This window comes from Pseudoduganella sp. OTU4001 (assembly GCF_038440195.1).
In the GTDB taxonomy this organism is placed as follows: domain Bacteria; phylum Pseudomonadota; class Gammaproteobacteria; order Burkholderiales; family Burkholderiaceae_D; genus Rugamonas.
Genome location: NZ_JASATG010000028.1, coordinates 1 through 54,938, shown reverse-complemented (window position 1 = coordinate 54,938; position 54,938 = coordinate 1). Strand labels below are relative to the sequence as shown.

Genomic DNA, 54,938 nt, shown 5'->3' with positions numbered 1-54,938 from the left:
GCGCCGTGGCGGTTGGGCGCCTTCAGCCGCGCCGGGAAGATGCCGTGCGCCGCCATCGACGCCGTCACTTCGCCCGCCAGCATGGTCCAGCCGTTCAGCGCCCCCAGGCCGCTGAAGATCACGGCCAGCGCCAGCCAGTGGCCGCTGCCGGCATCCCAATAGCGCCGGAACAGGTCCACGAAGGGCGCGTTCGACGCCGCCAGCTCGGCTTGCGGCAACAGCAGCAGCGGGATCGCGCACACCGACACGTACACCGCCGCCGCGATCAGGGTGCCGGCAATGGTGGCGCGCGGGATGGTGCGCTCCGGCTGCTGCACCTTGGTGGCCGGCAGCGCCGCGCACTCCACGCCCAGCATGGCAAACAGCGCGATGGTGCCCGCCGCCGCCGTGCCGTCCAGCGTGAAGGGCGCGTCCGGCAGGTGGGCGCTGTAGGCCGCGCTGTCGGCGCCGAACACCCATAGCCCCAGCAGCACGATGGCGCCCATCGGCAGCAGCTTGAGCGCCGCCGACACCAGCTGCACGCGGCCCGAAGCCAGCGCCCCGCGCAGGCTGACCAGCACGAAGAACCAGATGATCGCGATGCCCGCCAGCGGCGGCAGGGCCGGGTGGCTGCCCAGCACCGGCAGCAAGGTGGTCAGGTAGCCGACGATGCCGATCGCCAGCGCCGCATTGGTGACCCATACCGAGACCCAGTAGCACCACATGGTGAAGAAGGCCACGCCGTTGCCGAAGGCGCGCCGGCAGTAGCCGTATGGCCCGTCCTGCTCCGGCATGGCGCGCGCCAGGCGGGCGAAGACGTGGGCGATGAACAGGCAGCCGACCACCGTCACCGCCCATCCCGCAAAGGCGTTGCGCCCGAACGGCGCCAGCGCGGCCGGCAGCATGAAGATGCCCATGCCGATCATATTCCCCACGATCAGGGAGGTGCACATCCAGAAGCCGAGCGGCTTATCCATGGCGTGCATAGGCCGCGCGCAGCAGGTTCTGGAAGTGCCATACGCCGCTCTCGCGCTTCGGGTTCAGCCGCCCGGCGCTGTACGAGCCGGACGCCAGCCCTTGCTGCACATGCTCGCAGATGCTGATGTCCTCGGCCTGGATCTCGTCGCTGAAGGCCTGCTCGGCCTGCACCCGCGCCTGCACCTCGGGATCGTCGGTGTAGTAATAGTCGAACTCCACGATGCAGTGGCCGTGGCCGGCCGGCAGGATGCGGTTGGTCTGCAGCCGCCCCGGCGTGATGTTCAGCATGATGTTGGGGTAGATGAAGTAGTACCAGGCATTGCCGTCGCCGTAGATGCCGTCGTTGTTGCGCAGCGGCGAATGCTGCAGCGAATGCCACTGCGCGAGTTCGGTATCGTAGACGCGGTAGTCGAGCACCTTCGACAGCCCCGGGTGCACGAAGGGCAGGTGGTAGCCCTCCAGGAAGTTATCGATGTACACCTTCCAGTTGCATTCGAGCTTGTAGGTGTCGCGCTTGGCAAAGCGCATCTGCGACAGCTCGGTCGGCGCGATGCGCCCGGCGATGCCGGCAAACACCTGCTCGAACGGCGGCGCCGAGGCGTCCAGCGCCACGAACACCAGGCCCTGCCACTCGCGCACGCGGATGCCTTGCAGGCGGACGGCGGATTTGTCGAAATCGCGCGCATCCTGCATTTCCGTGGCGGCGCGCAGCGCGCCGTCCAGCTCATAAGTCCAGCCGTGGTATTTGCAGTGCAGCGCCCGCGCACCCTTGCCGTTGCAGGTCGCCAGCGGCCCGGCGCGGTGCCGGCACACGTTGAAGAAAGCCTGCAGGCTGCCGTCCGCCTGGCGCACGATGATGATCGGCTTGCCCGCGATATCGCCCACCACATGGTCGCCCGCCGCCTGCAGCTCGCCGCTGTGCGCCGCCAGCTGCCAGGTGCCGCCGAAGACGGCGCGCTGTTCGAATTCCAGCCAGTGCGGCTCGGTGTAGAAGCTGGCGTGCAGCGCGTGGGCCTGGTCCAGCGGCTCGATGCGGCAATGCTCCTGCAGGGTCATTACTGGGCTCCTTGGCGGGAAAAACCCAATGTCTCACAATTTCAGCGCCGCGTGAAGCTGTACCTAGGCCGGATGTATCGGCGCATCGGCCAGCGCGCCAGCCACCGTCATCCAAGGGCGGATGCGCCAGTTCACCACCAGGCCATTTTTCACGTACGGATCGTTGGCGACGAAATCCTCCACCACGGCCGGCGCATCGGCCTTGAACCACAGCAGGGCGCTGTCGACCGGATCGGCCAGCACGCCGCCCAGCTGGAATTCGCCGCGGCCGTGGGACTCCCACGCCAGCTTCAGGTGCGCATCGCGGAACTCGGCGCGCCGCTCCAGGTAGTCGGGCGCATAATCGTAAATCAGGACGTAGTGCATGCAGGCCTCGCAAAGGGATGGGGAGGCCAAGTATAGGCGAAACAAAAAAGCCCCGTCCGAAGACGAGGCTTTTCTGCTGATACTGGTAGGCCGTGCGGGGCTCGAACCTGCGACCAACGGATTAAAAGTCCGCTGCTCTACCAACTGAGCTAACGACCCGAAGGGCACGAATTATATCGACCTGAAACACATTTCGCAAGAGTCCGGGCATAATGCTGCCCTTGCAAATGGAGCGATAGCATGACCTACGAAGAATACCTCGACGAAGTGACCACCCTGATCTTCGAAAAATACAACCTGAAGGAAGCCGCCGCCATCAAGCTGGTGGTGGACGCGCAGGACGCCGAATTCTTCGTGCGCCACGACGACGACAAGAAGCTGCGCACCGTCGACCAGGCCCACAAGGACGCCAAGACGCTGTACCAAGCCTCGCTCGCCAAGAAGAAGTGAATTAATAAAAAAGCATGGCAATAGTGTAAGATTGCGCTCCCCGATTCCCTTGGAGAGCCAGCAAAAATGCACGTTGAATTGCCTAAGAAAGGCGCGCTCGCTTCGGCGAAGGCGTTCGCCGGTGAGTACGCGATGATTGTGGTCAGTATCCTGACCGCGCTGGCGCTGGAACATGCGGCGCAAAGCTGGCACCACCGGCACCGTGCGCACGAGGCGCAGGCGAATATCGAGACTGAAATCCGTGCCAACCTCGCCGAGCTGCGCTCGGTCATGCAAAAGAACCAGCAGGAGATCGACAAATTGGGCGCCGTCCGCGCCGCTCTGCGCGAAGATATCAGCAACAACGTCGACGACCAGCAGTTGTTGAACCACGTGCGCGAATCGAGCAACGGCAAGTTCGGCATGAACCAATATACGCCAACGCTGCGCCGCGAGGCGTGGGAAGTGGCGGTGGCCAGCCAGGCCGCCAGCTGGATCGATCCTGTGCTGCTGCAACGCTATGCTGGCGTGTACGCGCTGCAGCGCGATATCGGCCAGAGTAGCTACAGCTCCGGGCGCCAGATGCTCGATGCGCCGGCCTTCGTCAACCGCATGGCCGATGTCGAATTCGTCAAAGTCGACAGGACTGGCCTGTACTACGCGGTGGTGCAGATGCAGGGCGCCTTGAGCAGCACCCAGGGAAATTACGCCGAACTTGAACGCGAGCTGGTGCGCGTGCTGCCGAAGTCCTGACGCAGCGTCATGGAGTTGTCACTTTAGCCACCTAGAATCCGCCTCGTTCTTAACTTTCGACGAGGCGGCAATGAACAAGACGGTATCGGTAGTAATGGCAGCGGCAGCGCTGTCGGCCTGTGGCGGCACGGACGTGGCGCCGCTGCCAACCCTGGATGGCAAGCCGGCCATGGTGGTGGCCCACCGCGGCGCCAGCGGCTACATCCCGGAAGAGACGGTGGAAGCCTACGCGCGCGCGATCGAGCTGGGCGCCGATGCGATCGAGCCGGACGTGATCTCCACCAAGGACGGCGTGCTGATTGCCCGCCACGATCCCAACCTGGCCTATAGCACCGACGTGGCCCAGCACCCCGAGTTCGCGGCCCGCAAGCGCACCCTGAGCGTGGACGGCGAAGTGCAGGAGGGCTGGTTCGCCAGCGACTTCACGCTGGCGGAAATCAAGACCCTGGGCGGCATCTCGACCGATGCCGAGCGCCCGCAGCAATTCAACGGCAAGTACAAGATCGCGACGATCCAGGAAATCGTCGACATGATCAAGAAGAGCGGCCGCAGCATCACCATCTACCCGGAAACCAAGAACCCGACCTTCCACCGCCAGCAAGGCGTGCCGCTGGAAGACAAGCTGCTGGCATTGCTGTCCAGCGCCGGCTGGAGCGACGCCAGCGCGCCGGTGTTCATCCAGTCCTTCGAGCCGGGCAGCCTGAAATACATGCGCGGCAAGGGCTCCAGACTGAAGATGGTGCAGCTGATCGATGCCGACGACGTCGACCTGAAGACCGGCGCGCTGACCTATGCCGCGCCATACGATAAACCGTACGACTGGGCCCAGGCTGGCGACAAGCGCAAGTTCAGCGATATGGTGACGGCGGCCGGACTGGCCGAGATCAAGACCTACGCCGACGGCATCGGCCCATGGAAGCGCTACATCGTCAGCGTCAAGGGCGAGCTGGATGCCAGCGGCAAGGTGAAGGACGTGAACGGCGACGGCAAGGTCAACGAAGCCGACACCACCACGATGGCGCCGACCACGCTGGTGGCCGACGCCCACAAGGCGGGCTTGTTCGTGCATCCCTACACCTTCCGCAACGAAAAGCGCCGCCTGGCGGGCAACTACAAGGGTGATCCGGTGCAGGAGTACAAGCAGTTCTTTGCCATTGGCATTGACGGCCTGTTCTCCGATTTCGCCGATACCGCACTGGCGGCGCGCACCGAATACCTGAAGGAAGCGGGACGCTAACCCTTAGAACTTGTAGTTGTACTCGGCCGAGAAGCGCACCTGGCGTTCCGGTGCGCGCCCCAGCACCTGGCCGTAGTACGCGCTGACCTTGTTCTTGCCGGCGTTGTACACCGGATCGGTGGCCATCGTGGTCTGGCGGTTGAACAGGTTGAACACGTCGGCTTTCAGCGCCAGGCCTTTCACGAGCTGCGGCATGTAGGTCGCATTCAGCGCCACGCGGAAGTCGGTCGGCATGCGGCCGAAAGAGCCGCGTTGCGCCGGCTTCTCGTCGCAGTAGTAGGTGGCCGAGCCGTACCAGCCGCCAGGGTTGTTGTTGACGTTGAGCGCCTTCGGCAGGTTGCCGATGCAGGACTTCGGACCGCCGCTGACGATGTTGATGTTGGCGCCGAGGTTCCATTCCGGGGTCAGCTGGTAGTAGCCAAACGCTTTCACAACGTGCGTGTGGTTGTTGGCCAGCAGGCCTTCGGCGTTGGCCATCAGCTCGGGGAAGTCGTAGGCGGTGGTGGCGGCGATGTCGGTCTGGCCGATATCGGAGTGCACCTGGCCTTCGAAGTTGCCCTTCAGGCGCGACAGCGTGTAGTTCACCTTGCCGTACCAGCCGTTACGCAGCGGATGCTCCAGGAAGAAGTCCAGCGCCGTGTACTCGCGCTTGACTTTCGGCAGGCCGATTTCCTCCGCCGTCAGCGGGATCGTCACCAGCTTGCCGTCGCCGCGCAGGTCCAGGGTCAGGGTGTTGTCGCGGCCCGGGTTGACCAGCAGGCACGGCATGCCGTAGTTGCTGGTGTCGATGTTGTTGCGCTTGGCCCAGGCATCGACCGGACGCTGGTCGCACCAGTCTTCGATGGTGTTGCGCAGCGTGCGGTAGGTCAGCTTGCTGCCGGCGTTGTAGGCAGGCGTCAGCGCCATTTCAAAGCCCAGCGCCAGTTCGTCCTGGTAGTTGGCGCCCAGGTTGGCCGATGCCACCTGGCGCGGATCCTTCGCCTTGCCGTATTCGTTACCGGCCGAGAATGGCGGGCTGATTTCGGTCAGGCCGGTCGGCGCGCCGGTCTTCGGATCGACACCGGTGTAGGTGTAGTAGTGGTCGATGTGGACCGGGTTGCCGGCCAGGCGCAGCGCCACGCTGGTCGGGATCTGCAGGTGGTAGCGGCCGGCGTTGGCGAAGGCTTTCAGGGTGCCGTCGCCGCGCACGTCCCACGACGCGCCCACGCGCGGCGCCAGCATGTGGCGCTGGGCGGCGTAGGATTCGCCGAAGCTGTTCTTGTTGGTGAACTGTTCGTTGCGCAGGCCCAGGTCCAGCAGCAGGTTGTCGGTGACCTGCCAGCGGTCCTGGATGTATTGCGCGGCCTGGTCGGTCTTCGGCGAGGCCGAATCGCTCTGGTGGTAGATGTTGACGTAGTAGCCCTGCAGGCCGTAGCCGCCGCCCGATGCCGGCGAACGGCCGCCGGTCACCGGCTCGTTCGGGTCGGCTTTCAGGTAGTAGTAGGTGCCGCCGCCGGCCAGTTCCGAGCCGTTGATGGAGGACACGTTGTTGCGGTCGATACCGACGCGCAGCGCGTGGTTGCCCAGCTTGTACTCGACGTCCAGGCGCAGGGTCGATTGCTTGTCTTCCGCGTTATCGACCTGGATGGTGCCGCCGATGGTTTGCGGGTTGACATAGACCAGCCCCGGCACCTGGTTGCCGACCGGTGCGCTGACCTGGTAGAGGCCCGGCACATAGCCTTCGCGGCTTTGCGGATAGGTCGACTTGAAGCGGCCGGCCAGTGCGGTCACGGTCAGGTTGTCGGTCAGGAAGCCGGTGTACTTGAGGATCGAGTCGTCGGTCTTGGCGGCATCGCCGGTGGTGCCGCCCGCGCGCACATTGTTGCGGTTCAGGGTGGCGTAGTCGAAGCCGTAGTTCTGCTGCTTGCGCTGGTACTCGTCGTGGATCTGGGTGAACTCCAGGCGGTGCTCGTCGGTGATGTTGTAATCGAGCTTGGCCATGTAGCGCGGGGTATTGGTGGCGCGCTCGGTCCAGCCGTTGGTCTTGTTGACCGAATCGGAGTTCTTGCTGATGTAGTCGGTGGTGAAGCGGTCCATCTCCACGTTGGCGAACATGAACAGCTTGTCCTTGATCAGCGGGCCGCCGACGTAGGCGCTGCCGAAGACGTCGTTGGCGGTGTTGCTGCCACGGTAGGTCAGCAGCTTGCCGTCGGTGCTCGGGTTGGCGCCGGTCTGCGGGTAGTAGGTGTTCTCAGGCTTGGCGCGCAGCGCGTTCGGCGTGTACTGCAGGACCGCGCCGGCTTCCCAGCGGTTGGTGCCGCTCTTGGTGGTGATGTTCACCACGCCGCCGGTGGAGCGGCCGAATTCGGCGCTGTAGCCGCCTTGCAGGATCTGCGCCTGGGCGATGGCGAAGAACGGCAGGGTGGTGGAGCCGATCTGGCGGTACACATTGGTGACCGGGAAACCGTTGATGTAGTAGGCGTTCTCGGTCACGCCGGAGCCGCCGAAGCTGTCGCCGCCGACGCGCGGGTTGCCGCGCGTGGTGCCCGGCGCCAGCTGGATGATGCCGGAGATGCTTTGCGCGATCGGCAGCGCGGCCAGCTGGCGCGCGGTGAACACGGCGCCGTTGTTGGTGTTGCTGACGTCAATCGTCGGACGGCGGCTGGTCACCATCACGGCCTGGACGGTTTCGAACGAAGCCTCCACACCCTGGCCGATCAGCGCTTCCACTTCCAGCGTGCGCTCGACATTGCCGCCGCGGACCAGGCTTACCTTGTACGCGCCCGGCTGCATGGAGCTGGCGTTATAGCGGCCGCTGGCGTCCACCGCGACGGTACGGCGTGCGCCGGTCGCCGTGTTCTCCAGCACCACGCTGGCGCCGTTGCCGTTGGCAACCTGGCCGAAGATGGTGCCGGTGGCGTTGGATTGGGCGAAGGCTGGCGCTGCGAAAGCCATCGCGAGGGCGTGTGCAATGAGCGTCATCCGCACACGTTGGGAAGGGTTCTTCATTTCGTCTCCTGAGGTGGTAAGTAATCGGCCGCACAACGGCGGCCGATGGAGACATGCTAGGGAAGAAGTTGATAGCGATCTAATGAATCTTTGGATGCGACCAATACCGAAAACGGTATAACGGTATAAATCAATCCGGCAGCGTGACCAGCAAGGGCGCTTTGCCGTCCCACAGCTGGTTCAGCAAAGTCTTGCCGTCCAGGCTGACGTGCACGCGCTGGCCGCCCTTGCTGCGCGTGGTGACGATGTCGATGCCGCTGCCTTGCCCGCCCGCGCCGAACGCGCGCATATGGCGCAGCGCCATGCCGGGCCAGCCCTTCGGCAGGCGCGGCGCGATGGTGAAGCTGCGCAGGCTGGTTGCTTCAATGCCGAACAGGCCTTCCGTCACCACGCGCGCATACAGGCCGCTTTCGGCGGACAGGTGGCGTTGCTGGCCTTCCGGCCAGGCTTCCACCGCATATGGCACGTGCTCGCCCAGCAGGCGGCGGCTGGAGTAGTAGCGCAGGTAGGGCATGGTGCGTTCCAGTTCGCCGGCTTTGAGCAAGCCGCGCAGTGCGTACAGGGTGGCGCGGTCCCAGAAGGTCTTGTCGCCGGCTTCGGTCAGCACGCCGTTTTCGGTCCACAGCAGCGGCGACAGCAGGGCGTCGACCGTGCCGCGCTGGCGTTCGTTGATGCCGAGCGCCAGCGGCAGGGCAATCCAGGCGCGCAATTTTTCATTGCCGTCGTAGTAGCGGTAGGTGTCGTAGCCGGCCATGCGGGCGCCGAAGTGCCGCTCGATGGCGCCGCGCTGCTGTTGCGCTTCCTGTTGCAGTTCGCTGGCGCGCTTGCTGTCGCCCAGCGATGCCACCAGCCGTGCGGCGCCTTCCAGGCCGCCGTAGGCCAGCACATTGGTCGACAGGTTGGCTTTACCGGCCGGGAAGCGGCCCTCCAGTTCGTCGCTGTCGGAATGGATGATGCCTTGCGCGTCGCGCTTGCGGCGTGTGAATTCCAGGCACCAGTCGATCAGGGGCAGCAGCTGGCGCGCGGTGCCGCTGTCGCCTTGCGCCAGGGCGAACTGGCTGGCGCCGTAGGAGATCATGGCGCAGTCGCCGCGGTCGCCGGCGCCGTTCCAGTAGCCGCGTCCTTCGGCGATGATGGAGGACGGGATCGGCTTGAAGTCGGTGTTCATATACCGCGCGAACAGGCCGAAGCTGGTCATGGCGCTTTGCACGGCGGCGCGGTCGCCCAGGTAGGGGAAGAAGGGGTTGACGTATTCGGCCTGGTCGTTGGCCCAGACTGCGGCGTAGTAGCGGGTGCCGCCGGGGCCGTGCAGCAGGCCGCCGCGCGTGGCGAACACGCTTTCGGCGGCGCGCACCTTGGAGAAGGCGAACATGGCGTCCAGTACCGGGTCGGGGGTTTCCAGTACCAGGTTGCCGCGCCACTGCGCTACTTTGCGGGCGCGCGCCTGCAGCGCTTCTTCGCCGTCCAAGTACACCATTTCATGCTGCAGGCGGCCGGTGGTGATCACGTCCACATGCATGCGCGCGCCGGGCGCCAGCGTGCCTTCGCGCGCCGGGGAGCGCACTTCGACCACGTAGGCGCCGTGGGTGCCGCGTTCGGCGGGCGTGGTTTCGCTGTGCGCCAGTGCGGCGATGCGGTAGCGGCGGGCGGCCTTGCCGGTGTTGGCCAGCTCCAGGCGTTCCACCAGGGCCGGCTCGTCGGGCGAGGGCGTCAGGGTGCGTGTCAGCAGCAGGCCCGGCTCTTGCCCCAGCTGCGATTGCAGTGCCAGGCGCCCGTCAAAGCGCACTTGCTGCAGGCGCTCGGCGGCGGCGGGCTGGCCGTCGATCTCGATGGCGGGTGTGGCTTCGCTGCCGAATTTGCGGATCAGGCTGGCGTGGGTGTCGTCAGGGATGGTGCGCAGCATCGGCCATACCACGGTGCGCGACAGCAGCAGCGAACCGTCGGCCTGGCTGCCGTAGTCGATCACGGCCGACACCTGGCGTCCGCTCATTTCGAGCTGGTCGCGGTGCACGTCCTTCACTTGCCAGCGGATGGAATTGCCTTCGAGCTGCCAGCGCGGCGTGAACGCCAGCGAGGCGCCGGCGGCCGTGGCGCAGGCGGCGAGGGTCGCGGCCAGCGTGGCCGCGCGGCTGAGGAATTTGCCTTGCATTCTGTTCTCCTTACTTCTTCTTACGGATAATCGCGGCCCAGCCGCCGCCTGGCGCCAGCTGCATGGTCAGGCGGCTATTGCGCGTCACGCTGGTGACGGCCTTCTGCACATCAATCGCAAACACCGCCGCATTCGGCCCATCCTCCATGCTGTCGGCCTGGTACTCGCCCTCGCCCAGGAAGGACAGGTCCAGCTCCAGGTCGCGCCCATCGGCCCCGGTCATCGCCCCCACGTACCAGGCATCGCCCCGGCGGCGCGCCATCGCGACATAGCGTCCTACCTGCGCGTGCAGCACCCGGCTCTCATCCCATTCAACAGGAATCTGGCGGATGAACTCCAGCGAGGACTGGTTGGCGCGGTATTGGGAAGGGCTGTCGGCCAGCATCTGCAGCGGGCTCTCGTAGAGCACATACATGGCCAGCTGGTGCGCCCGCGTGCCCTGGCTCATGGGGCGGTCGAAGCTGGCCACAAAATCCTTGCGGTGCGCATTGCTCATGGCGCCCGGCGTGTAGTCCAGCGGCCCCGCGAACATGCGGATGAAGGGCAGGGTGACGTCGTGCTCCGGCGTCTGCTTGTCACTCCACTTATTGTTCTCCAGCCCTTTCACGCCCTCGAAGGTCAGCACATTTGGCCAGGTTCGGTTCAAGCCGCTCGGCTTGAAATTGCCGTGGAAGTCCACCAGCAGCTTGCGCGACGCCGCCTCCTTCGCCACGCGCTCGTAATAGTTCACCATCCACTGGTCCGAACGCTGCATGAAGTCGACCTTGATGCCGGCCGCGCCCCAGCGCGCGAACTGGTCCAGCGCCGCCGTCATCTGCGAATCCAGCGTCTTCCACGACACCCACAGGATGATGCCGACGCCGCGCTGGCGGCCATAATCCATCAGCTGCTGCATATCGATTTCCGGCTTCACGGCCAGCAGGTCGCCCAGCTTGTACCAGCCTTCATCCATGATGATGTATTCGAGCCCGTTCTCCGCCGCGAAGTCGATGTAGTGGCGGTAGGTGCGCGTATCCAGGCCGGCCTTGAACGGCACGCCATACAGCTTGTTGCCGTTGTACCAGTCCCACGCTACCTTGCCCGGCCTGATCCAGCCGGTTTCCTTCAGCTCCTGCGGGTCGGCCAGCAGGTAGGGCATCTGGTTCAGCAGCAGGCCGCCGGCGTCGGCGGCAATGCCCAGGATGCGCCAGGGGAAGGCGCGCTTGCCTGCGGTGCGCGCGATGTACGGCGCCTCCTGCGTCACAGGGACATTGCGGTCGTCGCGCGCCATGTCGGCCAGCGCCACTTTCGGGAAGGTGGCGCGCAGGCCGGCCGCTTCGCCGCGCAGGTACAGGCCGGGGTAATCGCGCAGCGCCGATTCGGTGTACACCAGGTGCACGCCGCCACCCTGCACCAGGGCCGGCACGCCAACCAGCTTGCCCGCCGCATCGGCCACCGGCATTGGCTGGTAATAGTGCTCGTTATGCGACTGCATCGACTTTTCCTGCGGCCAGTACAGCGTGTCCTGCCCGCGCACATTGACGCCGGCCTGCTCGTCCTCCACCGTGACCTGGCCGGGCAGGGAGGTGCGGAAGCGGTAAGCCACGCCTTCATCGTAGGCACGCACCTCCAGCGCATAGCCGCCGGCAAAGTCCAGCTGCAAGGCGTTGTAATGGTCGCGCACCTGGCGCGATTTCTGCGCCACCACGGGCAGTACCGTGGCGTCGACGCTGTGGCGCTTCTGGCCCGTCAGGCGCGGCTTGTCGCCCAGGGTGCCGATGCCGCTCAGGGTCATGCCGATCGGCGTCGGCAGCACCAGCGGCACGCCGCGGTGGCTGACCGAGAACGCCAGCCGCTCGCCGGTGTCGATGGTGACCCGCAACTGCTTGTCGGGCGAGCTCAGTTCGAGGGAGCGCGCGGCATAGCTGGCCAGCGGCGCAATCAGCAGCAGGGCGCCGGCCAGCTGGCGCGCGAGGGAATAGTGTCTCAAGGGTGTCTCCGGATAGTAGCGGGCCGGCCCATGCTAAGTGCGCCGACCGATACCGATCCAATGACTTTTTAGGCGATTTCCATATCGAACTCGATATCCTTCACCGCCGCCGGCACCGGCAAGGGCGACTGCGGCTGCTGCGCCGCCGCTTCGCTGCGGATCGCCTGCAGCAGCAGTTCGGCGCCCGGCGACAGCAGGCGGTCGCGCCGGCGGATGATGCCGAAAGCGTCCATGCGGCAGTCCAGCTCCAGCGGCAGGATCGTCAGCAGGCCCAGCTCCTGGTAGCGCAAGGCCACGTCGGCCGACATCACGTTCAGCGCATCGCTCATTTGCAGCATGCTGGTGATCAGCACGATTTCGCTGGTATCGACCACGTCGCATGGCGGCTCCAGCCCGGCGTTGTGGAACAGCTGGTCGAAGCGCTGGCGCAGGATGCTGCCCGGCGGCGGCGTGATCCAGGGCGCCTGCGCCAGGTCGGCCAGGGTCAGGTCGCTGCGTCCGGCCAGCGGATGGGCGGCGCGCGCCACCGCCACCACCGGTTCCGGCGCCAGCTCCTCGTATTGCAGGTCGGCGTGGTCGTGGAAGCTGGTCATGCGCGCCAGCAGGAAGTCCAGCGTGCCGCGTTCCAGCCGCTCCAAAAGCTCGTTGCTGGACTCGATCTGCACCCCGATGCGCAGCTGCGGCACCTGCTGCTTGACGCGCGTGATGGCGCGCGGCAGCAGGCGCAGGGCCGGGGTCATCACGCTGCCCACGTCGACCTGGCCGGCCAGCCCCGATTTGAGGGCGATGATGTCCTCATGCGCGCGGGCCAGGCTGGTGAGCGCCATGCGCGCGTGGCGGATCATGCTTTCGCCGTAGATGGTCGGCTCCATGCCGCGCGGCAGGCGCTCGAACAGGGCGATGCCGAGCATATCCTCCAGGTCCTTGAGCTGCTTGGAGGCGGCCGGCTGGGTCATGCACAGCGCTTCGGCCGCACGGTGGATATTGCGCTCGTCGTCGATCGCAATCAGGAGCAGTAACTGGCGCGTTTTCAGGCGCGCGCGCAGGAACCAGTTTGGATTCGGAACATTCATGGCAGGGCATCTTTCGTATCGATGTCCGTTTGTAACATAACTAAATTGATATCAGAGCCGCCAATTTCTTGATTGGATTTATATCGCCGCTGCCAATAGCATAATCAGCACAATTTTGTATCCAGGATTCACATGGCATATCAGTGGAGGACGGACATTGGCGACATGGCGCGTGCGCTGACGGCGCATTGCGACACCCTGGGCGAGGGCGTGCACTGGTGCGCCGACAGCCAGCGCCTGTGGTGGACCGATATCGAAGGGGAAGCCCTGTATAGCTGCACCAGCAACGGCGGGCAGCTGCGGCGCTGGGACATGCCGGAGCGCGTCGCCTCGCTGGCGCCCACCTCGCGCCCCGGCGTCATCTTGTTGGGCATGGCCGGCCGCCTGGCCCTGCTGCACATGGCCGATGGCGCCATCGACACCGTGCACCAGCTGGAGCTGCCCGCGGGCGTACGCATTAACGATGGCCGCTGCGACCGCCAGGGCCGCTTCGTCTTCGGCACAATGAACGAGGCGCCGGGCCATGCGCCGCTGGGCCGCTTCTATCGTTTGAATGGCGACCTGGCGCTGGAGGTGCTGGACCTGCCGCCGGTCGGCATCGCCAACAGCATCTGCTTCTCGCCCGAAGGCGACACCATGTATTTCTGCGATTCGCGCGACGCCCGCATCCTGTGCTGCGACTACCCCTCGCTGGCCAGAATCCGCGTGTTCGCCACCCTCGCCATCGGGGTGCCGGACGGTTCCTGCGTCGATGCCGGCGGCCACCTGTGGAATGCGCAATGGGGCGGCTGGCAGGTAGCGCGCTACACCCCGCGCGGCGAACTGGAACGCACCTTGCCGCTGCCGGTGGCGCAGCCCAGCTGCGTGGCGCTGGGCGGGGCGGGGCTGGACGAATTGTTCGTCACCAGCGCGCGCCAGTCGCTGTCGGCTTCGCAGCTGGCCTTGCAGCCGCGCGCCGGCGCGCTGTTCCGCGTGTCCGTGATGGAGGCGCGCGGCCTGGCCGAAAGCAGGTTCCAGTTCCATGCTCACTAGACTGCTGCGGCTCGAGAGCGGCCCCCTGCGCGCCGAGCTGGCCCCGGCCATCGGCGGCTCGCTGGCGCGCTTCTATAGTGAGCTGGGACGCGGGCGGCGCTGGCACTGGCTGCGGCCCGCCACCGACGGCGCGTTGCGCGCACGCGACGCACGCGCCATGGCCAGCTTCCCCTTGCTGCCGTTCTGTAACCGCCTGCGCAATGGCCGCGCCACCTACGCCGGCCGCCATATCGCGCTTGAACCGCACCACAGCACGGCGCCGCACGCCCTGCATGGCCTGGGCTGGCAGTTGCCCTGGCAAGGCGAGATGCTCGGCGCCGCGCACGCCCGCCTGACCCTGCGCCACGGCGGCGAGGACAGGGCGGGCGCGGGCTGGCCCTGGCCCTTCGAGGCGGTGCAGGACATCCGCCTGTATGGCAGCGGCCTGCAGCTCGAGCTCTCCATCCGCAACCTGGGCGACGCGCCGATGCCGGCCGGCCTGGGCCACCATCCCTACCTGCCGCGCCGCCGCGGCACGCGCCTGACCGCCAGCCTGGCCGGCCAGTGGCAGACCGACGCCGAATGCCTGCCGACGGCGCTCGAGCGGCCCGCCCTGTTGCAGCAGCTGGCGCAGGGCCGCCCGGTGCAGGGACTGCGCCTGGATAACAATTTCTGCGGCTGGCAGGGTATCGCGCGCGTGGACTGGCCGGCCAGCAGCCGCCATCCGCAGTCGGCCCTGACATTGAGCGCCGGCGCGCCGCTGACCTTGCTGGCCTTGTATACGCCGCCGCAGGCCCGCTGGTTCTGCGTGGAGCCGGTCAGCAACTGCACCGACTGGCTGAATTTGCAGGGTTTTGCGCCGGCGGCGACCGGCGGAACGGGCCTGGCGCCGGGCGCCACCCTGCACAGCGTGCTCCGCCTGGAAACTTTCATGAAGTAAGGCGTACGCCACTGTTTAGCTGAGTCGGTTAAACTTGCGACCTTTCGCAATTTTGGCGGCAGCAGTAATGAAGTTTGGCGTTATCAATATTCTAAAAGCCGGCGCGGCACAGTTGATTGTTTTGCACCATCTGGCGTTCTACGGCCCCATGGCCGACCATCTGCGCCACATCCTGCCCGAGCTGGTCGACTGGCTGGCCGGCAGCGCACGCATTGCGGTCCAGGTTTTCCTGGTGGTGGGCGGCTTCCTGGCCGCCAAATCGCTGGCGCCCAACGCCCAGCCGGGCAGCGCCGATCCCCTGGGCGCGATCTGGCGCCGCTATATCAAGCTGGCGCCGCCGTTCCTGGCCGCCACCCTGGTGGCGGCCCTCGCCACCGCCCTGGCCAGCCGCTGGATGACGCACGACTCGCTGTCCGACCCGGCCACCCTGGGCCAGCTGGCGGCGCATGCCTTGCTGCTGCACAGCGTGCTGGGCTACCCCTCGCTGTCGGCCGGCGCCTGGTACGTCGCCATCGACTTCCAGCTGTACGCGCTGGCGGTGGCGATGCTGTGGCTGGCCGGCCGCCGCGCCTGGATGGTGCCGGGCCTGGTGGCGCTGGGCTGCGCGCTCTCGCTGCTGCATTTCAACCTGGACCCGGACTGGGATAACTGGGCGCCGTACTTCTTCGGCAGCTACGGCCTGGGCATGGCCGCCTGGTGGGCCGGCGATCCGCGCCGCAAGGCCGGCAGCATGCTGCTGCTGATGGCGGTGTGCATGCTGGCGCTGGTGGCGCTGGCCATCGACTTCCGCAGCCGCCTGGCGCTGGCGCTGGTGGTGGCCTGCGTGCTGGTGCTGTTCGGGCGCATGCGCACCGGAGGCGAGGGCCGCGCCTGGGCCTCGGTCAATTGGCTGGCGCAGATTTCCTATGCGGTTTTCCTGATCCACTTCCCGGTCTGCCTGCTGGTGAACGCCGCGTTCACCCGCTTCGTGCCGGCCGATCCGGCGCTGCAGGGCCTTGGCGTGCTGACCGCCTGGGCTGCCAGCCTGGCGGCGGGCGCGCTCTTTTATCGCCTGGTGGAAGTCCCGCTGGGCCGCCTGTTCCAGGCGCCTGCCGCCGCACCGGCCGGCGCCGTGGCGCGCGGCGCCTAAGCCAGGGCCGGCAAAATCGCGTCGAGGCGCTCGACCGCGAAGGTGGGACGGGCTTCGGAGTTATTGGCCAGGCGGCCTGGATTGAACCAGCAGCTATCGATGCCGAACTGGTTGGCGCCGAGGATGTCGGCATCCAGCCGGTCGCCGATGATGATGGTGGCGTCGCGGGTAAAGGCGCGCGCCATATTGGTGGCGTAGGTGAAGAAGCGGCCGTCCGGCTTGGCGTAGCCGCACGCCTCGGAAGTGGCTGTAAACGATATGTAATCGCCCAGGCCCGAGCTGGCGATGCGGCGTTGCTGGATAGCCGCCACGCCATTGGTGATGATGCCCACTTCGCCCACGGCCGCCAGCGCCGCGCACACGCGCTGCGCGCCATCGACCAGGACGACGGTTTCGGACAGCGACTCCAGGTAGCGGTGGCTGGCGGCGGCCGGGTCGAGCTCCAGCCCGTTGGCGGCAAAGGTCTGGCGGAAGCGCTCCACCTTGAGGAATTCCTTGGCCACCGTGCCCGCCTCGAAGGCGCGCCACAATGCCATATTGATCGCCTGGTACTGCTGGAACAGTCCGTCCAGCCCCGCCCCATAGCCTAGCCCGCGCAGGGTGCGTTCGAACGACAGCTTTTCCGAAGCGCGGAAATCAAGCAGGGTATCGTCCAGGTCGAACAGGAACAGCCGGTGCTTCATCGCGCTTCCAGCGCGGCGATACGGGCTTGCAGCGCGCGGTTCTCGGCCAGCAGGCCCGCGTGGCGGTTTTGCTCCTCGTCGAACTTGTCCACCGCGCGCTGCACCATGGCCAGGAACTCCCTGGCGTCGAAGGGCTTGACGATGAACTTATAGACTTCGGCCTTGTTGATGGCATCCACCACCGCGTCCACGTCGATATAGCCGGTCACGATGATGCGCACCGCGTTCGGCAGCAGCGGCTGCAGCTGCTCGAACAGCTCCACCCCCGTCATGCGCGGCATGCGGTGGTCGCTGACGATGCAGGCCACCTCCTGCGCGTCGTCCATAGTCTGCAGCATGGTCAGCGCTTCCTGGCCATCGTTCGCTTCCAGCACCCGGAAGTGCGGGCGCAGGATGGCCGCCATTACCGACAGGTTGGCGCTTTTGTCATCGACAATCATTACTGTGTGACGAGTACTGGTTGCCGACTCCTGGGCCTCGATCTGGCTAAGCTTTTGCGAGCTGAACATGGGTGAAAATTGAATTATTAATAAACTATAATACGCCGGAAACCATTATAGAGAAACCCCGGCATCAATTGACCCACGAACCCGCCAGGTACGCCAAGCTGTCGCGGCCACGCGTGTATCACGCCATGGCCCGTCCGCGCCTGTTCGCCCAGATTGACAAGGGCCGCAAGGAGCACGCCGTGGTCTGGATCGCGTCGCCGCCGGGGGCGGGCAAGACCACGCTGGCGGCCAGCTACCTGGGCGCCTCGGACGCGCCGGCGATCTGGTGCCAGGTCGACCAGGGCGACAGCGATCCCTCGACCCTGTTCTTCTTCCTGTCCGAAGCGGTGCGCGACGCCGGCCATGTGCCGCCGGCCCTGCCGCCGGAAGTGCAGGGCGATGGCGCCCGCAGCCAGCGCATGTTCTTCCGCAACCTGTATGCCCGCCTGCCGGCCGGCGCGGTGCTGGTGCTGGACAACCTGCATGAATTCGACTGGGACAATTCCGGCCAGTTGCTGGAGTATGCCTTTGCCGAAGTGCCGTTCGGCCTCACCATCCTGGCCCTGAGCCGCGATGCGCCGCCAGCGCGCCTGGCGCGCATGGAAATGGATGGCCGCCTGCGCGTGATCGGCTGGAATGAGTTGCGCCTGGACGAGGCGGAAGCGCGCGAACTGTCCCAGCTCGGTGGCGAGGAAGGCCCGGTCGACCAGCAATGGCTGGACCGTATCGATGGCTGGGCCGCCGGCGTGGTCATGCTGCGCACCTTGCGCCAGGGCCCGGACCAGGCGGCCGCGCCGGCGCTGGCTGGCGGCACCGCGCTGTTCCGCTATTTTGCGGGCGAGATCCTGGAGCGCATGCCCAAGGCCGAACAGCGCATGCTGCTGCACTTGTCCTGCCTGCAAAGCATCTCCGCCGAAGACGCCCAGCATCTGACCGGCGACGCCGATGCCGCGCGCCTGCTCGAACAGCTTTACCACAAGCGCCTGTTTGTCGAACGCCGTGGCGCATCGCAAACCTACCAGTTCCACAACCTGTTCCAGGAATTCCTGCAGCACGAAGCGCGGCAGCGCCTGGCCGCCGGCGAGCGCCAGGCATTCCTGGAGCGCGCCGCCGGGCTGCTGGACCAGCAAGGCCGCAGCGAGGCGGCGGCCCAGCTCTATCAGGACGCCGGCCGCTTCGACGCGCTGGCCGCCTTGCTGCTGCGGCACGCCGAGCTCATGCTGGCCACCGGCCGCGGCCAGGCCTGGCGCGAGTGGATGAGCTGCCTGCCGCCCGACATCGCGGAAGCCGAACCGGCCCTGGGCTACTGGCATGGCGTCTCGCTCAGCCCCATCGCGCCGCTGCTGGCGCGCAAGGTGCTGGTGCGCGCGGCCGAAGGCTTTGCCCACACCAGCGACGTGGCCGGGCGCCTGCTGACGATTGCCGCCATCATCGACAGCTACGATTTCGAGTGGGCCGACTACCGCGCGCTGCCAGGCTGGATCGACCTGATGACGGAAGCGCTGCAAACCCTGGACCTGGCGGCACTCGACCCGCTGACCGACCTGAAAGTCCATTCGCGCCTGGTACTCGGCCTGCTGTTCGTGGCGCCGCAGTCGCCGCACCTGGCGCCGGCGGCGCAGCGCGCCTTGCAGCTGCTGTCCCAGGTGGAAAATCCGGTGGAGCAGCTGACGGTGGGCGCGATCCTGCTGCGCTATTTCGACAGCGTAGACAATGCCAATACCGCCAACTGGCTGCTGGCCTCCGTCAACAAGGTGGCCGACGACGCCGCGCTCAGTCCCTTCCACCGGGTCTGGTGGTATGGGCGGGTGGCGCGCTGGCTGAACAAGAACGGCCATTACGGCGAAGCGCAGGCCATGGCCGCCAGCATCCAGCGCATTGCCGGCAGTTTCGACCTGGACCCCCTGCTGTACCAGTTCCTGGATGCGCACTACCTGCTCGGCACCGGCGACATGGAAGCGGCCGGTGCGCTGCTTGGCCAGCTGCGCCGCAACGTGGTGCCGACCCGCATCCGCGACCAGGTGGAATTGAACACCCTGGACGCCCACTGGCGCTCGCAGTCCGGCGACACGGCGGGCGCCCTGGCCTGCGCGCTGGAAGCCATCGCCGACAGCGCCGCCGCCGGCTTGCCGGCCGCCGAACGCTATGGGATGGAAGCCTTTGCCGCCGTGTGCTGCGCCTTGCAGGGCAATTTCGCCGACGCCGAGCACTGGTGCAACCAGGCCGACAGCCACGCCTTTGGCCGCGACAGCGTGCTGGCGCGCGAAACGCGTTATTTCATCACCGCCCACGTGGCCGCCATGCAAGGCCTGGCCGAACTCGAAGTGCAGCAGCTGCGCGAAGCGCTGGCCTCGCACCGGCGCCGCCAAAGCACGGCGCTGTTCCCGATGCAGCCGCAATTCGCGGCCGCCATTGCCGCCCAATCCCTGGCGCACGGCATGGAAGTCGAACATATGCGCGGCATCATCGTGCGCCAGCGCCTGCAGCCGCCCGACCGCTTCACCCCCAACTGGCCATGGCCGATGGCGGTGTACACGCTGGGCAGGCTGGAACTGGCGCGCGATGGCCAGGTCGTGACCGCGACCGGCAAGGCCCAGCAACGCCCGCTGCTGCTGCTGAAAGCTTTGCTGGCGGCGGGCGAGGGCGGCAAGGCGCAGCAGGCGCTGGCCGCGCAGCTATGGCCGGATGCCGACGATGCCAAGTCGGCCCTGAACGTGACCGTGCACCGCCTGCGCAAGATGCTGGAGATTGATGAAGCGGTGGTGGTCGGTTCCGGCCAGGTTAGCCTGCCGGACAGCGTGGTGTGGTCCGATGTCGGCGCCTTGTCCGCGCTGTGCGACAGCATCGACAGCCTGGCGCCGGAAGCGTCGGCGGCCAGTACGCACCGCCTGGCGGCCGAACTGCTGCAGCTGTACCGCGGCCCGTTCTGCGAAGGCGACGATGAGAGCTGGCTGCTGGCGGCGCGCGAGCGCTGGCGCAACCGCTTCCTGGCGGCGGCCGCTGAACTGGGACAGCGCCTGGAAAAGCTGGGCGCCTGGAGCCAGGCCCACACCCTGTACCAGCGCGCGCTGGAGGCCGAGCCTTTGGCGGAGAGCAGCTTCCGCGGCATCATGCGCTGCACGCATGCGCTGGGCGACCCGAATGCCGCCTTCAGCGCCTACCGGCGCTGCCGCGACATGCTATCCATTGTGCTGGGACGCCAGCCCTCCGCCGATACCGAGCAGCTAGCCGTCGACCTGGGCCTGAAGTGAGGTGCAGGGCAGCTCGATGGTGAACGTGCTGCCCACGCCTTCGACCGACAGCACGCGGATGCTGCCCTGGTGGCGCTTGATGATGCCGAAGGAGATCGACAAGCCCAGCCCCGTGCCTTCGCCCTCCGCCTTGGTGGTGAAGAAGGGTTCGAAGATGCGCTTGGCCACGGCTTCCGACATGCCGCAGCCGTCGTCGCGGAATTCCAGCACCAGCCGCTCGCGCTCCATCCGGCTGCTGATCTGCAGGTGGCCCAGCGCCTTGTCCTGACGCTCGCGCTGTTTGCGCTCGATCGCCTGGCAGGCGTTCACGGTCAGGTTCATGAACACCTGGTTCAACTGGGCCGGCCAGCAATCGAGCACCGGATTGGCGTCCAGCTGGCAGGTGATCTGTGCGCTGCCGGCGTACTGTGTGCGCACCAGGTTGATGGTGGAGTTCAGGCTGTCGCCAATCGCCACATGCTTCTTGTCCGCCTCGCCCAGGCGCGAGAAGGTGCGCAGGTCGCGCACCAGGTCGCGGATGCGCGAAGTGCCTTCGATAATCGTCGCCAGCTGCCCGTGCAGCTCGCCGAAGCGCTCATTCAGGGTGGCCAGCACGCGCGGGTCGGCATCGTCGCCGGCGATTTCGAGCAGGAAGCGGTGGAACTGTTCCAGCTTGGCGTCCATGGTCTGGGCGCCGGCGTGGGCGAAATTGGTGGGGTTGTTGATTTCGTGGGCGACGCCGGCGGTCAGGGTGCCGATCGACGCCATTTTCTCCTGCAGGATCAGCTGCTGCTGGGTGGCTTTCAGCTCCGCCATCGCCTCGTGCAGGGTGTCGTTGATGCTGACCCAGAAGCGCTCGCGCCGCTGGAATTGCTGGATCTGGTGGCGCAGGCGCCATTCCGATTCCGGCTGCGGCTCGGCCCAGCCCAGGGTTTCGCGGTTGTCGCCGGACACGAAGCGGATGTCGAAATGGCGGCGGTCCTCGCGCATCGCCACGTCGAAGTAGAGCAGGTCGTTGCAGGCATTCAGCCCGCCGTTCAGGATGCCCAGCTCCATATCGCGTTCGAAGATGGTGCTGGAGCGGACCGTCGCGATACCGCCCGCCTGGTCGATGTCCAGCAGCTCGAAGTTGCCGATCTCGCTTGGTTCGCCGCGCACCAGCGAGCGGTAGCCTTGCGATCCGGCCTGGAAGCGGATGAATTCAAGGGCCGTGGGCGCGATCTGCATGCCGGGGCCGAAGGCGTACCAGGCTTGCGTCATTTCTTCGCCAAGGCGTTCCAGCACCGCCGCCGGATTGCTATAGCGGCTGCTATGTTCGAGCAGCGCACGCAGCTCGGACACGTCGTACCATTGCTCGGTATCCCAGGTCATACCAGCGGCCATCCTGTCCTGTAACAAGAAGTGGATGCTTTTCCCGGCGGCCCAGAAGGCCACCAGCATGGCTCCATTGACTTCAATCATCGATTACCTCAACTGAAAGATCGCGCCAACCCAGCCCTGCCAAAAACGCAGGGCTGGTGCGGGAGGCGACCGGTCAGAAGATGAAATCGTTCAGCGCAACGGTCGCCGCATAGCCGTTCATGTCAAAGAGCATGTCGGAGCCGTCAGTATAGTTACCGTCGCCGTTCACGTCGACCAGAATGAAGCCGTCGTCGCTGCCGTACTTGGCCCACAACAGCGAGCGGTTCACGCCGCCGTCGCTGAACACGCCCACGCCGTCCTTGAGCGTGGACTGCAGGATGTGGGTGGTGTTCGACGCCAGGCTGATGGTGGCGACGCCGGCCAGGTTGGCGCCCTTGGCCAGGTGCAGGCCGGTCAGGTCGATCTTGTCGACGCCGGTCTGGAAGTCGAAGATCGTGTCCTGCGCGCGGATTTCAGCGTTGCCGTTCTTGGCGAAAGTGATGAAGGAGTCGCTGGCCTTGGCGAAGGTGACCACGTCCTTCACCTTCTCGTAGCGGTACAGCAGCAGCGAGTCGGCGCCGCCATTGCCCTGGAAGTTCACGCCGGTTTCGGTGGCCTGGTAGTAGTCCACATTCTGGCTGCCCAGGTAGTTCAGGGCCTGCTTATTGGTGCCGACCACGCCATCGAACCAGATCTCGCCGGTGGAGCCGGATGCGTCGAAGGTGGTCATGGTGTTGGAGTAGACCAGGTGCAGGTCCAGCGTGGCATTGCCGGTGACCGCCACCGTCTTGGCGCCTTCGGCCTTCAGGTACGTCATGGCGTTGACGTATTCATCGGCGGCGCGGGTGCCTTCCACCTTGCTGACCGAGGAATTGATGGTGACGGTTTCGATGCCGTTGGCTTCCACGGTGTTCATCTGCACCACGCCGTTGGCGCGGCCATCGATGCCGGCGTCGAGGGCGGTCATGCTGATGGTCAGCTTGTCGCTGGCGCCGGAGGCGTCCTTGAGCGAGAACTTGATGTTCTGGCCCACCACAAAGTGTTCGGCCGGCTTGCCGGTCAGGTCCAGGTTGACTTCCTTGGCATTCAACTCGATGGTCGAATTGGCGCGGCCGTTGGTGAATTCCACGTCGCCGCGCAGGCGTGCGTGGCTGTGCAGGGTGGTCACGTCGCCGACGCGGTCCAGGTCGTACAGGCCTTTGCCGCTGGAGAAATCCAGGGTCTCAAAGCCGCTGTAGACCGGGGCGCCGTTAGCGCTGGTGCCCAGCAGGGCGGCATCGTTGATGATGATCAGGTCCTTGCCCGCGCCGCCATCGACCTTGGCACCGTTTTGCGCCAGGACCGAAAAGTCGTAGCGGTCGTTGCCCGCGCCAAGCTGGATGCTGGCGGTGCCGGCCAGTTGGCCGCTCAGGGTGACGTCGTCGGCGCCGGAGCCGCCTTTCATCACCAGGCCAGGGATGCTGGCGACTTTCCAGGTGTTGGCGCCGGAGGCGAGGGAGGCGTCGATGGTGGACAGCGACGCAATCCCGCTCAGGTCAGAGTTGAAGAAACCGCCGCCTTTCACGGTCAGGGTTTCCAGCTTGTCGGCAGCGGCCAAGGCGGTCGTGGTCAGGCGGAACGTCGTGCTGTTGTCAATGTTGACGATGCTTGCCTGGGCTGCGGCCAGGTTGATGTCCGAAAATTTGCCGATGACTTCGGCGTTGACCGCGATATTGACCTTGGCTGCGGTGGCATCGGTAATGGTCGCAGCATTGTCGACTCCGATCAAGCTCAGCGACAGTTCATGGCCCGCCGTGCTGTTGATGATGGTAGCGGCCTGGTTAGTATTGGCCAGGCCGACCGACACCAGGTCCTTGCCTTCCAGCGTCGCGGCAGCGGTATTGCCCTTGAGCGAAACGGCGCGGGCACCGTCACCCAGCTTCAGGTTTACGCCACCGCTGGTGCTTGCAATGGTGACTTGCTCCAGTCCTTTGAAGCCGGACATGTCATAGGCACTGGCGCCGCCCACCGCGCCGTTGGTGCTGATATTGATCTTCTGGATGTTCTGGACTTTCGCCTGTGCCGGCAGTCCATTCATGAATGCGGCACCGGCATCGGTAATGGCCAGGGTGTTCACACCGCCGCCGCCATTCAGGCTGTCGCCCGCCGAGAAAGTGGCGCCGGTGGCGTTAAAAGTGTCATTGCCGCCGCCGCCGGTGAAGGCCACGCCGGTGTCGGCGTTGGCCGTCAGGGTAAAGGTGATCGGCGCCTTGCTGGCGGCTACGAATTCGGCCGTCGACGTATCAATCTTGGCCAGGGCCGTGGCCAGGGACTCGTTGGAGGTGATGCTCGAGGTCAGTTGCTTTGCGAAAGCCAGTGCTTCGTTGCCGTTATACGCGGCCCCTTCCGGGTGGCTGTCCAACGCTGCCGTGAAGGCGGTGGCGTACTTCACCTTGTTGTCATAGGCCACCAGGTCGTCACCCTGGGCACCGCTGGCGATTGCCGTCACCACGCTGTCCAGGGTCACTTGTTTGGAGTCCAGCATGCTCGACCAGAAGTCGAGGCCGCCTTTTTCGCCATCGCGGCCGAACAGGTTGCGGTAGACGGTGTTCACCACGGCGCGGTTGCTCATGCCACCGTAGGCGGCCGCATATTCGGGCGACTTGGCGAATTCGGCGGAAATCAGCGAGGTATCGCCCTTGAATTGTTCGACAATGCCCGTCCAGAAAGCCAGGCCAGAAGGATCGCCAGGGCGGTTGTAGTACGCGACGTACAGTTGTTGCACTTCTTTGATGTAGTTTGGCATTTCCAGCTCCATGATCGTTGACGTTTTGCTCGACGGGGACTTGTCTGGCCTGTCGAAGTTCAAAATTCTGTCATAGGAAAATGGTCGAAAATTTACTTATTCCCGATCTGTAATCGATCCGTAGTCGGGCCGTAAACCTGGCGTAAATGGCTTGTAATGGGAAAATTACAGCGCTTCTCGATTGCTACGGTTGGGTTCATAATGCCGTGAAAAAAGGAGGCAATATGTGGATCCGGATCCTGGCCTTGGCCCTTGCCGTAAGCTGTTTGGCTGTACCCACGAGTGCAACGCCCGCGCAGCAAACGGTGCCGGAGGTCCTGGTCGGCATGGGGCTGCCCAAGCCGCCCTACATCATGGAATCCGGCAGCGCCGGCCTCGATTACGACATCGCGAAGGCTGCCCTGGCGGTCGGCGGCTACAAGATGGTCGCCATGATGCTGCCCCAGTCGCGCGCCCTGGCCATGCTGCGCACAGGGCAGGTGGATGGCATGCTGTCCATCACCGAAGGGATCGGCGGCCAGGACTACTTCACCGACAATTACATCACCTACCAGAACGTCGCCATTTCCCTCACCCGCCGCAATCTGAAGCTGGAGCAGATCGAGGAACTGGCCAACTACTCCGTGGCCGCCTTCCAGAATGCCAGCATGGTGCTGGGCGACCGCTTCGGCTTTATCGCCACCGGCCACTCGAACTACCAGGAACTGCACTCGCAGATTGCGCAAAACAAGCTGCTGTTTACCGGACGCGTTGACGTGGTGGTGGGCGACCGCTTCATCTTTCGCTACTTCAACGACAAGCTCGGCCCGCAGTTCGATGCCACGCAGCCCGTGACCTACCACCGGATCTTCCCCGAAAGCCCACGGCGTGCCGTCTTCCGCGACTCGCGCGTGCGCGACGCCTTCAACAACGGCCTCAAGGCCATCCGTGCCAACGGCACTTACGCTGCACTGGTCAAGCAATACCTCGGCGCCCAGCCGTGATTTCGATCAAGCCTGCCTGTCGGAAATATTTACAGTCCAAATTCTTTAACTAGTTAAAGTCAGTTAAATCAAAAACTTATCAAGTTGGCACGATCTCTGCTTAGGTGGCTCCATCTATTAACTCTACAGGAGCGACCTATGCTGACTCTGCGTAAATTCCTCATCTCGATGCTTGCACTCGCCTCAATGGCACTTACCACGCAAGCACATGCTGGCCTGATCGGGTACGCGGACGTTGTGTTGGATTATTTCGATAGCGGTGCAGGCCCGATGGCCGGCCCTTACGGTGGCACTTACCCGACCGGGCCAGGCTTTCCGATTGCTGTTTCCACCAGCGTCGTCCTGGGCAACGAGCCCGGAACGACTGGCTTCCCTGACTTCCTGTCGCTCCCAACCGGCTCCTATGTCACCGTGGGCTTCACTGATGAAACCGTGATTGACGGCGTCGGCGACGACATCTTCATCCAGGAAGTAGGGGCCAACGGTGAGCGCGCCAACGTCTATGTCAGCGCAGACGCTGTCAATTTCATCTTCCTCGGCGTCGCCGCGGATGATGTAACGACGGCATTCGACCTCGCCTCAATCGGCTTCACCGACGCAGTGCGCGCGATCAAGATCGTTGGTCTCGACGCCTTCGGTGGCTCCCCGGGCTTCGACGTGATGAATGTGCAGGTCCTGCCGGGAAGTATCGGGCCAGCGCCTGTACCTGCGCCAGGTACCCTGGCATTGGCAGTGATCGGCCTGGCGGGACTGGCTGCAGCGCGCCGCAATAAGAAGCAGGCTCAGTAAAGCGTCGTCCTCTGGCGCTCCGGCAACTCGCGGTCATATTGCTCGTCATCGATTTCGGCATGGCTGAAATCGGCCAGCATGGTGCCGGGGGAGGGGATGCCGGCGCGCGCCGCATCCGGAACGCCTTGCCATAAGCGCGAGCGATGAATCGCTCGCGCGCATTGGAAGAACGCCGTCTCCACGCGGATCACCAGCACGCACTTGGGGGCTTTGCCATCGACCTCAAAACGGCGCAGCAGATCTGGCGCCACGCTAATGCGCGCCGTGCCGTTGACGCGCAGTGTTTCGCCCACTCCCGGAATCAGGAACAGCAAAGCCATGCGCGGATCTGCGATCAGGTTGCGCAAGCTGTCCACGCGGTTGTTGCCGCGCCGCTCAGGCAGCAGTAAAGTCCTCTCATCCTCCACCACGACAAAGCCCGCAGCATCGCCGCGCGGCGAGACATCCAGCCCACCCGGCCCCACAGTCGCCAACACCGCAAACGGCGACGCCTCGATCATGGCGCGGTAATGTGGATGGATGAAGGATTGCTCTTTCTGGATCGAAGCCTGTCCCACTTCACCAAACAGCGTCTCAAGCTGCTCCAGTGTGTCGACAAGGCCAGGCACGGAATCTGAATTCACTGTTTACGCCCCTTGATGAGAGGCTGGAATTTTAGCGTGGATGGCGCAAACTTTGCGCTTCGGCGCTGTGTTCTTGCCAAGGAGCCGAAAATGAGAGACCTAATCAATATAGCGGTGCCGTTTCAAACCTTCAACGACCTGATCGATTTCTGTGAAGGCAGGCGTACGACGTGTACCACGCCGCAGTTGAGGGCGACTTCATTTGCTATGACAGTGAGGTGGTTTCGCCGGCACAGTTGGTGAACCGGCTAGCGGGTTGTACGCGCAATGCCTGGAAACACATCTGGCTGCGCTTGCCTGGCGAAGCGCGCTGGCAGTTGGCAGAGTCTATGCGCGCCTGACCGAGGCATTTCCGCCTAACTTGGCAGGCCGTGCGCGGCTTGATTCAGCACGCAGTCACACTTTTGCGCGCCGGCATCGATAGCGCCCGGTGGAAAGGCTCTTCGAGCGTCGGGTCCGGACAAGTGCGCCCGCAAGAAGGCCCATCGCAAGCAAGGCCAGTACGCCTGGTTCTGGTACTTCGTTTGCTTCGCCGAGTACCGGGTTTGTCGCGCTGCGGATTTCGTAGCCAATATCGGGAATGCCGTATTGGTAGCCGTTCAGCACAAACGTGGGGAAGGTATTCGTGCCGCAGCTATTGCAATAGCGCATATCCAGGTAATTGATGATACCGCTGGGCAGCCAGGCAGCGCTGGGCTGGGTGTACCAGTAATCTCCCATGTAGGCGGAGTGGTACTCGATCAGGTACTGGCCGCCATTGGACAACGCCACGGCGGAAATGCTGTTCCACATCCAGCCATTGCCTGCGCTGTAGGAAGTTTGTGCCAGCACGGTCTGGGTGTTGAAGTCCCACAAGGTCACGGTGCGGCCATAGTTGATGCCGCCCTTGGGTGTGTTAAGACCCAATTCGGTGATCCACACGTCATCGGCCGCGACTGAAAAGCGCCAGCCGCGCGCCGCGTTGGCCACGCCGCCAATGCTGAATGTACCGTTCGGATCTCCGTCACCCAACGCGTGAATCGGCGTTGCCTGGGCCGACCCTATTGACAAGGCGGCAAGCATGGTTGCAGTGGACATCTTCATGATAACTCTCCGCAAGATCGCTTGCATTGAGTTAAGCAATAACGGTACCAATCTAACAGTACCCTTATTTTTCAATCGCTTACAGCAGGGAGGGGAAGCAACGTGCTGGGGAATGTAAGAATTCCCGACACTCCTTTTTGAGCACGGATGCAAAACAAACAAGCCCCGTCCTAAGCGGCATGGAGCTAACGCTGCTGCGGTTCATGCTGCGCCATCAGGTCGACGATCCAATCAATGAAAACGCGAAGCTGCTTGCGAACATAACGGTCGGGTGGGTAGGCTACGTGGAGCGGCATCGGATCAATGCGCCAATCGGTGAACAGCGGTATGAGCGCGCCGCTAGCAACATGCGCCCTGGCCATATATTGTGGCAGCCATAACACACCAAGCCCGGCCAGTCCGGCGGTCAGGTAGGCATTGCCGTCATCGATCGCTAAAAAGTGGCGGCCACCGACCTTGATACGTTCGCCGGATTTCTCCATTGCGTATGGCAAACCGTTGGTCCAGCGGTAATGGACGATACGGTGGCCGGCGCCGTGTAAATCGTCGGGGTGTATCGGCATTCCCGCCTCGCGCAAGTACGACGGTGCGGCGTACACACCCAATTGCAGGTCGGCGATACGCCGCGCAACGAGCGATCCATCGGCAATTTCGCCACCGCGCACCACGCAATCGACGTTGTCGCCAATCAGATCGACTTTGCGGTCGCTGGCGCCGATATCGAGCTGGATTTCCGGGAAACGGGCGTGGAAAGCGGGCAGTGCCGGCACCAGGATGATATTCGCAAACGGACTTGGAACATCCACCCGCAGCAGGCCGCGCGGCACGGTGGATTCGCCCAGGATATTGTTTTCGATGTCTTCAAGCTCGGCCAGCAGGCGAATCACGCGCTCGTAATAAGCGGCGCCGGCCGTCGTCACATTCACTTTACGGGTCGTTCTGTTAAGCAGCTTGATGCGCAGGTTGGCTTCCAATTGCTGCACCAGTTGAGTGACTGTGGTCTTGCTCACATCCAGCGTTTCGGCGGCCTTGGTAAAGCTGCCAGCCTCGACAACGCGGACGAATGCCCGCATGCCTTCCAGTTTGTCCATCACACGGCTCCAACAATAGTTCTGATTCCTCAAACAGTGTAGCAGTTGTTTTACGGTTTATCTGAACGATGGGCGGAGTTATAGTGCCCGGACCCACCACCACAAGGAGCAAGCACGATGAAAACGCACGAAACCATTTTTCCAGCTGGGCGGCACGAGCTGTACGCAGTCCATAAATATTCAGCCGCGATCCGTTCTGGCGATTTACTGTTCGTATCCGGCCAGGTCGGCAGCCGCACAGACGGCGCGCCGGAACCTGAATTCGAGGCACAGGTGCGGCTGGCGTTTGATAATCTGAAGGCGACACTGAAGGCGGGGGGATGCGAACTGGACGACATCGTTGACGTGATGACTTTTCACACGGACCCGGAAAAGCAGTTCGCTACGGTCCTGGCAGTAAAGGACGAAATTTTTCCAAAGGCGCCTTATCCGAACTGGACCGCCCTGGGTGTCAACTGGTTGGCCGGGTTCGACTTCGAGATCAAAGTTATTGCCCGGATTCCTGGCTGAGCGCTCCGCTTCTGTTGGTCCCATTGCGAACAGCGGGTGACCAGAAACAAAAAAGCCCACGAATCGAAATTCGTGGGCTTCCTTGCGTATCTTGGTAGGCCGTGCGGGGCTCGAACCTGCGACCAACGGATTAAAAGTCCGCTGCTCTACCAACTGAGCTAACGACCCAAGGTTCCTCTATTCGAATGGTAGGCCGTGCGGGGCTCGAACCTGCGACCAACGGATTAAAAGTCCGCTGCTCTACCAACTGAGCTAACGACCCGTCGAAAGAAGAAGCGAGATTATAGGCTGGACTGACCCAGCTGTCAAATGCCCGCCAGTACTTTTTATTTACCTTTCAGGCGTTCCTTGGCGGTCGCCGCCGCCGCAGTGCCAGGGTAGGCCTTGATCAGGTCCTGGAGTGTCTTTTTGGCATTGTTGACGGCCTTCAGCTCGGTCTGGCAGCTGGCGATGTTCAGCATGGCGTCGGCAGCTTTCGGGTTGTCCGGCCAGTTCTTTACCACCAGCTGCTGGGCGGTGATGGCGCTCTTGCAGTCGCCTTGGGCGTAGTAGGCATTGCCCAGCCAGTACTGGGCGTTGGAGGCGTAGGCGGAGGCGCCGAAGCGCTTGACGAAGTCCTGCAGCGCGTTGGCGGCGCCTTTGTAGTCGCCGCTCTTGAATTGCGCCATGGCGTTGTCGTAGGCGTTCTGTTCGTCCATGTTGACGGAGGTGGTCTGGCCGTCGATGGTGACCTGGCGCGGCTCCAGTTTCTTGATGCGGGCGTCGAGGTCGGTGTAGAAGTCCTTCTGGCGCTTCTGGGCCACCTGGATTTCATTGAGCAGGATTTCGACCTGGCCGCGCAGGCGCGAAATCTCTTCGCGCATCTGGTCCTGGCCAGCGATCAGGTCCAGCGTGGCGCTCTTGTCGGTCTTGGTGTCGATCAGGTTCTTCAGGTCCGCTTCCAGCTTGGAGACCTTGGCCTTCAGGTCGGTAATCGCTTTGCGCGCTTCTTCGTCGTCGAAGATGCCGGCGGAGGCGCTCAGGGGCAGGGTGGCGGCGAACAGGGCTGCCATCAGGGCAGACTTGGTGAATTTCATCGATCTTCCTTGCACAAAAAAGAAATGGGGCAGGGCGCAGTATAAACTGCGCGCTGCCCCTTGTGCGTCATGTTAAGCCGGAAGATTACTTGGCTTTGTACACGATGTCAGCACGGCGGTTCTGTGCCCATGCTTCTTCGGTGTGGCCTTCAGCTTTTGGCTTCTCTTCGCCCAGGGAAACGGCTTCCATGCGGGCTTCTGGCACGCCCAGGGCTGCCATCGACTTGCGCACGGCTTCAGCGCGCTTCTGGCCCAGGGCCAGGTTGTACTCGGAGCCACCGCGTTCGTCGGTGTTGCCTTGGATCAGGATGGAGCGCTGGGCGTTCTTCACCAGGTAGCCGGAGTGGTTCGACACCACTTCCTTGCCGTCTTCGCGAACAACGTAGCTGTCGAAGTCGAAGTACACGGAACGGTTAGCCAGCTTGCCGCCTGGGATATCCAGTTCGTCAACTTGAGCTTGTACTGGGGCAACCGCGCGGGTGTCAGGCTGGGCTACTGGAGCCACTGGCTTTTCAACCACTTCAGGTGCTTTCTCCACTGGCTTGGTGCTCGAGCAAGCTGCCAGTACGGAAGCGATGCTGAGGATGAAGGCTACGTGTTTTACATTACGCATTTTTATTTCTCCTGGTCGTTAAAGGTGCTACTTCTCGTTTACTTCTTCTTTACTTCATGAAAGGACCCCAAGTGGGCTCCTTGATATTGCCCGCCTGAATGCTCAGGCGCTGCTTAACCCGGCCGTCTGTCGACGCGATGGCCAGCGAGCGGCGGCCGCCGTTCTGAGTGGCGTACAAGATGTACTTGCCATTCGGAGCAAAGCTCGGCGAATCGTCGCTGGTGGTGTCGGACAGGCGTTGCTCCTGGCGCGATTCCAGGTCCAGTACGAACAGCTGGAAGGCGCCGCCGTCGCGCCGCGAAATATAAGCCAGCGTCTTGCCATCGGAAGAAATACGCGGGCTGATATTGTAGGAAGAGCCGAACGTCACACGCTGCGCTTCGCCGCCGTTGACGCTCATGCGATAAATCTGCGGGCCGCCGCTGCGGTCGCTGGTGAAGTACACGTACTGGCCGTCGTGGCTGAACTGCGGTTCGGTGTCGATGGTGGAACCGGTGGTCAGGCGGCGCAGGCCGGAGCCGTCCGCATTGGCGATGAAGATCTGGGTGTTGCCGGTCTTCGAGAGCGCCACTGCAATCTTGCTGCCATCCGGCGACCAGGCCGGCGCCGAGTTATTGCCCTTCTCGTTGGCGATCACGGTGCGCTGGCGGGTTACCAGGTTCTGCACGTAGACCACCGGCTTGCGCTGCTCGAACGAAACGTAAGCCACCTTGGTGCCGTCCGGCGACCAGGAAGGGGAGATGATCGGCTCGGTCGAAGTCAGGGCCGGGATCACGTTTTCGCCGTCGGCGTCCGCTACTTCCAGGCGGTACTGCTTGCCTTGCTGGACCACATAGGCGATACGGGTCGAGAACACGCCCTTGATGCCGGTCAGCTTTTCATAGATGTCGTCGGCGATCTTGTGCGCGGCCAGGCGGCCGTACTGGCTTGGCACCTGGGTCTTCATGGTGGACAGGTCGTTGCCGGCGCCGGTGGAGAGCAGGCGGTACTGCACGTCGAAGTAGCCATTGCCCAGCGGCTGCACGGAGCAGGCCGCGAAGGCGTCGGCGCCGCGCGCTTTCCAGCTGGTGGCGTCCAGCTGCATCAGGTTGGTGGTCGCACCAGCGTCGATGATCTTGAACATGCCGCTGCGGGTCAGGTCGGCCTTGATGATTTCCGAGATCTGGGCTGGCGCTGCCGCCTCGTTGGCGCAAGGGCCGATTGCTACCGGAATCTGGTTGCTGCCCACGCCGGAAATTTCGACGCGCAGCTGTGCCTGTGCCGACAGCGCAAACGCGGCGCCGGCCACTACGAACAGGGTTTTTGCGTTGTTCAACATTCTAACGATCCTTATTGCCGCATTTCCTTGAGTTTGAAGGTCGCCGTGATCTCACGTTCCACCGTGCCGTCCTTGCGCTTTGGCAGCGGGGAGGCATTGCGGATCGCGTTTTCGATCGCGGTATCGTAAGCCGCGACGCCGCTGGATTTTACCTTGCGGACGCCCATTACTTCACCAGTCGGCAGCTGGGTGATGGTGTAGACAGCTTCGACATCTTCCTGCCCTGGATAGTTCAGGAAGCTTCGAATCTTCGTCACGATCGCAGCTTTATAGCCATCGTCCAGACGCGGTGCGGTGGACCTGGCTGCCGTGCCGGTGGAGCCGGCTGCGGCCGTACCCATGATGCGTTTCATTTCCGCTTCACGGACTTTGGCCAGCTTTTCCTTCTCTTTCAGTTCCGCCAGTTTCTTGGCTTTTTCTTTTTCAGCCTTCTCTTTTTTCTCCAGCTCGGCCAGTTTCTTCTCTTCTTCTTTTTTCTTCTTCAGCTCGGCCAGCTTCTTCTCTTCCAGTTCCTTCTTTTCCTTCTCTTTCTGCTTGCGCAGCGCGATCTCCGGATCAGGCTGCGGCGGCTTCACCACTTCCGGCGGCGGCGCTTCCGGCTCCGGCGGCTTGGCAGGCGGCTCCGGTTCCGGTTCGGGCTCCGGTTGCGGCTCGGCTTGCGGCGCGGCCATCTGCGTGGTCATGTCCCAGATCTCGGCATCGACGCCGGTCGGATCATTGTTCCAGCGGATGCCCACCCACAGGAACGCAAACAGCAGGCAGTGCATGGCCAGGGCGAGTACAAACGCGCGCGTACCGCCGTGCCGCTTGGGCACGCGGTACGGTCCGCCTGCATTCGCCATCGTCATTGCCATGCCTTACTTCGTTGCCAGACCAACGCGGTTAATCCCCATTTTCTTGGCTTCGGAAATCAGCTGGATCACGTCGTCGTACTTGCTTTCCTTGTCGCCGGCGATCAGCACCGGATACTCGGGATATTGTTCATGCATGGCGCGCAGCTTGCGCACCAGGGCATCGCGGTTCGGCTCGGTTTCCGGCGCTTCGGCGGCCTTGCCGGCCACGCCGATCGACAGCGAGCCATTGGCTTTCAGCTGCACCTGGATATAGGCGTCCGGTGGGCGCACCGCTTTTTCAGCGTGCGGCAGGTCGATCGACTGCGGGTTGTTCGAGGTCGGCATCACCATGAAGATGATCAGCAGGCAGAGCATCACGTCGATGTAAGGCACGACGTTGATCTCGGACTTGAGCTTGCGGCCGCGGCCGCCGCGCATGCTGCTGGAGAGGGAAGAGGCCATCTTCAGTTTCGCCTTTTAACGGGACTGGCGCTGCAGGATGTTCGAGAATTCTTCAACGAAGCTCTCGAAGCGGATCGCCAGGCGGTCAATATCGTGCGAGAAGCGGTTGTACGCCACCACGGCCGGGATCGCGGCGAACAGGCCGATAGCGGTAGCGATCAGCGCTTCCGCAATACCTGGCGCCACGGCGCTCAGGGTGGCTTGCTGCACATTGGCCAGGCCACGGAAGGCGTTCATGATGCCCCACACGGTACCGAGCAGGCCGATGTACGGCGACACCGAACCGACCGAGGCCAGGAAGGCCAGGTGGGCTTCCAGTGCATCCATTTCGCGCTGGAAGGCGGCGCGCATGGCGCGGCGGGCGCCGTCCAGTACTGCGCCCAGGTCCATGTCGCGGCTGGCGGCAGCGGCTTGCTTGCCCTTGATGAACTCGCCCATGCCGGCTTCGAAGATGCGCGCCAGCGCGCCGCTGTTGGCGCGGTTGCTGCCGGCGCTCTGGTGCAGGGCGTGCAGGTTGCCGCCGGCCCAGAAGGTCTTTTCGAATTCAATGGTTTGCTTGCGCGCGCCGCGCACGTCGAACAGCTTCTTGAAGATATAGCTCCAGCTCATCACGGAGATGGCCAGCAGCAGCGCCATGATCAACTGAACGATCAGATGAGCGTTGGTGATGAGGGAGATGAAGGAGAGGTCTTGAGTGACGTTCATTATTTCTCAATCTAATTATTATGCGCGCATGCGGGCCGCTACGGCATCCGGAACAGCGCGCGGGCGCAGGGCCGAATCAACGCAGCCAACCTTGACGTGGGCGGTATTCAGCAGGCGCTCGCCGCACCACGCTTCCTGGACGAACTGGATCGATGCGCGTCCCAGCTTTTCGATACGAAGCGTCAATTTTATTACATCGTCCAAACGTGCCGGCGCGTGGTAGTCCGCGCTGACATTTTTGACCACAAACATGGCGTCGTGCTCACGCAGCAGGATGTCCTGGTTCACGCCAAGGGAGCGCAACCATTCCGTGCGTGCGCGCTCGAAGAACTTTAAATAGTTCGCGTAATAGACAATCCCGCCGGCGTCCGTGTCTTCGTAATAAACGCGGACATCCCAGGTGAATTCAGACGACATAGATAAATCGGCTACTAAATGAGAATGGGCAACATTTTACGCCAAATAATTAGGCGATTCCGTTGATTTGCACAATCTCGTAACAATTGCTTACGGTTTTCCCTTATATGCGCCCGGCATTTTAGCTGCGTTTGATGGCGAAAGGGGAGAATCCTTGGCAAGTTGGCATCAATTCGATCAAATTTACGTTGATATGTGGCGGCAATGTTGCAATCCAGAAAGCCGTGTTCGCGATGTCGTCGGCCGTAAGCGGGGTGGTGCCTTCGTAGACCTTGGCTGCCGCCGTGTCGTCCTTCAGGCGCACGTTGGAGAATTCGGTACCGCCGCACAGGCCGGGCGCGATATTGGTGGCGCGCACGCCGGTGCCGATCAGGTCGGCACGCAGGTTCAGCGTGAACTGTTCGACGAAGGCTTTGGTGGCTCCGTATACATTACCGCCCGGGTAGGGGTAGTGGCCGGCCACCGAGCCCAGGTTGATGATGGTGCCGCGGCCGCGTTCGACCATGCCGGGCAGCAGGGCGTGGGTCATGGTGACCAGGCCGGTGCAGTTGGTGGAAATCATGGTTTCCCAGTCTTCCAGCGGGGCTTCGTGGGCGCCTTTGACGCCCAGCGCGAGGCCGGCGTTGTTGATCAGGACGTCGATTTCTTTCCATTCGGCCGGCAGGGAGGCCAGGGCAGACTGGATGGCGGCTTTGTCGGTGACGTCCAGTTTGACCGGGAGCAGGTTGGGGCCGAGTTCGGCGGCCAGGCCTTCCAGGCGCTCGGCACGGCGGCCGGCGGCGATCACCTTATGGCCGTTTTGCACGAAAACCCGCGCCATCGCGGCGCCAAAACCGGCGGTGGCGCCGGTAACTAACACGATCATGGTCGAACTCCCAATATTGAAGGCTTGATTCTATCAAAACCGGTAAACCGGTGTCTTACCCACAGGGTCAGACACCGGTTTACCGGTTCTAGGCCGAATCAAAGGCGAAATAAGTCGAAACCAGCCAAACGATTGCCGATATTTGCCAGTTAAATTACAATCTTGGCTCCATTACTGTCTCACGTAACTGGCGAAAAACCAGCTGGCTGCATAGCGCCGCTGGTGAGAGGTGGGCAACCACCGGGGAACGTGAGATTTCAAACAGCCGTTCGCCTGGGCAGCCTCGATGGAAGAGCACGACTCGGCTGTCCTGTCACTTTTGGCTCCCGATTCGATCCAATCTGCCTTAAAAAACTGGAGTAATTTCATGTTCGCAAAAGATCACACCCTCGCCAACGTTGACGCGGAGCTGTTTGCCGCCATCCAGAACGAGAACAAGCGCCAGCACGACCACATCGAGCTGATCGCCTCCGAGAACTACACCTCGCCAGCGGTAATGGAAGCCCAGGGCTCCCAGCTGACCAACAAGTACGCCGAAGGCTACCCAGGCAAGCGTTACTACGGCGGCTGCGAGAACGTCGACGTCGTTGAGCAATTGGCCATCGACCGCGTCAAGCAGCTGTTCGGCGCCGAAGCCGCCAACGTGCAGCCTAACTCCGGCTCCCAGGCTAACCAGGGCGTGTTCTTCGCCGTGCTGAAACCAGGCGACACCATCATGGGCATGTCGCTGGCCGAAGGCGGCCACCTGACCCACGGCATGGCGCTGAACATGTCCGGCAAATGGTTCAACGTCGTTTCCTACGGCCTGACCGCGGAAGAAGATATCGACTACGACGCCATGGAAGCGCTGGCCAAGGAACACAAGCCAAAGCTGATCATCGCCGGCGCATCGGCCTTCTCCAAGAAGATCGACTTCGAGCGCTTCGCCAAGGTAGCCAAGTCCGTCGGCGCCTACTTCATGGTCGACATGGCCCACTACGCCGGCCTGATCGCCGCTGGCCTGTACCCGAATCCAGTGCCGCACGCCGACTTCGTGACCTCCACCACCCACAAGTCCCTGCGCGGCCCACGCGGCGGCATCATCCTGATGAAGGCCGAACACGAAAAGATCATCAACTCCGCGATCTTCCCAGGCATCCAGGGCGGCCCGCTGATGCACGTGATCGCCGGCAAGGCAGTGGCGTTCAAGGAAGCGCTGTCCCCAGAATTCAAGGCCTACCAGCAGCAAGTGGTGAAGAACGCCGACGTGCTGGCCAAGACCCTGATCAAGCGCGGCCTGCGCATCGTGTCCGGCGGCACCGAGTCGCACGTGTTCCTGGTCGACCTGCGCGCCAAGAACCTGACCGGTAAGGAAGCGGAAGCGATCCTGGGCCAGGCGCACATGACCTGCAACAAGAACGGCATCCCGAACGACCCGCAGAAGCCATTCGTGACTTCCGGCATCCGTCTGGGCTCGCCAGCCTTCACCACCCGCGGTTTCAAGGAAGCCGAAGCGGAACAAGTGGGCAACCTGATCGCCGACGTGCTGGATAACCCGCACGACGCAGCAACCATCGAGCGCGTGAAAGCCGCTGTGAAAGTGCTGGCTGATAAATTCCCTGTTTACGCCTAAGCACGCGGTTGGTACTATCAAGGCGCCGGGCCGAAAGGTCCGGCGCTTTTTCATTACATAATAAGAGACGCACCTCCATGAAATGCCCGTTTTGCCAGCACGATGATATCCAGGTCCTCGACACGCGCGTGTCGGAGGAGGGGGACGCCATCAAGCGGCGCCGGCGCTGCGTCAATTGCGATAAGCGTTTCACCACCTGGGAACGCATTGAACTGACCATGCCGTATGTGGTCAAGAAAAATGGCAGCCGCACCGAGTTCGCGGCTGAGAAGCTGCGCGCCAGCCTGATGCTGGCCCTGCGCAAGCGCCCCGTTGCGGCTGAGTCAGTCGACAAGGCCATCGCCTCCATCGAAGAAAAGCTGTTGACCAGCGGCCAGCGTGAAGTCGACTCCGTCTACGTTGGCGAGCTCGTCATGGCTGAACTCAAGCGCCTCGACAAGGTGGCGTATATCCGCTTTGCTTCCGTCTACAAGAACTTCGAAGACCTGGCTGAGTTCCAGGACGCGATCGAAGAAGTTGGCGACGGTCAAGAGCTCTCTCCCAAGGCTTGATATTTCTCAAACCCGCCTGACCGCTGCTGGCTAACTTGATCAGCAGGGGAGGGCTGCGCCATGCGTCGTCCAACTGCGGGATTTACCATGGTGGAAGTGCTGGTTGCCGTGCTGCTGCTGGCTGTTGGGCTGGTCGGCGCGCTGGCGATGCAGGCCTATGCCATGCGCACACGGCAGGAAACGGCCTTGCAGAACGAAGCCCTGCAAGCCGCCGCCTCGCTCGCCGACCGCATCCGCGCCAACGCGGCGCAGTCCTCTTCCTACCTGGGATTTGATTCCGAGGCGCCGCCCGCGCCGGCGGCGCCAGGCACCTGCACCGATACACCATGCGACACCAGCACGCTTGCCGCGCGCGAGCTGGATGAGTTCCGCCAGCACCTGTCGGCGAGCTTGCCAGGCGCCCGCGCCTCAGTTTGCAGGGACGCCGCCGCATCAGGTGGCGCGCTGCAATGGGCGTGCTCCGGCAGCCCGGACGCCACCATCGTCATCAAGGTCGGCTGGCGCAGCCGCCAGCCGGCGTACTCCGCCACGAACACCGCGCCACAGCTCGTACTGCCGGTCGCCTTGCCCGCCGTGCCCGCACCGCCGTCCGCCGGGCCCACCCTTGGAGGCGGCCAATGACCATACACCAACGCGGCCTGGCCCTGGCCGAAGTCCTGGTCGCCATGATGCTCAGCCTCCTGGTCGCCGTGGTGGCAGCCACGCTGCTGCACGCATCAACCGGCGACTTCATGTTCAACGGCGCCAACACCCGCATTGACGACAACGGCCGCTTCGTCCTGGCCGTGATTGGCCAAGCGCTGCGCCAGGCCGGCTACCCCGGCGAACCCGACGCCACCCCGCCATCCGCGCCCGCCGCGCTGGCAGTGGAGGGCCGTGACGCCGCCAGCGTTGCGAGCCAGTCGGACGGCATGGGTGCTCCGCTTCCCGCCATCAATGGCAGCGACGTACTCGCCATCCGCTACGCGCCCGCAGCCAATCCTGGCGCGGGCGGCGGCAGCGCAATGCTCAACTGCGCCGGCTTCCCGTCCGAGGCCGGCGAATGGGCCTGGAGCATTTTCTACGTCGCCCGCGCCAGCGACGGTGTCGCCGAACTGCGCTGCAAATACAAAGGCGAGCACGGCTGGGGCGCCGACGCGGTGATACGCGGCGTGGATGCCTTCCACGTCCTGTACGCAATTGACACCGACACCCCACGCGACGGCATCCCCAACCGCCACCTTACTGCCAGCGCCATCAACGCAATAGGCCCCGACGGCTGGCAGCGCGTTACCAGCGTGCGGATCGCATTGCTGTTGCACGGCGAACGAGGCTCGCGTCCCGGCAGCCAGTTAAGCCGCTACGAACTGCTGCCAGGCGCCGACCCTGAAGCCCGCATTGACGAAGCGGGCCTTCCGCCCGCGATGCGCCACCGCACGCGCCGCCTGTTCACCGCATCCGTAGCGCTGCGCAACCAATAGGGCGCCGTCATGAAACGCAAGCAGCGCGGCATCACGCTCCCCGTCACGCTGTTGCTGCTGCTGGCCGCATTGGCACTGGGCGCATCCGCAGCACAAATGGCCATGCTGGGCGAGAAGTCCGCCCGTTCCGAACGAGACCGCCTGATCGCCTTCCAGGCAGCGGAGGATGCTATGACAGACGCAGAACGCGACATCAACGCCGGCCTCGGCGTGCCGCTCGAAGTGCCAGCTCGCGACCCCGGCACGCCCGCCAGCGAGGCGACGCCAGCCTGGCAAACCGTCGACCTGGCCGGCAATGGCGGTACCGAATATGGCGCCCTGACCGGCGCCGCCATGGAGACCGGACAAGGCGTCCTGCCATTCCGCCGCCCACGCTACCTGGTCGAACGCATCGCCTACATCCCACCGGGCGCGCCCGCCGGAACGCCACCTGAGCATTACTACCGCGTCACCGTGATCGGCTTGGGCAGCAGGCCCGGTGCAGAGGCCGTGCTGCAGGCCACTTTCAAGCCCCCAGTCCCGGTCCACCGCTACAGCTGGCGCGAAATCATGGACTGGCAAGCGCTGCACGACGCCGCCAGCGGGGAGGGCGGCCAATGAACGCCAGGCACGCCAATGGCGAAGGCCTGATCGGCATCCTGGTCGCCATCGCGATCGTCGCGGTACTCGCCTCTGCCGCGATGCCGGTATGGAACGAAGCCGTCATCCGCATGCGCCGCAGCGAAGCGCAAGCCACGCTGCAGGAGCTGATGCAGCAGCAAGAGCGCCACTTCACCCGCTTCAATACCTACATCGCTTTTTCCGCCACCGGGCAAGGCGAGGCAGAGAGCCAGTTCCGCTGGTGGTCCGGCCGCGCCGCCCGCAGCAGCGCCTACGAGGTCGAAGGCAAAGCCTGCGACGGCCAGGAAATCCGCGACTGCATCCAGCTCATCGCCACCCCCGGCACCGCCAACGTAGACAGCAACTTCAAGGACATCCGATGCCAACGCCTGATCCTCACCAGCACCGGCCTGCACCTCGCCAGCGGCCCCGGCCCCGGCTGCTGGCGCTAAAGCCCGCCGCCGCCCGCCGCGCCTCCGCGCTGCGGCCCCGCCTGGCGACCTCGCAGGCGCCTGGCCTGCCGGGCTTCACCTTGTTGGAGCTCCTGATCGTCCTGGCCATCCTCTCCATCCTGTTCGCCAGCGCGATGCCCGACCTAAGCAATATGCTCGCCGGCCGCCAGTTGCGCGCCGCCTCCGCCGACCTGCTGGCGGCAATCAATGAAACCCGTGCCCAGGCCATCGCCCGCCGCCGCGTGGTCACGCTGCTGAGCGAAAACGGCGACTGGCAGCAAGGCTGGCTAATCCTGCAAGACACCAACACCAACCGCAGCCCCGACGCCGGCGAGCCAATCCTGCACCGCCACAAGCCGCCCCCGGAGCGCCTGCGCATCCGGGCAAGATTCACCGACGCCACCGCCCCTTTTTACGTCGCATATAATGCAGCAGGACGCAGCTGCCGCGCCGCCCACCCGAATGCCGCCAACTTTGGCACCATCACCCTTGAACTGGCCGGCGCGCAGCGCAATATCAAGATCAATATGCAGGGCAGGGCGCGGCTGTGCGACCCCGCCCTGGAACCGGCCACCTGCGCAAGCATATGAACATCAACAGCGACCTCGAAGGCATGCAGCTCGCCCTGCAATGGGCAGAAAAAGGCCTTTACACCACCTCGCCCAACCCACGCATTGGCTGCGTGATCGTGCGCGACGGCGTAGTGGTCGGCGAAGGCGTCACGCAAGCCGCCGGCCAGGACCACGCCGAAATCCAGGCCATCAAGGACGCCAAGCGACGCGGCCACGACGTGCGCGGCGCCACCGCCTACGTCACGCTGGAACCCTGCAGCCACCACGGCCGCACGCCGCCCTGCGCCGACGCCCTGGTGCGCGAAGGCCTGGGCCGCGTGGTCGCCGCGATGGAAGACCCCAACCCCCTGGTCGCCGGCAACGGCATGGCACGCCTGGCCGCCGCCGGCATCCAGGTCAGCAGCGGCTTGCTGGCCGAGCAGGCCTACGAAATGAACATCGGCTTCTTCCACCGCATGCGCCACGGCCTGCCATGGGTACGCATGAAGACCGCCGCCAGCCTGGATGGCATGACCGCCCTGCATAACGGCCAAAGCCAATGGATCACCGGCCCCGAAGCGCGCGCCGACGGCCACGCCTGGCGCGCCCGCGCCTGCGCCATCCTGAGCGGCATCGGCACCGTCAAGGCCGACGATCCGCAGCTGAATGTGCGCGCCGTCGAAACCCCGCGCCAGCCACGCCGCATCGTGGTCGACAGCAAACTCGACATCAGTCCGCAGGCACGCGTGCTGGAAGGCGGCGGCACCTGGATCATCGCTGCCGCCCACCATCCCGAAAAGGAAGCAGCCCTGCGCGACAAAGGCGCCGAAATCATCGTGCTGCCCAACGCCCACGGCAAGGTCGATCTGCCCGAACTGATGCGCGAGCTGGGCCGCCGCCAGATCAACGAACTGCACGTCGAAGCCGGCGGCAAGCTGAATGGCTCCATGATCCGCGAAGGCTGCGTCAACGAGCTGCTGGTCTACCTGGCGCCCACGCTGCTGGGCGACGCCCAAGGCATGTTCGCGCTGCCCGCCCTCACGGAGCTGAGCGGAAAGCACAACCTGAAATTCCACGAGGTTAAGCAAGTCGGCGCCGATTTGCGTATCCTTGCCCGATTCAACCCTCACTGAAGAACACTATGTTTACTGGAATCGTAGCCGCAGTCGGCAAAATCAAATCCGTCACCCCGCTGGCAGGCGGCGCCGATGCAGGCGTGCGCCTGGACGTTGATGCAGGCGGCCTGCCAATGGCCGACGTCGGCCTGGGCGACTCGATCGCCCTGAACGGCGCGTGCATGACCGTGGTCGAGAAGACCGCCACCGGCTTCACCGTCGATGTTTCGCGCGAAAGCCTGAACAAGACCGTCGGCCTCGACACCACCACCGAAGTGAACCTGGAAAAAGCCCTGACCCTGGCCGAGCGCCTGGGCGGCCACCTGGTTTCCGGCCACGTCGATGGCCTCGGCGTGGTGCGCAAGTTCGAGCCGGTTGGCGAATCGCACGAACTGGTGATCGAAGCTCCGCGCGACCTGGCCAAGTACCTGGCCTACAAAGGCTCCGTTGTGGTGAACGGCGTGTCTCTGACCGTCAACCGCGTCGAAGACAGCGCCACTGGCTGCGCCTTCTCGATCAACCTGATCCCGCATACCATCCAGGTCACCACGCTCAAACACCTGAAAGCCGGCTCCAAGGTCAACCTCGAAATCGACCTGATCGCCCGCTACGTGGAGCGCATGCTGTCGCTCAAATAATCAGCGCTTCAATGCCTTTGATTTCAACTAACTGAAGCAGCTTTGCCGCCGCACCGCTGGGACGTTTTCCAGCGGTCGGTGATTCCCATTTCTGCACGGTTGAAACGCTCACGTTAAGAAACGTGGCAAAGACTGCCTGGCTCATTCTGGCTTTGCTGGTCCGAATTTCGATAACGCGATCAGGCGTATATTCTGGCGGCTCCTGGCAAAGAGCACGTACACGCCCAAGTTCTGGCGTCGACATGACGCCATACGAACTCAGGCTTTCTGCTGTTTCGAGCAGCTCCCGAAGCATTCTCGCGTCTTCGCTAATTTTCCTGCTCAACACATATCTCCTTAAGTTCGCCGGCATTGCTCAGCGAAAGTCTTCGGCCGTTGGATAGTGTAGCACTCGGTGCTATGCATTTCGGTCGCAGCCATGTAGACATTGTTACAATTTTCGGGAGTGCAGGAGTTGTCAGAATGCTAAACTCGCATTCCGATCAACCTCCTGGGTTCCCCAATGCGTTACTCGTCTTTGGCTGCATATACCTTGCTGGCGGTCGCGCTGTCCGCGTGCACCACCGTCAACGTCACCTCACGTAGCTTCATCCCCAAGGATACGGGGAAACTGGCGGTTTTGAAGAAAGCCACGCCGGCCTACAAGATCGACAATATCGAGTTCACCCATCCCGGCGGCGCCATCAGCCGTGGGATTTTCATGCATAAGCCGGACGCACAGTTCACCGTCCTGTATTTCATGGGCGCCGGCGTGCGCGTTGACACCAATGCAGCCTACTTCGGCAAGCCTTTCGCGGAACTGAACGCAAACATCATCAGCTTCGACTACCACGACTTTGGCCGCAGCGAAGCGCCTGATTCGGCGTTCGATTTGCCGGACCTGGAGCGCGAAACCCTGGCCCTGTACGACCACGTGCGCGCCACCACCAAAGGCAAGCTGGTGGTGCATGGACATTCGTTCGGCAGCTTCGTGGCCGCCAAACTGGCCGGCAAGCGCCCACTGGATGCCGTGGTGCTGGAAGCGACCGGCACCGATGCGCGGGCCTATGTCGATAACACCATCCCTTGGTTCGCCAAACCCTTCGTGCGTGTCAACCTGGACGAGAATCTGCTCGCGGTTGATAACCGCGCGGCCCTGCGCAGCTTCCAGGGCCCGGTGCTGGTAATCAACGGCGCCAAAGATAACCAGACGCCCATCCATACCGCGCGTGCACTGTTCGACAGCCTTGATAACCAGCGCAAGCGCTTTGTGGCAGCCAGCGAGGCGGGCCATATGAATGCGATGAGCCAGCCTGACACTTTGAGCGCATATCGCGAATTCCTGGATGGGGCGCACTAATAATCGCGGCGCCATACGCCTTGCGATTGTAGTCGTGGCGCACCTGGCGCTGTTTTGGTGGGCAAGCCGCCCGGTACCTGTGCCAGAGGTAAAGGATCGGCGTGAATGGGTTCAGATACTGCTGCCCAAACCACAGCAGCTCGACATTCAGGTAAAGGCGGCTGCCATTTCCAAGCTCACGAGGCCTGTGGCGAAAATCCAGAGGGGAGAGAAAGAACGTCCGGCCCTTGCTGAAACTCACGTGGAGCCCAGCGAGCCGGCTGAGCCGGCGCTGGTGCCCGCGACGAACGTGATTCCCCCGGAGGTGCTGCGCGAAGCGATCAAGGCCGTAGCGGCCGAGCGTCCGCTGCGCGGTGACGCGGGGCAGACTTACTCGCCTGCGCCCGATTCGGTGGCTGCGCGCCTGGCGAAAGGCTTTGCAGCGGCGCGCGCGGCCGTGCCGCCGAAGCTACTCGAAGCCCCACGCATGGAGCTGGTCAGCGCCCCGCGCGATCCGAAACGCATCTACCGCGTGACGACCGCACTGGGCGAATACTGTCTCTACTATCCGGACAAAGGCGGCATCTCCGCCAACAGCGATCCCCGCTCGGGGCGGCCGGAATTCGGCCAGCCCATGGCTTCAACCTGCCCAATACCTTTCTAACTTACAAAGTGGGGTGATTGATGCGTCTATACATTGCTGCGTTACTGTTGCTGTGCTGCGCAAACGCGCCGGCGAGTTCCGGGGTACCGGCCAGTGGTGCCGAGCTTAAATTCCGTGAACAGATGGACCTGACCGGCTACCAGCGTGTCGAGTACCAGGATGAAAAGGGCAAGCAACTCACATTCGAGCAGTTCCAGAAATTGCTGCCGAATAGATCGTTTGGCATGGAAAAGCGGAAGAACGGCACGCAGTCCTCAGCGGTGGTAAGGCTTGAGGCGGCGACCGCCAAGATGGTCCTGCCCAAATATAGGCTCGCTGCGGGAGCGGGGTTCCCGGCATTCAAGCTGCGCGCGATGGATGGCAGTATGGTCGACAATGCAGCCTTGATAGGGCGCTACACCGTCGTCAATTTCTACTTTGGCGACTGCGTGCCGTGCATTAAAGAGGTGCCCATGTTGAACGAATTCGCTGCGCGAAACAAAGATTTTGACGTTCTGGCGATTACCTTCGATTCGAAGGATGAGGCGAGGAAGTTCGTTAAAAGGACCAATTTCAACTGGCGTACTGTAGCGGATGCTGGCGAACTGCTCGACCAGGTTGGCGTCAAAGTCTACCCATCCTTTGCGCTACTTGATCCGAAGGGTGTTGTTGTCGCGATTACCAATGGTGTCGAGGCCAGTACCCATGGCTGGGATTTGGACAAGTGGGTCGCCAAAACGATAGCAGCCCGGGCGCAGTAAGCATCCCGGGCGCTACGGTTTTCAAGCTTAGGCAGTGGCGCGGGAGACGGCGATGTAGGCCGGCACTTCGGCGGTGATGCCTTGCTTGACCTGGCGGGTCAGGTCGTCCGCCAGCACTTCATCTTTCCCTTCCGCCAGCGCGGCGAAGATCTCCGCTGCCACCTCTTCCGGCTTGATCTTCGGCACCTCGTAGCCGGCGGTCATGTCGGTTTCCATATAGCCCATGTGGGCGCCAACCACCTGGGTGCCTTGCGGCGCCAGTTCAACGCGCAGGCCGTTGGTCAGGGCCCAGGCCGCCGATTTCGACATGCTGTAGGTATTGGTCGGACCCTGGCTCAGCCACGCCAGCACGGACAGGATGTTGACGATGGCGCCGCCGCCGTTGGCTTTCAGCGTAGGGGCGAAGCCTTTGCTCAGCAGCATGGGGCCGATCACATTGGTTTCCAGTTCGGCGCGGGCCAGCTCAAGGGAGTTGTCGGCCAGGATGCCGCCAGCCTTGACGATGCCGGCGTTGTTGATCAGCACGTTCACATCTTTGTATTCGCGGGTGACGGAGGCGATTTCGTCGTGGTTGGTGACATCCAGCTGGACCGGGATCACGCCGGGCAGGGTGATCGACTTGGAATCGCGGGCGGCGCCGTAGACTTTTTTCGCGCCGGCGGCGAGGGCGGCTTTGGCCAGTTGCAGGCCCAGGCCGCGGTTGGCACCAGTAATAAATACGACGGAATCTTTGATGTTCATGATGGTTTCCTTTGAGGTTTAATGATGACGACCGTCATCGAATGACTTAATAATAGTGGTCGCAATTAAAAACTTCAAGGAAAATTTTGAGGGCGCGTTGGCGCCCCCGGCAGCCGGCTTAAACCAGCGAAGCGGTAAGGGTGATGTTGGTGTTCAGCACCTTGGACACCGGGCAGCCAACTTTTGCCTTATTGGCAAGCTCTTCGAACTTGGCTTTGTCGGCGCCGGGAATCTTGGCCTGCAAGGTGAGGTGGATGGAGGTGATGGCGTAGCCATCGCCCACCTTGTCGAGCGTGACATCGGCCTTGGTTTCCATCTTTTCCGCCGTCAGGCCTGCCTCGCCCAGGATCAGAGACAGCGCCATGGTGAAGCAGCCAGCATGCGCCGCACCGATCAATTCCTCCGGATTGGTGCCCGGTTTGTCCTCGAACCGGCTGGCAAAGCCATAGGGCGCCCCCTGCAGCGCTCCGCTCACGGTGCTAATTGCCCCACTCCCATCCTTGATGCCGCCACTCCAGACGGCCGAACCGCTAGTCTTCATCGCTGCCTCCATCAGGTTGGAAAAACAGTTCAGTCTAGGCCAAAACCCCTAAAGGCGGCGCTCAAGGGGCGGGATTGCGCCAAATCCTTTAAAATAGCGGGTTAACAAAGAAACGCTCTGTGCCTCACATCAAAGGAAAAAATATGTCCATTTCCAGCACCGAAGAAATCGTCGCCGAACTGCGCGCCGGTCGCATGGTGATCCTGGTCGACGAAGAAGACCGCGAAAACGAAGGCGACCTGGTGCTGGCCGCCGAGCACGTCACGCCGGAAGCGATCAATTTCATGATCAAGCACGCCCGTGGCCTGGTTTGCCTGACTCTGACCGAAGAGCACTGCAAGCAGCTCGACCTGACCATGATGACCGCCAAGAACGGCACCTCCTTCGGCACCAACTTCACCGTGTCGATCGAAGCGGCGGAAGGCGTGACCACCGGTATCTCGGCCGCCGACCGCGCCAAGACCATCCAGGTGGCTGTAGCTAAGGGCGCCAAGCCAAGCGATATCGTGCAGCCGGGCCACATCTTCCCGCTGCGCGCAGTGCCGGGCGGTGTGCTGATGCGCGCCGGCCATACCGAAGCGGGCTGCGACCTGACCGCCATGGCCGGCCTGATGCCAGCTTCCGTGATCTGCGAAATCATCAAGGATGACGGCACCATGGCGCGCCTGCCGGAACTGCTGGAATTCGCCAAGGAACACGGCCTGAAGATCGGCACCATTGCGGACCTGATCCACTACCGCAGCCAGAACGAATGCATGGTGGAGCGCATCGCTGAACGTCCGCTGCGCACCGCACACGGCGATTTCCGTATGATTGCTTTCCGCGACAAGCCAAGCGGCGCCGCCCACCTGGCGCTGGTGCACGGCGATATGGCGCCGGGCAAAGAGTCGCTGGTGCGCGTGCACCAGCCGGTCTCGATCCTGGACCTGCTGGAAACCGAAGCCACCACCCACTCCTGGAACGTGTCGTCCTCGCTGAAGGCGATCAAGGGCGCGGAGCAGGGCGTGATGGTGCTGCTGAACTGCGGCGAGACCGCCGAACAGCTGTTCGGCCAGCTGGAAGCGCTGGACAAGAACCTGCGCCCGACCGGCCGCGCCGCCAGCATGGACCTGCGCAGCTACGGTATCGGCGCGCAAATCCTGCGTGAAGTCGGTGTCAGCAAGATGCAGCTGCTGGCCAGCCCGCGCAAGATGCCTTCGATGACCGGCTTTAACCTGGAAGTCACCGGCTACATGGCCAAACCTGCCGCCTGAAGCGCGGCTTAACCTGATAAGAAGAGAGGATCACCATGACCGTAGCAACCTACGAAACCAACCTGTCCGGCGAAAACCTGCGCATCGGCATCGTGCAGGCGCGCTTCAACGAAGACGTTTGCCACGGCCTGCTGTCGGCCTGCCTGCAGGAGCTGAAGAACCTGGGCGTGGAAGACGAAGACATCCTGCACGTGACCGTGCCGGGCGCGCTGGAAGTGCCGCTGGTGCTGCAGAAGATGGCCGAGTCCAACCAGTTCGACGCGCTGGTCGCACTGGGCGCCGTGATCCGCGGCGAGACCTACCATTTCGAACTGGTGTCCAATGAATCCGGCGCGGGCATCACCCGCGTGGGCCTGGACTACAGCATCCCTATCGCCAACGCCATCCTGACCACCGAGAACGACGAACAGGCGGAGGTCCGCATGGCCGTCAAGGGCGCCGAAGCGGCCCGCTGTGCCGTCGAAATGGCCAACCTGTCGATCGCCCTGGAAGAACTGCACCAGGACCAGGGCGACGACGAGTAATTCAACAAGAAGGTAAGAACATGACTGACAATATGACCCACGCCAACCCGAGCAAGAACCGCACCCCGCGCCACCGCGCGCGCGAGTTCGCGCTGCAGGGCCTGTACCAGTGGCTGCTGAACAATGAAGACGCGACCAAGGTCGTCAACAACATCCGCGGCGCCCACGGCTTCGACAAGGCGGACGGCGAATACTTTGCCGACCTGCTGCGCGGCACCATCAAGCAATCGGTCGAGCTGCGCGAAGTGTTTGCGCCGCTGGTTGATCGTGGTATCGGCGAGCTGTCGCCGATCGAGCACGCGGTGCTGCTGATCGGCGCCTATGAGCTGAAGAACCACATCGAGATCCCCTACCGCGTCGTCATCAACGAAGCAGTGGAGCTGACCAAGTCCTTCGGCGGTATCGATGGCCACAAGTACGTGAACGGCGTGCTGGACAAGCTGGCCGCCCAGCTGCGCGCCGACGAAGTCGCTGCCGACAAGAAGAAGTAAGCATCCGTAAGCCCACACAAATACCCTCCCGCGCGGAGGGTATTTTTTTGTCCACTTTTGTCCACTTTGGGGTCAGGAACAAAAGTGGACATTTGTTGGGGCAAAGAAAAAGCCACCCGTAGGTGGCTTTTGTGCAGCGGCGGCGAGGGGATTACAGGCCAGCCAGCTGGTCGGCGCTGATCTGCTTTTCAGCCTGCGCCACCGTGGTAGGCGCTTCCTTAGGCTTGGCCGGTGCGGCGGCAACCTGCGGCGGGGTGATGTGAGGCACCTTCTTGCCGGCGGAAACCTGCTTCAGGCGGCTCCATTCGGCCATCACGCGCGAGCCATAACCCTCATCTGAGTCGAAGGCGCCGGCGCCGACGTAGTATTTCAGGCCAGCTTCCACCGAGCCGCCACGCGCCACGTAATCCTTCAGGATCAGCGCGCCGACGCGGATGTTGGCCACCGGGTTCAGTGCAGCCTGGGTGCCGCCCATATCCTGGAATTTGTCGGTATGGACCTTGGACATGACCTGCATCAGGCCCTGCGCGCCCATTGGGCTTTCCGCAAACGGATTCAGGCCCGACTCGATAGCCATCACGGCCAGGATCAGCAGCGGATCCAGCTTAATTTCACGCGCGGTCAGGTAGGCGGTGGAAACCAGCATATTGGTCGCATCGCCCGCTACGCGGTAGCGCTTGGCCAGCCAGTTGGTGACCGCATCCTGCTGCTTCTTGGTGCCCATCAGGGCCTTTTCCTCGGCCGTCAGCGGCACTTCCGCGGTCGCCACGCCGGCTGGACGGGCAGCCGGGGCTTCCATCAGCTCGGACAGCGGCGGCGCCACGACAACCTGCGCCGGAGCAGCCGGCTGGCCGCGCAGTACGTGCGCCAGGTCGGATGCCAGTTCAGGACGTGCCACCATGGCGCAAGCCACGATAATTGCCACAATACCAAAGATGCTCAGAGTCGACTGAGCGGCGGTCAGCAGACCGCGGGCCGAAATGCTCTGCGCGGAAATCCACGCGGCGGGCTGGCGGGCCCATTGGCGGGCGCTAAGCAGCAACCCATTGAATTGATTGTTCATCAGAACTCCCCTGAAATGTAAGAGTCAAAACGCGTCCCCGCCGCGTAAAAATCGCGGTCAATTCGACGTGCCATAGTCGTTACATCAGTGTTATCTTCGTCCACCGCCGCACAGGTCGCGCGGGACTGGACGCCATCATTGTTTGCTAAAGCTGGCGATTCTGTTGGGCCAGTTGCAACACAACTTTTTCCGGGGTAGAGGCAGACGCCTCGTGAAAAACACTCCTTAAAATGTCTGATGGAGCCCGGACTCCGTGAATGTAATGAGTGACAACTAAGTTGGCAGAAAGGCCATGTCCTCATCAAGTAGGTCAAATTGTAGGAGGGGTGATATATCTAGTCAATACTAACACGGACAATCTTTATTACTTTTGAGTATGATTTTCTCGTGTACATGTTGGCAAAAACCAATAAAATCAACGACTTGACCAAAAGTGCTGAAGCGCCTCGTCCGAAGCAAAAAAATCGTAAAAAAGTATGAAATATCGCGATCTCCGAGATTTTATTTCCCAACTGCAAGCAATTGGCGAACTAAAGCGCACAAGCTTGCCAGTCTCGCCACATTTGGAGATGACGGAGGTCTGCGACCGCGCCTTGCGCGCCGGCGGACCGGCCATCCTGTTCGAAAAACCGGCCGGTTTCGACATGCCGGTGCTGGGCAACCTGTTCGGTACGCCGCGTCGCGTGGCGCTGGGCATGGGCGCCGACGATGTCAGCGAGCTGCGCAAGATCGGCCATGTGCTTGCGCAGCTGAAGGAGCCCGAGCCGCCAAAAGGCTTCAAGGACTTGATGGGCCTGGGCTCCCTGGTCAAAGCCGTGTGGGATATGTCGCCGAAAGAGCTGCGCGGCGCGCCGTGCCAGGAGATTGTATGGGAAGGCAATGATGTCGATCTGGCCCGCTTGCCGATCCAGCATTGCTGGCCGGGCGACGTGGCGCCCCTTATTACATGGGGCCTTGTTATTACCAAGGGCCCGAACAAGAAGCGCCAGAACCTGGGCATCTACCGCCAGCAGGTGTTGGGGCGTAATAAAGTGATCATGCGCTGGCTGGCGCATCGCGGCGGCGCGCTGGACTTCCGCGAGCACTGCATCAAGAATCCCGGCCAGCCTTATCCAGTCTGCGTTGCGCTGGGCGCCGACCCGGCCACCATCCTCGGCGCGGTAACGCCGGTGCCGGATGCGCTGTCGGAATACCAATTCGCCGGCCTGCTGCGCGGCAGCCGCACCGAGTTGACCAAGGCCATCGGCAGCGAACTGCGCGTGCCGGCATCGGCCGAAATCGTGTTGGAAGGGCATATCTATCCGGACGAAAACCACCCGACCGGCTTTGAGCACGGGCTGGAAGGGCCGTATGGCGACCACACCGGCTATTACAATGAGCAGGACTGGTTCCCGGTCTTTACCATCGACCGCATCACCATGCGGCGCGATCCGATCTACCACTCTACTTATACCGGCAAACCGCCGGACGAACCGGCCGTGCTGGGCGTTGCGCTGAACGAAGTCTTTGTGCCGCTGCTGCAGAAGCAGTTCAGCGAGATCACCGATTTCTACCTGCCGCCGGAAGGCTGCAGCTACCGCATGGCGGTGGTGCAAATCCGCAAACAGTACGCGGGCCATGCCAAGCGCGTGATGTTCGGCGTGTGGAGCTTCCTGCGCCAGTTCATGTATACCAAGTTCATTATCGTGGTGGACGAGGATGTGGACATTCGCGACTGGAAAGAGGTGATGTGGGCGATTACCACGCGCGTCGATCCGACCCGCGACACCACCCTGGTCGACAACACGCCGATCGATTACCTTGACTTTGCGTCGCCGGTCAGTGGTCTGGGCAGCAAGATGGGCATCGACGCCACCAATAAATGGCCGGGTGAAACCAGCCGCGAATGGGGCACCGTCATCACCATGACCGATGAGGTGAAGGCACGCGTGGACGGTATTTGGCAGCAGCTCGGTTTATAGCCTATAATTGCGCCGGGCGGGCCCCTGCGCATTGTGGCACGGTTAACCTGGTCAGGTCGGGAACGAAGCAGCCAAAGCTGTTCACCGCAAGTGCCGCAGATCAGGCTCGCCTCTTTGAATTCGTGAAAAAGCTGCCGACGGCAGCTTTTTTTATTCCGTATCGAGTTCCGCCTGGATTGGACGGCTCGATACCTGCACCAGCGGATTCTCCTTCACCAGCGCCTTGTCGGGCTGCAGGCGGATCTTGTGCTTCGCATCGCTGACCAGTTGTTTGGTGCCCGAGCGCGACTGGATCGTCACCTGCGCCGGCTTGTCAAAACTGAGCAGGACGGACTTCATATTCGGAGCAAACAGGCTGAAGGCGCCGGCCACCTTGCTGATCGCCGCATTACCCTGGTCCACGCTGTCCATCAACTTGTTGTAATGCCATTGGGTGCCTTCCGGGACCACGGCGTCGAGGTTGTAGGCGATGGAGATTTTCTCGCCGGCCGGCTGGGTAGTGGTGATCTTGGCATCGCCCGCGATCCATTGTTGGTTTGGCGTCAGGTGCAGGTGGCCTTTTTCGCTGACCGGCAGCACGGTGCGGGTGCCATTGTGGACCACGGTCAGGTTCATGTCCGCCGCCTTGATCTGGGCATTGGAGGGCTTGAGCGTCAGGTAGATGTCCAGTTTGTCGCGCTCGGCCGGCGGCAGGGCGAAGTAGCGGTCCAGGCGGGTCTTTTCGAGGAATTTCTTATACGGCAGCCACTCGCGTTCTTGCGCATGGGCGGCACCGGCCAGGGCCAGCAGGGTAAGCAGGACGAGTTTCTTCATTGTTGCCGTCTAGTTATCAAAAAAGCAAAGTGTAGTCGAAGTGTGGCCGAACGTCTAATGTTGTCCGCAGCCTCGGCATCTACGGTAAAATCGCGCACATGTCCTATCAAGTCCTCGCCCGCAAATACCGTCCCCGGAACTTTGAAACGCTGGTCGGCCAGGAGCACGTAGTCCGTGCACTGACCCACGCGTTGCATACCGGGCGCCTGCACCATGCCTACCTGTTCACCGGGACGCGCGGTGTCGGCAAGACGACGCTGTCCCGTATCCTGGCCAAGTCGCTGAACTGCGTCGGCCCGGACGGCAATGGCGGCATCACGGCCACCCCGTGCGGCGTATGCGAGGCTTGTACCGCGATCGATGGCGGCCGCTTTGTCGATTACGTCGAGATGGACGCGGCGTCCAACCGCGGCGTCGACGAAATGGCGCAGTTGCTGGAGCAGGCGGTGTACGCACCGTCTAATGCGCGCTTCAAGGTCTATATGATCGACGAGGTGCATATGCTGACCAACCACGCCTTCAATGCGATGCTGAAGACGCTGGAGGAGCCGCCGGAGCACATCAAGTTCATCCTGGCGACCACCGATCCGCAAAAGATTCCGGTCACCGTGCTGTCGCGCTGCCTGCAGTTCAACCTGAAGCAGATGCCGCCGGGGCATATCGTGGGCCACCTGGAGAATATCCTGGGCCAGGAGGGCGTCGTGTTCGAACAGCCTGCGCTGCGCCTGCTGGCGCAAGGCGCGCATGGTTCGATGCGCGATGCACTGTCGCTGACCGACCAGGCGATTGCCTACGCCGCCGGCGCTGTCACGCTGGATTCGGTGCAGGGCATGCTGGGGGCGCTGGACCAGTCCTACCTGGTGCGCCTGCTGGATGCGCTGGCCAATAAGGATGGCGCGGACCTGATGGCGGTGGCCGATGAAATGGCGTCTCGTTCGCTGTCTTATAACGGCGCTTTGCAGGACCTGGGTACTTTGCTGCACCGGATCGCGTTGGCGCAGACCGTGCCTTCGGCGGTGCCTTCCGACCTGCCGGAATATAACGATATCGTGCGGCTGGCTTCCCTGTTCGATGCGGAGGAGGTGCAGCTGTATTACCAGATCGCCGTGCATGGGCGGAATGAACTGGGGCTGGCGCCGGATGAATATGCCGGCTTCTCCATGACCTTGTTACGCATGCTTGCCTTTCGGCCCGGCATCGGTGGGGCAGATGGCCAACCGGCCAGCGCCCCGGTAGCGGCTCGTCCAGCCGGCGCTAATCCGGCCCGTGCCGCAGCGGCCGCCGCCATGGCTGCCAGCGCCGCCACGGCGGATCGCATGAGCGTTCCGGTCGGCCAGCCGTCGCCTGCCGCTGCCGCCGCTGCATCCGTGCCGGCCGCACCGCCAGTCCAGCAAGTCGCCCCCGCCGCCGCAGCCGCCGCCAATGCGCCAGCAGCGTCGCACCTGACCAGCGTCCCAGCCGCCGCTACCACCGTGCCGACGGCCGCCGCACCAGCCGCCGCGCCAGCATCGACCCCGATGTCCGCCGCGCCAGCCACCGCGCCCGCACCGGCGCCAGCACACGGCCAGATGCCAGCCTCGCCGGCCGCCGAGCTATCGCAGGCACCGGCACACGGCCAGATGCCCGCCGCGTCAGTGCAGGCAGCAGCGCACGACCAGGTGTCCGCCGCGCCGTTCGCCGAGCCCGCGCCGGCCCCGGCCCCGATGTCCGCCGCGCCAGCCGATGCCGCCCCTGCCCAGCCTCCCGCACCAGCACCGCAGCCTGCGCCGGTAGCTGATAGCCGCCCAATGAGCCCGGCGAAGATGGCGATCAACGCCGCGCTTGAAGCCGCACGTGCC

At 63.3% G+C, this 54,938-nt stretch carries 54 protein-coding genes, 3 tRNA genes, 1 other RNA gene and 1 riboswitch (1 of these 59 running past the window's edge); of the genes, 28 read left to right on the top strand and 30 right to left on the bottom strand.

What is annotated here, in order from left to right; genetic code table 11:
- From AAHE99_RS20835 to AAHE99_RS20820, 4 genes are all read right to left on the bottom strand, one after another.
- Positions 1-956 carry the 5' portion of an amino acid permease gene (locus AAHE99_RS20835; protein WP_342119278.1) on the bottom strand. It extends 388 nt beyond the left edge of the window, so only the first 956 of its 1,344 coding nucleotides appear in the window; its start codon is at positions 954-956; its stop codon lies off the left edge, out of view.
- Positions 949-2,013, bottom strand: a complete 1,065-nt coding sequence (locus AAHE99_RS20830) for an aromatic ring-hydroxylating oxygenase subunit alpha (protein WP_342119277.1) — start codon at positions 2,011-2,013, stop codon at positions 949-951. The genes AAHE99_RS20835 and AAHE99_RS20830 overlap by 8 nt, the downstream gene beginning before the upstream one ends.
- Before the next feature lie 63 nt (positions 2,014-2,076).
- Entirely contained in the window at positions 2,077-2,379 is a 303-nt protein-coding gene (locus AAHE99_RS20825) for a YciI-like protein (RefSeq protein WP_342119276.1), read from the bottom strand.
- Between the two features lie 83 nt (positions 2,380-2,462).
- A tRNA-Lys gene (locus AAHE99_RS20820) sits at positions 2,463-2,538 on the bottom strand.
- 81 nt (positions 2,539-2,619) lie between these two features.
- On the opposite strand from AAHE99_RS20820, the gene AAHE99_RS20815 reads away from it, so the two are divergent.
- The 3 genes from AAHE99_RS20815 to AAHE99_RS20805 all read left to right on the top strand — a co-directional run bounded on the left by AAHE99_RS20815 (position 2,620) and on the right by AAHE99_RS20805 (position 4,798).
- Complete coding sequence (locus tag AAHE99_RS20815) at positions 2,620-2,829, top strand: hypothetical protein (RefSeq protein WP_342119275.1); 210 nt, start codon at positions 2,620-2,622, stop codon at positions 2,827-2,829.
- A 66-nt stretch (positions 2,830-2,895) separates the two neighbouring features.
- Positions 2,896-3,561 (top strand): hypothetical protein, encoded by a 666-nt coding sequence (locus AAHE99_RS20810; protein ID WP_342119274.1) that lies wholly within the window; start codon positions 2,896-2,898, stop codon positions 3,559-3,561.
- 70 nt (positions 3,562-3,631) lie between these two features.
- Complete coding sequence (locus tag AAHE99_RS20805; RefSeq protein ID WP_342119273.1) at positions 3,632-4,798, top strand: glycerophosphodiester phosphodiesterase; 1,167 nt, start codon at positions 3,632-3,634, stop codon at positions 4,796-4,798.
- Between the two features lie 3 nt (positions 4,799-4,801).
- Here AAHE99_RS20805 and AAHE99_RS20800 read toward each other — a convergent pair whose 3' ends face one another.
- The 4 genes from AAHE99_RS20800 to AAHE99_RS20785 form a co-directional block, all read right to left on the bottom strand.
- Entirely contained in the window at positions 4,802-7,786 is a 2,985-nt protein-coding gene (locus AAHE99_RS20800; protein WP_342119272.1) for a TonB-dependent receptor, read from the bottom strand.
- A gap of 130 nt (positions 7,787-7,916) precedes the next feature.
- Positions 7,917-9,935 (bottom strand): hypothetical protein, encoded by a 2,019-nt coding sequence (locus AAHE99_RS20795; RefSeq protein ID WP_342119271.1) that lies wholly within the window; start codon positions 9,933-9,935, stop codon positions 7,917-7,919.
- A 10-nt stretch (positions 9,936-9,945) separates the two neighbouring features.
- Positions 9,946-11,904, bottom strand: coding sequence for a glycoside hydrolase family 97 protein (locus AAHE99_RS20790; RefSeq protein WP_342119270.1), 1,959 nt, complete (start codon positions 11,902-11,904; stop codon positions 9,946-9,948).
- A 68-nt stretch (positions 11,905-11,972) separates the two neighbouring features.
- Entirely contained in the window at positions 11,973-12,977 is a 1,005-nt protein-coding gene (locus tag AAHE99_RS20785) for a LysR family transcriptional regulator (RefSeq protein WP_342119269.1), read from the bottom strand.
- A 132-nt stretch (positions 12,978-13,109) separates the two neighbouring features.
- Here AAHE99_RS20785 and AAHE99_RS20780 point away from each other — a divergent pair, with 132 nt between their 5' ends.
- From AAHE99_RS20780 to AAHE99_RS20770, 3 genes are all read left to right on the top strand, one after another.
- Positions 13,110-14,009, top strand: a complete 900-nt coding sequence (locus tag AAHE99_RS20780; protein ID WP_342119268.1) for an SMP-30/gluconolactonase/LRE family protein — start codon at positions 13,110-13,112, stop codon at positions 14,007-14,009.
- Complete coding sequence (locus AAHE99_RS20775; protein WP_342119267.1) at positions 13,999-14,928, top strand: aldose 1-epimerase; 930 nt, start codon at positions 13,999-14,001, stop codon at positions 14,926-14,928. The genes AAHE99_RS20780 and AAHE99_RS20775 overlap by 11 nt, the downstream gene beginning before the upstream one ends.
- A gap of 67 nt (positions 14,929-14,995) precedes the next feature.
- Positions 14,996-16,057 carry an acyltransferase family protein gene (locus tag AAHE99_RS20770; RefSeq protein WP_342119266.1) on the top strand — a complete coding sequence of 354 codons (1,062 nt, stop codon included), beginning with the start codon at positions 14,996-14,998 and terminating at the stop codon, positions 16,055-16,057.
- Here the strand turns inward: AAHE99_RS20770 and AAHE99_RS20765 are convergent.
- Complete coding sequence (locus AAHE99_RS20765; protein WP_342119265.1) at positions 16,054-16,740, bottom strand: YjjG family noncanonical pyrimidine nucleotidase; 687 nt, start codon at positions 16,738-16,740, stop codon at positions 16,054-16,056. The genes AAHE99_RS20770 and AAHE99_RS20765 overlap by 4 nt on opposite strands.
- Positions 16,737-17,180 carry a response regulator gene (locus AAHE99_RS20760; protein WP_342119264.1) on the bottom strand — a complete coding sequence of 148 codons (444 nt, stop codon included), beginning with the start codon at positions 17,178-17,180 and terminating at the stop codon, positions 16,737-16,739. Before AAHE99_RS20760 ends, AAHE99_RS20765 begins: the two co-directional genes overlap by 4 nt.
- Before the next feature lie 137 nt (positions 17,181-17,317).
- Here AAHE99_RS20760 and AAHE99_RS20755 point away from each other — a divergent pair, with 137 nt between their 5' ends.
- Entirely contained in the window at positions 17,318-20,479 is a 3,162-nt protein-coding gene (locus tag AAHE99_RS20755) for a BTAD domain-containing putative transcriptional regulator (protein ID WP_342119263.1), read from the top strand.
- Here the strand turns inward: AAHE99_RS20755 and AAHE99_RS20750 are convergent.
- Together AAHE99_RS20750 and AAHE99_RS20745 are read right to left on the bottom strand one after the other, a co-directional pair.
- Positions 20,453-21,919: a sensor histidine kinase gene (locus tag AAHE99_RS20750; protein ID WP_342119262.1), complete on the bottom strand. Its 1,467-nt coding sequence runs from the start codon at positions 21,917-21,919 to the stop codon at positions 20,453-20,455. The two genes, AAHE99_RS20755 and AAHE99_RS20750, sit on opposite strands and share 27 nt — an antisense overlap.
- 73 nt (positions 21,920-21,992) lie before the next feature.
- Positions 21,993-24,644 (bottom strand): DUF4214 domain-containing protein, encoded by a 2,652-nt coding sequence (locus AAHE99_RS20745; RefSeq protein WP_342119261.1) that lies wholly within the window; start codon positions 24,642-24,644, stop codon positions 21,993-21,995.
- 305 nt (positions 24,645-24,949) lie between these two features.
- Between AAHE99_RS20745 and AAHE99_RS20740 the strand changes: the two genes are divergently transcribed.
- Together AAHE99_RS20740 and AAHE99_RS20735 are read left to right on the top strand one after the other, a co-directional pair.
- Positions 24,950-25,627 (top strand): substrate-binding periplasmic protein, encoded by a 678-nt coding sequence (locus tag AAHE99_RS20740; RefSeq protein WP_342119260.1) that lies wholly within the window; start codon positions 24,950-24,952, stop codon positions 25,625-25,627.
- A 138-nt stretch (positions 25,628-25,765) separates the two neighbouring features.
- Positions 25,766-26,416 carry a PEP-CTERM sorting domain-containing protein gene (locus AAHE99_RS20735; protein ID WP_342119259.1) on the top strand — a complete coding sequence of 217 codons (651 nt, stop codon included), beginning with the start codon at positions 25,766-25,768 and terminating at the stop codon, positions 26,414-26,416.
- Here AAHE99_RS20735 and AAHE99_RS20730 read toward each other — a convergent pair.
- The 3 genes from AAHE99_RS20730 to AAHE99_RS20720 all read right to left on the bottom strand — a co-directional run bounded on the left by AAHE99_RS20730 (position 26,410) and on the right by AAHE99_RS20720 (position 29,213).
- Positions 26,410-27,039, bottom strand: coding sequence for a pyridoxamine 5'-phosphate oxidase family protein (locus AAHE99_RS20730; protein WP_342119258.1), 630 nt, complete (start codon positions 27,037-27,039; stop codon positions 26,410-26,412). The genes AAHE99_RS20735 and AAHE99_RS20730 overlap by 7 nt on opposite strands.
- A gap of 396 nt (positions 27,040-27,435) precedes the next feature.
- The gene (locus tag AAHE99_RS20725) at positions 27,436-28,122 is read right to left on the bottom strand and encodes a PEP-CTERM sorting domain-containing protein (RefSeq protein ID WP_342119257.1); all 687 of its coding nucleotides are present in this window, start codon (positions 28,120-28,122) and stop codon (positions 27,436-27,438) included.
- 185 nt (positions 28,123-28,307) lie between these two features.
- Positions 28,308-29,213: a LysR substrate-binding domain-containing protein gene (locus AAHE99_RS20720; RefSeq protein ID WP_342119256.1), complete on the bottom strand. Its 906-nt coding sequence runs from the start codon at positions 29,211-29,213 to the stop codon at positions 28,308-28,310.
- Positions 29,214-29,330: 117 nt separating this feature from the next.
- Between AAHE99_RS20720 and AAHE99_RS20715 the strand changes: the two genes are divergently transcribed.
- A complete protein-coding gene (locus AAHE99_RS20715; RefSeq protein WP_342119255.1) occupies positions 29,331-29,723 on the top strand; it encodes a RidA family protein in 393 nt (130 codons plus the stop codon).
- Positions 29,724-29,815: 92 nt separating this feature from the next.
- Here AAHE99_RS20715 and AAHE99_RS20710 read toward each other — a convergent pair.
- From AAHE99_RS20710 to AAHE99_RS20665, 10 genes are all read right to left on the bottom strand, one after another.
- Positions 29,816-29,891 (bottom strand) — tRNA-Lys (locus AAHE99_RS20710).
- Between the two features lie 18 nt (positions 29,892-29,909).
- Positions 29,910-29,985 (bottom strand) — tRNA-Lys (locus AAHE99_RS20705).
- Positions 29,986-30,049: 64 nt separating this feature from the next.
- Positions 30,050-30,799 carry a tol-pal system protein YbgF gene (ybgF, locus tag AAHE99_RS20700; RefSeq protein ID WP_342119254.1) on the bottom strand — a complete coding sequence of 250 codons (750 nt, stop codon included), beginning with the start codon at positions 30,797-30,799 and terminating at the stop codon, positions 30,050-30,052.
- Positions 30,800-30,884: 85 nt separating this feature from the next.
- Complete coding sequence (pal, locus tag AAHE99_RS20695; protein ID WP_342119253.1) at positions 30,885-31,412, bottom strand: peptidoglycan-associated lipoprotein Pal; 528 nt, start codon at positions 31,410-31,412, stop codon at positions 30,885-30,887.
- Positions 31,413-31,461: 49 nt separating this feature from the next.
- Positions 31,462-32,730 (bottom strand): Tol-Pal system beta propeller repeat protein TolB, encoded by a 1,269-nt coding sequence (gene tolB, locus AAHE99_RS20690; RefSeq protein WP_342119252.1) that lies wholly within the window; start codon positions 32,728-32,730, stop codon positions 31,462-31,464.
- A gap of 11 nt (positions 32,731-32,741) precedes the next feature.
- Entirely contained in the window at positions 32,742-33,584 is an 843-nt protein-coding gene (locus tag AAHE99_RS20685) for an energy transducer TonB (RefSeq protein WP_342119251.1), read from the bottom strand.
- A 3-nt stretch (positions 33,585-33,587) separates the two neighbouring features.
- Positions 33,588-34,025 (bottom strand): biopolymer transporter ExbD, encoded by a 438-nt coding sequence (locus tag AAHE99_RS20680; protein WP_342119250.1) that lies wholly within the window; start codon positions 34,023-34,025, stop codon positions 33,588-33,590.
- Between the two features lie 15 nt (positions 34,026-34,040).
- A complete protein-coding gene (gene tolQ / locus AAHE99_RS20675; RefSeq protein ID WP_342119249.1) occupies positions 34,041-34,730 on the bottom strand; it encodes a protein TolQ in 690 nt (229 codons plus the stop codon).
- Positions 34,731-34,748: 18 nt separating this feature from the next.
- Positions 34,749-35,147 (bottom strand): tol-pal system-associated acyl-CoA thioesterase, encoded by a 399-nt coding sequence (ybgC, locus tag AAHE99_RS20670; protein ID WP_342119248.1) that lies wholly within the window; start codon positions 35,145-35,147, stop codon positions 34,749-34,751.
- Between the two features lie 121 nt (positions 35,148-35,268).
- Positions 35,269-36,012, bottom strand: coding sequence for an SDR family oxidoreductase (locus AAHE99_RS20665; protein ID WP_342119247.1), 744 nt, complete (start codon positions 36,010-36,012; stop codon positions 35,269-35,271).
- A gap of 173 nt (positions 36,013-36,185) precedes the next feature.
- Positions 36,186-36,298: riboswitch (ZMP/ZTP riboswitch) on the top strand.
- 81 nt (positions 36,299-36,379) lie between these two features.
- Between AAHE99_RS20665 and glyA the strand changes: the two genes are divergently transcribed.
- The 9 genes from glyA to AAHE99_RS20620 all read left to right on the top strand — a co-directional run bounded on the left by glyA (position 36,380) and on the right by AAHE99_RS20620 (position 42,991).
- On the top strand, positions 36,380-37,624 hold the full coding sequence (glyA, locus tag AAHE99_RS20660) for a serine hydroxymethyltransferase (RefSeq protein WP_342119246.1): 1,245 nt from the start codon (positions 36,380-36,382) through the stop codon (positions 37,622-37,624).
- A 77-nt stretch (positions 37,625-37,701) separates the two neighbouring features.
- Complete coding sequence (gene nrdR / locus AAHE99_RS20655) at positions 37,702-38,175, top strand: transcriptional regulator NrdR (protein WP_342119245.1); 474 nt, start codon at positions 37,702-37,704, stop codon at positions 38,173-38,175.
- 60 nt (positions 38,176-38,235) lie between these two features.
- On the top strand, positions 38,236-38,796 hold the full coding sequence (gene pilV / locus AAHE99_RS20650; protein WP_342119244.1) for a type IV pilus modification protein PilV: 561 nt from the start codon (positions 38,236-38,238) through the stop codon (positions 38,794-38,796).
- A complete protein-coding gene (locus AAHE99_RS20645; protein ID WP_342119243.1) occupies positions 38,793-39,635 on the top strand; it encodes a PilW family protein in 843 nt (280 codons plus the stop codon). Before pilV ends, AAHE99_RS20645 begins: the two co-directional genes overlap by 4 nt.
- 9 nt (positions 39,636-39,644) lie before the next feature.
- Entirely contained in the window at positions 39,645-40,235 is a 591-nt protein-coding gene (locus AAHE99_RS20640; RefSeq protein WP_342119242.1) for a pilus assembly PilX family protein, read from the top strand.
- Positions 40,232-40,687 (top strand): type IV pilin protein, encoded by a 456-nt coding sequence (locus tag AAHE99_RS20635; RefSeq protein WP_342119241.1) that lies wholly within the window; start codon positions 40,232-40,234, stop codon positions 40,685-40,687. The genes AAHE99_RS20640 and AAHE99_RS20635 overlap by 4 nt, the downstream gene beginning before the upstream one ends.
- Positions 40,615-41,277 (top strand): GspH/FimT family pseudopilin, encoded by a 663-nt coding sequence (locus tag AAHE99_RS20630; RefSeq protein ID WP_342119240.1) that lies wholly within the window; start codon positions 40,615-40,617, stop codon positions 41,275-41,277. The genes AAHE99_RS20635 and AAHE99_RS20630 overlap by 73 nt, the downstream gene beginning before the upstream one ends.
- On the top strand, positions 41,274-42,371 hold the full coding sequence (gene ribD, locus AAHE99_RS20625) for a bifunctional diaminohydroxyphosphoribosylaminopyrimidine deaminase/5-amino-6-(5-phosphoribosylamino)uracil reductase RibD (protein ID WP_342119239.1): 1,098 nt from the start codon (positions 41,274-41,276) through the stop codon (positions 42,369-42,371). The genes AAHE99_RS20630 and ribD overlap by 4 nt, the downstream gene beginning before the upstream one ends.
- A gap of 8 nt (positions 42,372-42,379) precedes the next feature.
- Positions 42,380-42,991: a riboflavin synthase gene (locus tag AAHE99_RS20620; RefSeq protein ID WP_342119238.1), complete on the top strand. Its 612-nt coding sequence runs from the start codon at positions 42,380-42,382 to the stop codon at positions 42,989-42,991.
- Here the strand turns inward: AAHE99_RS20620 and AAHE99_RS20615 are convergent.
- A complete protein-coding gene (locus AAHE99_RS20615) occupies positions 42,984-43,316 on the bottom strand; it encodes a helix-turn-helix domain-containing protein (protein WP_342119237.1) in 333 nt (110 codons plus the stop codon). The genes AAHE99_RS20620 and AAHE99_RS20615 overlap by 8 nt on opposite strands.
- A 177-nt stretch (positions 43,317-43,493) precedes the next feature.
- On the opposite strand from AAHE99_RS20615, the gene AAHE99_RS20610 reads away from it, so the two are divergent.
- From AAHE99_RS20610 to AAHE99_RS20600, 3 genes are all read left to right on the top strand, one after another.
- Entirely contained in the window at positions 43,494-44,330 is an 837-nt protein-coding gene (locus tag AAHE99_RS20610; protein WP_342119236.1) for an alpha/beta fold hydrolase, read from the top strand.
- 241 nt (positions 44,331-44,571) lie between these two features.
- Positions 44,572-44,973, top strand: coding sequence for a hypothetical protein (locus AAHE99_RS20605; RefSeq protein WP_342119235.1), 402 nt, complete (start codon positions 44,572-44,574; stop codon positions 44,971-44,973).
- 20 nt (positions 44,974-44,993) lie between these two features.
- Positions 44,994-45,713, top strand: a complete 720-nt coding sequence (locus AAHE99_RS20600; protein ID WP_342119234.1) for a TlpA family protein disulfide reductase — start codon at positions 44,994-44,996, stop codon at positions 45,711-45,713.
- 27 nt (positions 45,714-45,740) lie between these two features.
- Here the strand turns inward: AAHE99_RS20600 and AAHE99_RS20595 are convergent, their stop codons facing one another.
- Complete coding sequence (locus tag AAHE99_RS20595) at positions 45,741-46,454, bottom strand: SDR family oxidoreductase (protein WP_342119233.1); 714 nt, start codon at positions 46,452-46,454, stop codon at positions 45,741-45,743.
- A gap of 118 nt (positions 46,455-46,572) precedes the next feature.
- Positions 46,573-46,995, bottom strand: a complete 423-nt coding sequence (locus tag AAHE99_RS20590; RefSeq protein ID WP_342119232.1) for an OsmC family protein — start codon at positions 46,993-46,995, stop codon at positions 46,573-46,575.
- Between the two features lie 143 nt (positions 46,996-47,138).
- Here AAHE99_RS20590 and ribBA point away from each other — a divergent pair, with 143 nt between their 5' ends.
- From ribBA to nusB, 3 genes are read left to right on the top strand one after another with little or no spacing between them, the layout of a single operon-like run.
- The gene (ribBA, locus tag AAHE99_RS20585; RefSeq protein ID WP_342119231.1) at positions 47,139-48,248 is read left to right on the top strand and encodes a bifunctional 3,4-dihydroxy-2-butanone-4-phosphate synthase/GTP cyclohydrolase II; all 1,110 of its coding nucleotides are present in this window, start codon (positions 47,139-47,141) and stop codon (positions 48,246-48,248) included.
- 35 nt (positions 48,249-48,283) lie between these two features.
- Positions 48,284-48,772, top strand: coding sequence for a 6,7-dimethyl-8-ribityllumazine synthase (gene ribH, locus AAHE99_RS20580; protein WP_342119230.1), 489 nt, complete (start codon positions 48,284-48,286; stop codon positions 48,770-48,772).
- Between the two features lie 20 nt (positions 48,773-48,792).
- Entirely contained in the window at positions 48,793-49,263 is a 471-nt protein-coding gene (nusB, locus tag AAHE99_RS20575) for a transcription antitermination factor NusB (RefSeq protein ID WP_342119229.1), read from the top strand.
- 151 nt (positions 49,264-49,414) lie between these two features.
- On the opposite strand, the gene AAHE99_RS20570 is transcribed toward nusB, so the two are convergent.
- Positions 49,415-50,326, bottom strand: coding sequence for a lytic transglycosylase domain-containing protein (locus AAHE99_RS20570; RefSeq protein WP_342119228.1), 912 nt, complete (start codon positions 50,324-50,326; stop codon positions 49,415-49,417).
- Between the two features lie 476 nt (positions 50,327-50,802).
- Between AAHE99_RS20570 and ubiD the strand changes: the two genes are divergently transcribed.
- Together ubiD and ffs are read left to right on the top strand one after the other, a co-directional pair.
- Positions 50,803-52,287 carry a 4-hydroxy-3-polyprenylbenzoate decarboxylase gene (gene ubiD / locus AAHE99_RS20565; RefSeq protein WP_342119227.1) on the top strand — a complete coding sequence of 495 codons (1,485 nt, stop codon included), beginning with the start codon at positions 50,803-50,805 and terminating at the stop codon, positions 52,285-52,287.
- Positions 52,288-52,302: 15 nt separating this feature from the next.
- Positions 52,303-52,401: signal recognition particle sRNA small type (ffs, locus tag AAHE99_RS20560), an RNA gene on the top strand.
- A gap of 36 nt (positions 52,402-52,437) precedes the next feature.
- Here ffs and AAHE99_RS20555 read toward each other — a convergent pair.
- Entirely contained in the window at positions 52,438-53,100 is a 663-nt protein-coding gene (locus tag AAHE99_RS20555) for a DUF2987 domain-containing protein (protein ID WP_342119226.1), read from the bottom strand.
- Positions 53,101-53,198: 98 nt separating this feature from the next.
- Here AAHE99_RS20555 and dnaX point away from each other — a divergent pair.
- Positions 53,199-54,938 (top strand): DNA polymerase III subunit gamma/tau (gene dnaX, locus AAHE99_RS20550; RefSeq protein WP_342119225.1); only part of this gene is annotated, 1,740 nt, incomplete at its 3' end.

Bases quoted from the DNA above. Each gene is read 5' to 3' on its own strand.
- AAHE99_RS20685 (WP_342119251.1), bottom strand. From the start codon at position 33,584: ATGGCAATGACGATGGCGAATGCAGGCGGACCGTACCGCGTGCCCAAG.
- AAHE99_RS20725 (WP_342119257.1), bottom strand. From the start codon at position 28,122: ATGAAGATGTCCACTGCAACCATGCTTGCCGCCTTGTCAATAGGGTCG.
- AAHE99_RS20555 (WP_342119226.1), bottom strand. From the start codon at position 53,100: ATGAAGAAACTCGTCCTGCTTACCCTGCTGGCCCTGGCCGGTGCCGCC.
- pilV (WP_342119244.1), top strand. From the start codon at position 38,236: ATGCGTCGTCCAACTGCGGGATTTACCATGGTGGAAGTGCTGGTTGCC.
- AAHE99_RS20735 (WP_342119259.1), top strand. From the start codon at position 25,766: ATGCTGACTCTGCGTAAATTCCTCATCTCGATGCTTGCACTCGCCTCA.
- AAHE99_RS20750 (WP_342119262.1), bottom strand. From the start codon at position 21,919: ATGATTGAAGTCAATGGAGCCATGCTGGTGGCCTTCTGGGCCGCCGGG.
- AAHE99_RS20770 (WP_342119266.1), top strand. From the start codon at position 14,996: ATGAAGTTTGGCGTTATCAATATTCTAAAAGCCGGCGCGGCACAGTTG.
- AAHE99_RS20760 (WP_342119264.1), bottom strand. From the start codon at position 17,180: ATGATTGTCGATGACAAAAGCGCCAACCTGTCGGTAATGGCGGCCATC.
- AAHE99_RS20630 (WP_342119240.1), top strand. From the start codon at position 40,615: ATGCCAACGCCTGATCCTCACCAGCACCGGCCTGCACCTCGCCAGCGG.
- ribH (WP_342119230.1), top strand. From the start codon at position 48,284: ATGACCGTAGCAACCTACGAAACCAACCTGTCCGGCGAAAACCTGCGC.
- ybgF (WP_342119254.1), bottom strand. From the start codon at position 30,799: ATGAAATTCACCAAGTCTGCCCTGATGGCAGCCCTGTTCGCCGCCACC.
- AAHE99_RS20635 (WP_342119241.1), top strand. From the start codon at position 40,232: ATGAACGCCAGGCACGCCAATGGCGAAGGCCTGATCGGCATCCTGGTC.
- AAHE99_RS20720 (WP_342119256.1), bottom strand. From the start codon at position 29,213: ATGGACAAACTGGAAGGCATGCGGGCATTCGTCCGCGTTGTCGAGGCT.
- AAHE99_RS20665 (WP_342119247.1), bottom strand. From the start codon at position 36,012: ATGATCGTGTTAGTTACCGGCGCCACCGCCGGTTTTGGCGCCGCGATG.
- AAHE99_RS20715 (WP_342119255.1), top strand. From the start codon at position 29,331: ATGAAAACGCACGAAACCATTTTTCCAGCTGGGCGGCACGAGCTGTAC.
- ybgC (WP_342119248.1), bottom strand. From the start codon at position 35,147: ATGTCGTCTGAATTCACCTGGGATGTCCGCGTTTATTACGAAGACACG.
- tolQ (WP_342119249.1), bottom strand. From the start codon at position 34,730: ATGAACGTCACTCAAGACCTCTCCTTCATCTCCCTCATCACCAACGCT.
- AAHE99_RS20745 (WP_342119261.1), bottom strand. From the start codon at position 24,644: ATGCCAAACTACATCAAAGAAGTGCAACAACTGTACGTCGCGTACTAC.
- AAHE99_RS20785 (WP_342119269.1), bottom strand. From the start codon at position 12,977: ATGAATGTTCCGAATCCAAACTGGTTCCTGCGCGCGCGCCTGAAAACG.
- glyA (WP_342119246.1), top strand. From the start codon at position 36,380: ATGTTCGCAAAAGATCACACCCTCGCCAACGTTGACGCGGAGCTGTTT.
- AAHE99_RS20765 (WP_342119265.1), bottom strand. From the start codon at position 16,740: ATGAAGCACCGGCTGTTCCTGTTCGACCTGGACGATACCCTGCTTGAT.
- AAHE99_RS20800 (WP_342119272.1), bottom strand. From the start codon at position 7,786: ATGAAGAACCCTTCCCAACGTGTGCGGATGACGCTCATTGCACACGCC.
- AAHE99_RS20780 (WP_342119268.1), top strand. From the start codon at position 13,110: ATGGCATATCAGTGGAGGACGGACATTGGCGACATGGCGCGTGCGCTG.
- nrdR (WP_342119245.1), top strand. From the start codon at position 37,702: ATGAAATGCCCGTTTTGCCAGCACGATGATATCCAGGTCCTCGACACG.
- AAHE99_RS20825 (WP_342119276.1), bottom strand. From the start codon at position 2,379: ATGCACTACGTCCTGATTTACGATTATGCGCCCGACTACCTGGAGCGG.
- AAHE99_RS20680 (WP_342119250.1), bottom strand. From the start codon at position 34,025: ATGGCCTCTTCCCTCTCCAGCAGCATGCGCGGCGGCCGCGGCCGCAAG.
- ubiD (WP_342119227.1), top strand. From the start codon at position 50,803: ATGAAATATCGCGATCTCCGAGATTTTATTTCCCAACTGCAAGCAATT.
- AAHE99_RS20815 (WP_342119275.1), top strand. From the start codon at position 2,620: ATGACCTACGAAGAATACCTCGACGAAGTGACCACCCTGATCTTCGAA.
- AAHE99_RS20645 (WP_342119243.1), top strand. From the start codon at position 38,793: ATGACCATACACCAACGCGGCCTGGCCCTGGCCGAAGTCCTGGTCGCC.
- AAHE99_RS20600 (WP_342119234.1), top strand. From the start codon at position 44,994: ATGCGTCTATACATTGCTGCGTTACTGTTGCTGTGCTGCGCAAACGCG.
- AAHE99_RS20810 (WP_342119274.1), top strand. From the start codon at position 2,896: ATGCACGTTGAATTGCCTAAGAAAGGCGCGCTCGCTTCGGCGAAGGCG.
- AAHE99_RS20620 (WP_342119238.1), top strand. From the start codon at position 42,380: ATGTTTACTGGAATCGTAGCCGCAGTCGGCAAAATCAAATCCGTCACC.
- AAHE99_RS20595 (WP_342119233.1), bottom strand. From the start codon at position 46,454: ATGAACATCAAAGATTCCGTCGTATTTATTACTGGTGCCAACCGCGGC.
- AAHE99_RS20610 (WP_342119236.1), top strand. From the start codon at position 43,494: ATGCGTTACTCGTCTTTGGCTGCATATACCTTGCTGGCGGTCGCGCTG.
- AAHE99_RS20775 (WP_342119267.1), top strand. From the start codon at position 13,999: ATGCTCACTAGACTGCTGCGGCTCGAGAGCGGCCCCCTGCGCGCCGAG.
- AAHE99_RS20805 (WP_342119273.1), top strand. From the start codon at position 3,632: ATGAACAAGACGGTATCGGTAGTAATGGCAGCGGCAGCGCTGTCGGCC.
- ribD (WP_342119239.1), top strand. From the start codon at position 41,274: ATGAACATCAACAGCGACCTCGAAGGCATGCAGCTCGCCCTGCAATGG.
- nusB (WP_342119229.1), top strand. From the start codon at position 48,793: ATGACTGACAATATGACCCACGCCAACCCGAGCAAGAACCGCACCCCG.
- AAHE99_RS20570 (WP_342119228.1), bottom strand. From the start codon at position 50,326: ATGAACAATCAATTCAATGGGTTGCTGCTTAGCGCCCGCCAATGGGCC.
- ribBA (WP_342119231.1), top strand. From the start codon at position 47,139: ATGTCCATTTCCAGCACCGAAGAAATCGTCGCCGAACTGCGCGCCGGT.
- tolB (WP_342119252.1), bottom strand. From the start codon at position 32,730: ATGTTGAACAACGCAAAAACCCTGTTCGTAGTGGCCGGCGCCGCGTTT.
- pal (WP_342119253.1), bottom strand. From the start codon at position 31,412: ATGCGTAATGTAAAACACGTAGCCTTCATCCTCAGCATCGCTTCCGTA.
- AAHE99_RS20590 (WP_342119232.1), bottom strand. From the start codon at position 46,995: ATGAAGACTAGCGGTTCGGCCGTCTGGAGTGGCGGCATCAAGGATGGG.
- AAHE99_RS20830 (WP_342119277.1), bottom strand. From the start codon at position 2,013: ATGACCCTGCAGGAGCATTGCCGCATCGAGCCGCTGGACCAGGCCCAC.
- AAHE99_RS20795 (WP_342119271.1), bottom strand. From the start codon at position 9,935: ATGCAAGGCAAATTCCTCAGCCGCGCGGCCACGCTGGCCGCGACCCTC.
- AAHE99_RS20640 (WP_342119242.1), top strand. From the start codon at position 39,645: ATGAAACGCAAGCAGCGCGGCATCACGCTCCCCGTCACGCTGTTGCTG.